This window comes from Escherichia sp. MOD1-EC6819 (genome assembly GCF_002965765.1).
Classification (GTDB): Bacteria; Pseudomonadota; Gammaproteobacteria; order Enterobacterales; family Enterobacteriaceae; genus Escherichia; species Escherichia ruysiae.
On record NZ_PTRG01000002.1, the window covers coordinates 115344 to 173014 of the forward strand.

General features: G+C 51.1%; 51 protein-coding genes, 1 tRNA gene and 3 pseudogenes (2 of these 55 cut by a window edge). 26 read left to right on the forward strand and 29 right to left on the reverse strand.

Going from position 1 to position 57671, the window contains the following annotated elements:
- On the reverse strand, positions 1-50 hold the 5' portion of the coding sequence (gene tesA / locus A7Z06_RS03055) for a multifunctional acyl-CoA thioesterase I/protease I/lysophospholipase L1 (protein ID WP_024165218.1). 574 nt of this gene lie to the left of the window's left edge; only the first 50 of its 624 coding nucleotides appear in the window; the start codon lies at positions 48-50; the stop codon falls past the left edge of the window.
- On the opposite strand from tesA, the gene ybbA reads away from it, so the two are divergent.
- Both ybbA and ybbP read left to right on the forward strand, forming a co-directional pair.
- Positions 21-707, forward strand: a complete 687-nt coding sequence (gene ybbA, locus A7Z06_RS03060) for a putative ABC transporter ATP-binding protein YbbA (protein ID WP_001110581.1) — start codon at positions 21-23, stop codon at positions 705-707. The two genes, tesA and ybbA, sit on opposite strands and share 30 nt — an antisense overlap.
- On the forward strand, positions 704-3118 hold the full coding sequence (gene ybbP, locus A7Z06_RS03065) for a putative ABC transporter permease subunit YbbP (protein ID WP_000561812.1): 2415 nt from the start codon (positions 704-706) through the stop codon (positions 3116-3118). The genes ybbA and ybbP overlap by 4 nt, the downstream gene beginning before the upstream one ends.
- Positions 3119-3241: 123 nt before the next feature.
- Here the strand turns inward: ybbP and dinQ are convergent, their stop codons facing one another.
- The 3 genes from dinQ to allS form a co-directional block, all read right to left on the reverse strand.
- The gene (dinQ, locus tag A7Z06_RS22360) at positions 3242-3325 is read right to left on the reverse strand and encodes a damage-inducible type I toxin DinQ (protein WP_349808740.1); all 84 of its coding nucleotides are present in this window, start codon (positions 3323-3325) and stop codon (positions 3242-3244) included.
- Between the two features lie 411 nt (positions 3326-3736).
- Positions 3737-4831 (reverse strand): tRNA 2-selenouridine(34) synthase MnmH, encoded by a 1095-nt coding sequence (mnmH, locus tag A7Z06_RS03075; RefSeq protein WP_001157982.1) that lies wholly within the window; start codon positions 4829-4831, stop codon positions 3737-3739.
- A 68-nt stretch (positions 4832-4899) separates the two neighbouring features.
- Positions 4900-5826, reverse strand: a complete 927-nt coding sequence (gene allS / locus A7Z06_RS03080) for an HTH-type transcriptional activator AllS (RefSeq protein WP_000460113.1) — start codon at positions 5824-5826, stop codon at positions 4900-4902.
- 229 nt (positions 5827-6055) lie between these two features.
- Between allS and allA the strand changes: the two genes are divergently transcribed.
- The 9 genes from allA (at position 6056) to glxK (ending at position 16638) form a co-directional block, all read left to right on the forward strand.
- Positions 6056-6538 carry an ureidoglycolate lyase gene (gene allA / locus A7Z06_RS03085; RefSeq protein WP_000776394.1) on the forward strand — a complete coding sequence of 161 codons (483 nt, stop codon included), beginning with the start codon at positions 6056-6058 and terminating at the stop codon, positions 6536-6538.
- A 77-nt stretch (positions 6539-6615) separates the two neighbouring features.
- Complete coding sequence (gene allR / locus A7Z06_RS03090; protein ID WP_000141275.1) at positions 6616-7431, forward strand: HTH-type transcriptional repressor AllR; 816 nt, start codon at positions 6616-6618, stop codon at positions 7429-7431.
- An 89-nt stretch (positions 7432-7520) separates the two neighbouring features.
- Positions 7521-9302: a glyoxylate carboligase gene (gcl, locus tag A7Z06_RS03095; protein ID WP_001096879.1), complete on the forward strand. Its 1782-nt coding sequence runs from the start codon at positions 7521-7523 to the stop codon at positions 9300-9302.
- Positions 9303-9314: 12 nt separating this feature from the next.
- Complete coding sequence (gene hyi / locus A7Z06_RS03100; RefSeq protein ID WP_105279336.1) at positions 9315-10091, forward strand: hydroxypyruvate isomerase; 777 nt, start codon at positions 9315-9317, stop codon at positions 10089-10091.
- A 99-nt stretch (positions 10092-10190) separates the two neighbouring features.
- Positions 10191-11069 carry a 2-hydroxy-3-oxopropionate reductase gene (gene glxR, locus A7Z06_RS03105; RefSeq protein WP_000765851.1) on the forward strand — a complete coding sequence of 293 codons (879 nt, stop codon included), beginning with the start codon at positions 10191-10193 and terminating at the stop codon, positions 11067-11069.
- A 168-nt stretch (positions 11070-11237) separates the two neighbouring features.
- Complete coding sequence (locus A7Z06_RS03110) at positions 11238-12692, forward strand: allantoin transporter (protein ID WP_000401082.1); 1455 nt, start codon at positions 11238-11240, stop codon at positions 12690-12692.
- 59 nt (positions 12693-12751) lie between these two features.
- On the forward strand, positions 12752-14113 hold the full coding sequence (allB, locus tag A7Z06_RS03115) for an allantoinase AllB (RefSeq protein WP_000006875.1): 1362 nt from the start codon (positions 12752-12754) through the stop codon (positions 14111-14113).
- 56 nt (positions 14114-14169) lie between these two features.
- The gene (locus tag A7Z06_RS03120; RefSeq protein WP_010344397.1) at positions 14170-15471 is read left to right on the forward strand and encodes a uracil/xanthine transporter; all 1302 of its coding nucleotides are present in this window, start codon (positions 14170-14172) and stop codon (positions 15469-15471) included.
- A gap of 21 nt (positions 15472-15492) precedes the next feature.
- Complete coding sequence (gene glxK / locus A7Z06_RS03125; protein ID WP_010344398.1) at positions 15493-16638, forward strand: glycerate 3-kinase; 1146 nt, start codon at positions 15493-15495, stop codon at positions 16636-16638.
- Positions 16639-16933: 295 nt separating this feature from the next.
- On the opposite strand, the gene allE is transcribed toward glxK, so the two are convergent.
- The 3 genes from allE to allD are packed head-to-tail and all read right to left on the reverse strand — an operon-like array spanning position 16934 to position 20036.
- Positions 16934-17719 carry a (S)-ureidoglycine aminohydrolase gene (gene allE, locus A7Z06_RS03130; RefSeq protein ID WP_000540971.1) on the reverse strand — a complete coding sequence of 262 codons (786 nt, stop codon included), beginning with the start codon at positions 17717-17719 and terminating at the stop codon, positions 16934-16936.
- A 10-nt stretch (positions 17720-17729) separates the two neighbouring features.
- A complete protein-coding gene (allC, locus tag A7Z06_RS03135; protein WP_010346750.1) occupies positions 17730-18965 on the reverse strand; it encodes an allantoate deiminase in 1236 nt (411 codons plus the stop codon).
- Between the two features lie 21 nt (positions 18966-18986).
- Complete coding sequence (allD, locus tag A7Z06_RS03140; RefSeq protein ID WP_105279337.1) at positions 18987-20036, reverse strand: ureidoglycolate dehydrogenase; 1050 nt, start codon at positions 20034-20036, stop codon at positions 18987-18989.
- Between the two features lie 316 nt (positions 20037-20352).
- Between allD and A7Z06_RS03145 the strand changes: the two genes are divergently transcribed.
- The 4 genes from A7Z06_RS03145 to A7Z06_RS03160 are packed head-to-tail and all read left to right on the forward strand — an operon-like array spanning position 20353 to position 25005.
- Positions 20353-22020, forward strand: coding sequence for an acyl-CoA synthetase FdrA (locus A7Z06_RS03145; RefSeq protein WP_000580804.1), 1668 nt, complete (start codon positions 20353-20355; stop codon positions 22018-22020).
- A gap of 9 nt (positions 22021-22029) precedes the next feature.
- Entirely contained in the window at positions 22030-23289 is a 1260-nt protein-coding gene (locus A7Z06_RS03150; RefSeq protein ID WP_000495346.1) for a DUF1116 domain-containing protein, read from the forward strand.
- Between the two features lie 10 nt (positions 23290-23299).
- Positions 23300-24115, forward strand: coding sequence for a DUF2877 domain-containing protein (locus A7Z06_RS03155; protein WP_105279338.1), 816 nt, complete (start codon positions 23300-23302; stop codon positions 24113-24115).
- A complete protein-coding gene (locus A7Z06_RS03160; RefSeq protein WP_000855370.1) occupies positions 24112-25005 on the forward strand; it encodes a carbamate kinase in 894 nt (297 codons plus the stop codon). Before A7Z06_RS03155 ends, A7Z06_RS03160 begins: the two co-directional genes overlap by 4 nt.
- A gap of 126 nt (positions 25006-25131) precedes the next feature.
- Here A7Z06_RS03160 and purK read toward each other — a convergent pair whose 3' ends face one another.
- The 4 genes from purK to ppiB all read right to left on the reverse strand — a co-directional run bounded on the left by purK (position 25132) and on the right by ppiB (position 28041).
- Positions 25132-26199, reverse strand: coding sequence for a 5-(carboxyamino)imidazole ribonucleotide synthase (purK, locus tag A7Z06_RS03165; protein WP_000815512.1), 1068 nt, complete (start codon positions 26197-26199; stop codon positions 25132-25134).
- Positions 26196-26705 carry a 5-(carboxyamino)imidazole ribonucleotide mutase gene (gene purE, locus A7Z06_RS03170; RefSeq protein ID WP_001295318.1) on the reverse strand — a complete coding sequence of 170 codons (510 nt, stop codon included), beginning with the start codon at positions 26703-26705 and terminating at the stop codon, positions 26196-26198. The genes purK and purE overlap by 4 nt, the downstream gene beginning before the upstream one ends.
- A gap of 116 nt (positions 26706-26821) precedes the next feature.
- Entirely contained in the window at positions 26822-27544 is a 723-nt protein-coding gene (gene lpxH / locus A7Z06_RS03180) for a UDP-2,3-diacylglucosamine diphosphatase (RefSeq protein ID WP_000212268.1), read from the reverse strand.
- A 2-nt stretch (positions 27545-27546) separates the two neighbouring features.
- Entirely contained in the window at positions 27547-28041 is a 495-nt protein-coding gene (gene ppiB / locus A7Z06_RS03185; protein ID WP_000256002.1) for a peptidylprolyl isomerase B, read from the reverse strand.
- Between the two features lie 173 nt (positions 28042-28214).
- Between ppiB and cysS the strand changes: the two genes are divergently transcribed.
- Positions 28215-29600 (forward strand): cysteine--tRNA ligase, encoded by a 1386-nt coding sequence (cysS, locus tag A7Z06_RS03190; protein WP_000912345.1) that lies wholly within the window; start codon positions 28215-28217, stop codon positions 29598-29600.
- A gap of 35 nt (positions 29601-29635) precedes the next feature.
- Here the strand turns inward: cysS and A7Z06_RS03195 are convergent, their stop codons facing one another.
- The 3 genes from A7Z06_RS03195 to folD form a co-directional block, all read right to left on the reverse strand.
- Positions 29636-30157, reverse strand: a complete 522-nt coding sequence (locus tag A7Z06_RS03195) for a metal-dependent hydrolase (protein ID WP_001143528.1) — start codon at positions 30155-30157, stop codon at positions 29636-29638.
- Positions 30158-30265: 108 nt separating this feature from the next.
- Positions 30266-30478 (reverse strand): ribosome-associated protein YbcJ, encoded by a 213-nt coding sequence (ybcJ, locus tag A7Z06_RS03200; protein WP_000190288.1) that lies wholly within the window; start codon positions 30476-30478, stop codon positions 30266-30268.
- A gap of 1 nt (position 30479) precedes the next feature.
- Complete coding sequence (gene folD, locus A7Z06_RS03205) at positions 30480-31346, reverse strand: bifunctional methylenetetrahydrofolate dehydrogenase/methenyltetrahydrofolate cyclohydrolase FolD (protein ID WP_000729172.1); 867 nt, start codon at positions 31344-31346, stop codon at positions 30480-30482.
- 260 nt (positions 31347-31606) lie between these two features.
- Between folD and A7Z06_RS03210 the strand changes: the two genes are divergently transcribed.
- Positions 31607-31683: transfer RNA gene (locus A7Z06_RS03210), tRNA-Arg, on the forward strand.
- Between the two features lie 15 nt (positions 31684-31698).
- Here A7Z06_RS03210 and A7Z06_RS03215 read toward each other — a convergent pair.
- Positions 31699-31869: pseudogene (locus tag A7Z06_RS03215) on the reverse strand (integrase); the annotation flags it as partial.
- A gap of 94 nt (positions 31870-31963) precedes the next feature.
- Here A7Z06_RS03215 and emrE point away from each other — a divergent pair.
- A complete protein-coding gene (gene emrE, locus A7Z06_RS03220) occupies positions 31964-32296 on the forward strand; it encodes a multidrug efflux SMR transporter EmrE (protein WP_001070434.1) in 333 nt (110 codons plus the stop codon).
- A 394-nt stretch (positions 32297-32690) separates the two neighbouring features.
- On the opposite strand, the gene A7Z06_RS21935 is transcribed toward emrE, so the two are convergent.
- From A7Z06_RS21935 to cusR, 7 genes are all read right to left on the reverse strand, one after another.
- Complete coding sequence (locus tag A7Z06_RS21935) at positions 32691-32981, reverse strand: hypothetical protein (protein WP_241957194.1); 291 nt, start codon at positions 32979-32981, stop codon at positions 32691-32693.
- Entirely contained in the window at positions 32978-33364 is a 387-nt protein-coding gene (locus tag A7Z06_RS21940; RefSeq protein WP_241957195.1) for a hypothetical protein, read from the reverse strand. The genes A7Z06_RS21935 and A7Z06_RS21940 overlap by 4 nt, the downstream gene beginning before the upstream one ends.
- Before the next feature lie 324 nt (positions 33365-33688).
- Positions 33689-34579 carry a DUF4434 family protein gene (locus tag A7Z06_RS03230; RefSeq protein ID WP_001228559.1) on the reverse strand — a complete coding sequence of 297 codons (891 nt, stop codon included), beginning with the start codon at positions 34577-34579 and terminating at the stop codon, positions 33689-33691.
- A complete protein-coding gene (nfrA, locus tag A7Z06_RS03235; RefSeq protein WP_105279339.1) occupies positions 34580-37552 on the reverse strand; it encodes a bacteriophage adsorption protein NfrA in 2973 nt (990 codons plus the stop codon).
- On the reverse strand, positions 37539-39776 hold the full coding sequence (gene nfrB, locus A7Z06_RS03240; RefSeq protein ID WP_105279340.1) for a cyclic di-3',5'-guanylate-activated glycosyltransferase NfrB: 2238 nt from the start codon (positions 39774-39776) through the stop codon (positions 37539-37541). Before nfrB ends, nfrA begins: the two co-directional genes overlap by 14 nt.
- 149 nt (positions 39777-39925) lie before the next feature.
- Entirely contained in the window at positions 39926-41368 is a 1443-nt protein-coding gene (gene cusS / locus A7Z06_RS03245; protein ID WP_000157200.1) for a Cu(+)/Ag(+) sensor histidine kinase CusS, read from the reverse strand.
- On the reverse strand, positions 41358-42041 hold the full coding sequence (gene cusR / locus A7Z06_RS03250; RefSeq protein WP_000770960.1) for a copper response regulator transcription factor CusR: 684 nt from the start codon (positions 42039-42041) through the stop codon (positions 41358-41360). Before cusR ends, cusS begins: the two co-directional genes overlap by 11 nt.
- A gap of 156 nt (positions 42042-42197) precedes the next feature.
- On the opposite strand from cusR, the gene cusC reads away from it, so the two are divergent.
- The 5 genes from cusC (at position 42198) to pheP (ending at position 49944) form a co-directional block, all read left to right on the forward strand.
- A complete protein-coding gene (gene cusC, locus A7Z06_RS03255; RefSeq protein WP_000074272.1) occupies positions 42198-43574 on the forward strand; it encodes a Cu(+)/Ag(+) efflux RND transporter outer membrane channel CusC in 1377 nt (458 codons plus the stop codon).
- 29 nt (positions 43575-43603) lie between these two features.
- Positions 43604-43936, forward strand: a complete 333-nt coding sequence (gene cusF / locus A7Z06_RS03260) for a Cu(+)/Ag(+) efflux RND transporter periplasmic metallochaperone CusF (RefSeq protein ID WP_000709870.1) — start codon at positions 43604-43606, stop codon at positions 43934-43936.
- Positions 43937-43951: 15 nt separating this feature from the next.
- Positions 43952-45175, forward strand: coding sequence for a Cu(+)/Ag(+) efflux RND transporter periplasmic adaptor subunit CusB (gene cusB, locus A7Z06_RS03265; protein ID WP_000717130.1), 1224 nt, complete (start codon positions 43952-43954; stop codon positions 45173-45175).
- Positions 45176-45186: 11 nt separating this feature from the next.
- Positions 45187-48324 carry a Cu(+)/Ag(+) efflux RND transporter permease subunit CusA gene (gene cusA / locus A7Z06_RS03270; protein ID WP_105279341.1) on the forward strand — a complete coding sequence of 1046 codons (3138 nt, stop codon included), beginning with the start codon at positions 45187-45189 and terminating at the stop codon, positions 48322-48324.
- Between the two features lie 243 nt (positions 48325-48567).
- A complete protein-coding gene (pheP, locus tag A7Z06_RS03275; protein WP_105279342.1) occupies positions 48568-49944 on the forward strand; it encodes a phenylalanine transporter in 1377 nt (458 codons plus the stop codon).
- Between the two features lie 67 nt (positions 49945-50011).
- On the opposite strand, the gene ybdG is transcribed toward pheP, so the two are convergent.
- The 7 genes and pseudogenes from ybdG to A7Z06_RS21945 all read right to left on the reverse strand — a co-directional run.
- On the reverse strand, positions 50012-51259 hold the full coding sequence (gene ybdG / locus A7Z06_RS03280) for a mechanosensitive ion channel YbdG (RefSeq protein WP_001153137.1): 1248 nt from the start codon (positions 51257-51259) through the stop codon (positions 50012-50014).
- Positions 51260-51370: 111 nt separating this feature from the next.
- Positions 51371-52024 (reverse strand): oxygen-insensitive NAD(P)H nitroreductase, encoded by a 654-nt coding sequence (gene nfsB / locus A7Z06_RS03285; RefSeq protein WP_000351445.1) that lies wholly within the window; start codon positions 52022-52024, stop codon positions 51371-51373.
- A gap of 92 nt (positions 52025-52116) precedes the next feature.
- Positions 52117-52485, reverse strand: a complete 369-nt coding sequence (locus A7Z06_RS03290; protein ID WP_000360945.1) for an MmcQ/YjbR family DNA-binding protein — start codon at positions 52483-52485, stop codon at positions 52117-52119.
- 64 nt (positions 52486-52549) lie between these two features.
- Positions 52550-52798, reverse strand: coding sequence for a DUF1158 domain-containing protein (locus A7Z06_RS03295; RefSeq protein ID WP_000682507.1), 249 nt, complete (start codon positions 52796-52798; stop codon positions 52550-52552).
- Between the two features lie 65 nt (positions 52799-52863).
- Positions 52864-53982, reverse strand: coding sequence for a YbdK family carboxylate-amine ligase (locus A7Z06_RS03300; RefSeq protein ID WP_001130673.1), 1119 nt, complete (start codon positions 53980-53982; stop codon positions 52864-52866).
- A gap of 208 nt (positions 53983-54190) precedes the next feature.
- A pseudogene (locus tag A7Z06_RS22310) lies at positions 54191-54466 on the reverse strand (hypothetical protein).
- A 34-nt stretch (positions 54467-54500) separates the two neighbouring features.
- A pseudogene (locus A7Z06_RS21945) lies at positions 54501-54955 on the reverse strand (IS4 family transposase); the annotation flags it as partial.
- A 550-nt stretch (positions 54956-55505) separates the two neighbouring features.
- Here A7Z06_RS21945 and A7Z06_RS03315 point away from each other — a divergent pair.
- The 3 genes from A7Z06_RS03315 to A7Z06_RS03325 all read left to right on the forward strand — a co-directional run.
- Positions 55506-55868, forward strand: a complete 363-nt coding sequence (locus A7Z06_RS03315; protein ID WP_001561605.1) for a hypothetical protein — start codon at positions 55506-55508, stop codon at positions 55866-55868.
- Between the two features lie 81 nt (positions 55869-55949).
- Positions 55950-57077: an FtsX-like permease family protein gene (locus tag A7Z06_RS03320; RefSeq protein WP_000634716.1), complete on the forward strand. Its 1128-nt coding sequence runs from the start codon at positions 55950-55952 to the stop codon at positions 57075-57077.
- Between the two features lie 77 nt (positions 57078-57154).
- Positions 57155-57671: the start of a TolC family protein gene (locus A7Z06_RS03325; protein WP_105279343.1), read on the forward strand. The gene runs 617 nt beyond the window's last position; 517 of the gene's 1134 nt are visible here — the first part of the coding sequence; its start codon is at positions 57155-57157; the stop codon falls past the right edge of the window.

A 57671-nucleotide genomic window follows, 5' to 3' on the forward strand; every position in this document is an offset into this window, starting at 1 on the left:
ACCAGGAACAGGAAGGGCAAATGCCAGCGGAAAACATTGTTGAAGTTCATCATCTTAAGAAGTCCGTCGGTCAGGGGGAGCATGAACTCTCCATCCTCACCGGAGTTGAGCTGGTTGTCAAACGTGGCGAAACCATCGCACTGGTGGGCGAGTCGGGATCGGGTAAATCAACCTTACTGGCGATCCTCGCCGGGCTGGATGACGGCAGCAGTGGCGAAGTGAGTCTGGTGGGACAACCGCTACATAATATGGACGAAGAAGCGCGGGCAAAGTTGCGCGCGAAGCACGTAGGCTTTGTTTTTCAATCATTTATGTTAATTCCTACCCTTAACGCGCTGGAAAACGTCGAGCTTCCGGCGCTGCTGCGCGGTGAGAGTAGCGTGGAAAGTCGTAACGGAGCGAAAGCGTTGCTCGAACAGTTAGGGTTGGGTAAACGTCTTGATCATCTTCCGGCACAGCTTTCCGGCGGCGAACAGCAACGTGTGGCGCTTGCGAGAGCCTTTAACGGTCGGCCTGATGTGCTGTTTGCCGACGAACCCACCGGCAACCTTGACCGCCAGACGGGCGATAAAATTGCCGACCTGCTGTTTTCCCTCAACCGTGAACATGGCACCACGTTGATTATGGTGACTCACGACCTGCAACTGGCGGCGCGCTGCGACCGCTGCTTACGGCTGGTTAACGGGCAGTTGCAGGAGGAAGCATGATTGCACGTTGGTTCTGGCGCGAATGGCGCTCGCCGTCGCTATTAATTGTCTGGCTGGCGCTAAGCCTGGCGGTGGCCTGCGTGCTGGCGCTGGGCAATATCAGCGATCGCATGGAGAAGGGCTTAAGCCAGCAAAGCCGGGAGTTTATGGCGGGCGATCGGGCGTTGCGCAGTTCGCGCGAAGTGCCGCAAGCGTGGCTGGAGGAAGCGCAAAAGCGCGGCCTGAAAGTCGGCAAGCAGCTGACTTTCGCCACTATGACCTTTGCGGGCGACACTCCGCAGCTGGCGAACGTCAAAGCGGTGGATGATATCTACCCGATGTATGGCGATCTGCAAACTAATCCCCCAGACCTGAAACCGCAGGCGGGCAGCGTATTACTGGCCCCACGCCTGATGGCGCTCCTTAACCTGAAAACGGGCGACACCATCGACGTGGGCGATGCCACACTGCGGATTGCCGGAGAAGTAATTCAGGAACCTGATTCCGGTTTTAACCCCTTCCAGATGGCTCCGCGTCTGATGATGAACCTGGCGGATGTCGATAAAACCGGAGCCGTGCAGCCGGGGAGTCGCGTCACCTGGCGCTATAAATTCGGCGGCAACGAGAACCAGCTCGACGGCTATGAGAAATGGCTGTTACCGCAGCTTAAACCCGAACAACGTTGGTACGGGCTGGAGCAGGACGAAGGCGCGCTGGGGCGCTCGATGGAACGCTCGCAGCAGTTCCTGCTGCTTTCGGCGCTTCTGACCTTGCTGCTGGCAGTGGCAGCGGTGGCGGTGGCGATGAATCATTACTGTCGCAGTCGCTACGATCTGGTGGCGATCCTCAAAACGCTGGGGGCAGGGCGAGCGCAACTGCGTAAGCTAATCGTCGGTCAGTGGTTGATGGTGCTGACGCTTTCAGCCGTTACCGGTGGGGCGATAGGTCTGTTGTTCGAAAACGTGTTGATGGTGCTGCTCAAGCCCGTTCTGCCTGCTGCACTACCGCCAGCCAGCCTCTGGCCGTGGCTGTGGGCGCTCGGCACCATGACGGTCATCTCGCTGCTGGTGGGGCTACGACCGTACCGCTTGTTGCTGGCAACGCAGCCTTTACGCGTATTACGTAATGATGTGGTAGCGAACGTCTGGCCGCTGAAGTTTTATCTGCCGATTGTCAGTGTGGTGGTTGTGCTGCTGCTCGCCGGATTAATGGGTGGCAGTATGCTGCTCTGGGCGGTGCTGGCGGGCGCGGTAGTGCTGGCTTTGCTGTGCGGTGTGCTGGGCTGGATGTTGCTTAATGTACTTCGCCGCCTGACGCTGAAATCGCTACCTTTGCGTCTGGCGGTCAGCCGCCTGTTACGTCAGCCGTGGTCAACGTTAAGCCAGCTTTCGGCATTTTCGCTCTCCTTTATGCTGCTGGCACTGCTGCTGGTGTTGCGTGGCGATCTGCTCGACCGCTGGCAGCAGCAGCTACCGCCAGAAAGCCCGAACTACTTTTTAATCAACATCGCCACAGAACAGGTTACGCCGCTAAAAGCGTTCCTCGCGGAACATCAGATAGTCCCGGAATCGTTTTATCCGGTAGTGCGGGCGCGGCTGACGGCGATTAACGGCAAGCCGACAGAAGGCAATGAAGATGAGGCGCTCAACCGCGAACTCAACCTCACCTGGCAAAATACGCGGCCCGATCATAACCCGATTGTCGCCGGTAACTGGCCGCCAAAAGCTGATGAAGTGTCGATGGAAGAGGGGCTGGCGAAACGCTTAAACGTTACCCTTGGCGATACCGTCACCTTTATGGGCGATACCCAGGAGTTCCGCGCTAAAGTGAGTAGCCTGCGCAAAGTGGACTGGGAAAGTCTGCGGCCTAATTTCTATTTTATTTTCCCGGAAGGGGCGCTGGACGGGCAGCCGCAAAGCTGGCTCACCAGTTTCCGCTGGGAGAACGGCAACGGCATGTTGACGCAACTTAACCGCCAGTTCCCGACCATTAGCCTGTTAGATATTGGTGCGATTTTAAAACAGGTCGGTCAGGTGCTGGAGCAGGTAAGTCGGGCGCTGGAAGTGATGGTGGTGCTGGTCACCGCCTGCGGTATGTTGCTGTTGCTGGCACAGGTGCAGGTGGGAATGCGTCAGCGCCATCAGGAGCTGGTGGTGTGGCGCACACTCGGTGCGGGCAAAAAACTGCTGCGCACGACATTGTGGTGTGAGTTCGCCATGCTCGGGTTTGTTTCTGGCCTGGTGGCCGCCATCGGTGCGGAAACGGCGCTGGCGGTACTGCAATCAAAAGTGTTTGATTTCCCGTGGGAGCCAGACTGGCGATTGTGGATTGTGCTGCCGTGCAGCGGTGCGCTGCTGCTGTCGCTTTTCGGCGGCTGGCTGGGCGCGCGACTGGTTAAGGGGAAGGCGCTGTTCAGGCAGTTTGCGGGGTGATGACAGGCGTAGCGCATCCGGCATGAATAGTGCGCCCTTTGGCAACAATCTGAAACCGACTGTCATGCCGGTTTGTTAAAGGCCGAAGGTGGTAAACCTTCGGCCTTAGCTACGTTTCCTCAGTTATTCAATAAACTGGCGGATCAGTTCCAGCAGCGCGATCAGCGCCTTAAGAACGATGAGAACTTTATCGAGAAAAGTTTTCATCCGTTGCTCCCTTAAGGGAGAAAGACAATCACAGCTTACCCTTACGTTGCCTGTAACTATGATTTTCCTTCATGTGCTAGATGAGGACTGCCTCTCTCCAAATCAGAGCACCAGAATCAGCACCACCTGTATCCTGACCAGGACTTAAAAGTACTTTTCCGCACTGCGGTAATCCCTTGAGGCAGTATCATTACTAGCGTCGGGATTGTATCGCCGGCATAGCTGTTTGAATATGTTGGTATCCTGACTTATAATTCACTTGCTAGATGAGGACTGTTTCATCTCTGCCCAGAACCACCAACTCTCGGGCGGAAAAATAAAAAAACCGACTGTCATGTCGGTTTTTTTATATCTGTATTCTGTTGCAATCATTCTGTTCTCACGACAATCGCCGTTTCAGAATACCGCTCATTACCGCGCCTTAACCCACGCCATCACTTCCGCCCACTCACCGCGAAAGACAACTTTTTCCGCTTTCTTCTCAAGCTGATAGCGGTACATCGGGTCGTAATACTCTTCAAGCAACGGCACAAGCCAGGCCATATGACCATCGGTGCTGCCGGTTGCGAGTTGCGTTGTCAGCGCCGCATCCAGCCGGGCAGCCAGTTCATTATATCGTTGTAGCCCCAGCCGACGCTTAATCGCCGAAAGACCGTGATGCAGATATTCGCAATACGCTTGCCAGCCCTGTTCGTCGCCATATGCATGGGTAAAATCATGATGCATACGCAAGAAATATTCTTCGTTCAGGCGTTCAAGCCGGATCTCAAACGGGTCTTCTACCACGGCAATCGCCGCCTGGGTCATTCGCTCGCGCAGACATTCCGGCAGATGGTTTGAACCAATCATCCGGCTTTCATCTTCCAGCACCCACAGGCGCAGATCCTGACGGGCGTCAGTTTTTAGCATCTCGGCAGCCAGCAGGTTTTCAAAACTCGCCTGGCTAAGTTGCGGCTGTAACGTGCGACCAAAAGCAGAACCGCGATGGCGCGCCAGCCCTTCCAGATCGACACCGTTCGGCTGTTGCTGCACTAACAGCGTTTTACCACTGCCGGTACAACCGCCAATCAGCACTATCGGTTTTTGTGACAGTTCAATGGTCGCCTGAATCGCGGTCTGGCGCAGTGCCTTATAACCGCCTTCCACCAGCGGATAATCAATCCCCGCTTCATGCAGCCAACGTTGCACAATATGTGAACGTTGACCGCCACGGGCGCAGCAGAGAATACCTTGCGGATTTTGCAGGCACGCTGCCCGCCAGGCGTCCATGCGCTGCTGACGAATTTCACCCGCCACCAGTTTATGCCCCAGCGCCAGCGCCGCGTCTGACCCTTGCTGTTTGTAGCAGGTGCCAACGGCGGCGCGTTCATCGTTATTCATTAACGGCAGGTTGATAGCGGCGGGCATTGCGCCTTGCTCAAACTCAATGGGGGCGCGAACATCAATAATGGGCGTATCAGCAATCAGCAGGGCACGATAGTCCTGTTCCGTGTGTCTCTCTTGCATAGTTAAAAGTGAACCTCAAATCAGCTTGCGCGCTATTTTACGCGCCAACGCGCAAGGAAACTTGATTTTTAACTGTGTGAGTTGCCGAAAATTTCTAAAAATCCGCTGATTTCCGGCCTGCGCTGGGTGAACAAGGTCACAATATCTTCTACCGCTTTGCCGCTGCCAAATTTGCGCCATGCCAGACTCAATGGCGAAGGAGGGCGCATCGTTGGGATGACCCGGCTGACCAGTTGTTGATTATCGATCATTGACTGGCAAAGTGATTTTGGCAAAAAACCAATGCCAACGCCCGCCAGATGGGCGGCGATTTTCGTCTCCATGTCCGGAACGAGAATCTCTTTTTGCCCCGGCAATCGCCAGGCCACGCGTTTGGTTAATGTGCGGGCGCTGTCTTCAATATTGACCGCCGGAAAGCGCCGTAACTGCGCTTCTGTGAGCGGCTCTTCAACGTTCGCCAGCGGATGATCCACCGCCATGACAAAGCGCCATTGCACCGATCCTAAGGGATCAAGACTAAAGGTATTTGCCAGCGCCTCGGTTCCTGTGACGCCGATAGCCAGTGAAAAACCTTCGTACAATAGAGAATCCCAGACGCCCATATAGATTTGCCGGGAGATGTGAAACTGGGTAAAGGGGTAACGTTCATTCAGCCACGCCAGCAATTGGGCGACGGCCTGGGGGGTGTAGAGCAGGTTGTTGATGACAATATTCACCTGGCGTTCTACGCCATCATTCACCTGTTGCAGCTCTCTGGGCATACTTTCCAGCCAGCTCAGCCAGTCTCTGGCCTGACAAAGCAGATGCTCGCCTGCCGCTGTCAATGTCACGCTGCGAGTGGTGCGGAAAAACAACGCCACCCCGGTATTCTCTTCCAGAAGTTTAATGCGATAACTGATGGTCGCCGTGGTTTTGCATAATCGTTCTGCCGCTTTTGAAAAACTTCCTGTTTCAGCAACCGCAATGAAAGTACGCAAGGTTTCTGGATCGAACATCTTCGGGTATCCCCTTTTTAAATCAGCGAGTTGCGTGATTTTCTGTCCTTTGATTTACCTGTATTTTTACATGATAACCCTGCGTGATTTGTGGGCTAAATCTAGTTTTGGAAAAATATTCCAACTTTTGTGTTGATGTTGTTCTCTTAAGGTTTTAGATTGCCTGTTATTGAAACCAAGCTGACCGGTCGGCGCTGGTTGAACGGAATTATGTTACAAGGACAACAAGATGAAACTTCAGGTATTACCGTTAAGTCAGGAAGCCTTCAGTGCTTATGGCGACGTAATCGAAACGCAGCAACGGGATTTTTTTCATATTAACAATGGCCTGGTGGAGCGTTATCACGATTTGGCGCTGGTTGAGATTCTTGAGCAAGACCGTACTCTGATTAGCATTAACCGCGCGCAACCGGCCAGGCTGCCGCTGACCATTCACGAACTCGAACGTCATCCGCTGGGCACTCAGGCGTTTATCCCGATGAAAGGGGAAGTGTTTGTGGTGGTCGTGGCGTTAGGTGACGACAAACCAGACCTGACAACGCTGCGGGCGTTTATCACCAACGGTGAGCAGGGGGTGAATTACCATCGTAATGTCTGGCATCACCCGCTTTTCGCCTGGCAGCGAGTCACCGATTTTCTGACCATCGATCGCGGCGGCAGTGACAACTGTGATGTCGAAAGTATTCCTGAGCAGGAGCTCTGTTTTGCGTGACGCCTACAACCGACTTGCATAAGATAAACGAATTGTTCATTGTTTATGCTCACTTGTAGGTCGGAGTTAACGTAGGTATGACGGAAGTTAGACGGCGCGGCAGGCCAGGACAGGCGGAGCCTGTGGCACAGAAGGGCGCACAGGCATTAGAGCGGGGAATTGCGATTCTGCAATATCTGGAAAAAAGTGGGGGAAGTTCGTCAGTTAGCGATATTTCTCTCAATCTGGATTTGCCGCTCTCCACGACCTTTCGCCTGCTGAAGGTTTTACAGGCAGCGGATTTTGTCTATCAGGACAGTCAGTTAGGCTGGTGGCATATAGGATTAGGTGTCTTTAACGTCGGTGCGGCGTACATCCATAACCGCGATGTCCTCTCCGTCGCCGGGCCGTTTATGCGCCGCCTGATGTTGCTTTCCGGCGAGACGGTCAATGTCGCGATTCGTAACGGCAATGAAGCGGTATTAATTGGTCAGTTAGAGTGTAAATCGATGGTCAGGATGTGCGCGCCGTTGGGCAGTCGTCTGCCGCTGCATGCTTCCGGTGCGGGCAAGGCGCTGCTTTATCCGCTGGCGGAAGAGGAGCTGATGAGCATCATCCTGCAAACCGGTTTGCAGCAGTTTACGCCAACGACGCTTGTGGATATGCCCACCTTGCTGAAGGATCTGGAACAAGCGCGTGAACTGGGCTATACCGTAGATAAAGAAGAGCATGTTGTTGGCCTGAATTGCATAGCTTCAGCAATTTACGATGATGTGGGTAGTGTTGTTGCCGCTATCTCCATCTCCGGGCCTTCATCAAGACTGACAGAAGATCGCTTTGTCAGTCAGGGTGAGCTGGTCAGAGACACCGCCCGCGATATCAGCACGGCGTTGGGACTGAAAGCACATCCATAGTGTCTGTCGCATCCCGCTCTGCAGAGCGGGTTTTTTTGACAAAATTTGAAAGTTGGAAAATTTTTCCAATTAATTGAGGTAGGAAGAAAATGGCAAAAATGAGAGCCGTTGACGCGGCAATGTATGTGCTGGAGAAAGAAGGTATCACCACCGCCTTTGGCGTTCCGGGAGCAGCAATCAATCCTTTCTATTCAGCGATGCGTAAGCACGGCGGTATTCGTCACATTCTGGCGCGTCACGTGGAAGGTGCGTCGCACATGGCGGAAGGCTACACCCGCGCAACGGCAGGGAATATCGGCGTATGTCTGGGAACATCGGGACCAGCAGGCACTGACATGATCACCGCGCTCTATTCCGCTTCTGCTGATTCCATTCCTATTTTGTGCATTACCGGCCAGGCTCCGCGTGCCCGTCTGCATAAAGAAGATTTCCAGGCCGTTGATATTGAAGCTATCGCCAAGCCGGTCAGTAAAATGGCGGTTACAGTACGTGAAGCGGCGCTGGTGCCTCGTGTGCTGCAACAGGCATTTCACCTGATGCGTTCTGGTCGTCCGGGGCCGGTACTGGTGGATTTACCGTTCGACGTTCAGGTAGCGGAAATCGAGTTTGATCCTGATATGTACGAACCGCTGCCGGTCTACAAACCTGCTGCCAGCCGTATGCAGATCGAAAAAGCCGTAGAAATGTTAATCCAGGCTGAGCGTCCAGTGATCGTTGCCGGGGGCGGGGTTATCAATGCTGACGCAGCCGCGCTGTTACAACAGTTTGCTGAACTGACCAGCGTTCCGGTGATCCCAACGCTGATGGGCTGGGGCTGTATCCCGGACGATCATGAACTGATGGCCGGGATGGTGGGTCTGCAAACTGCGCATCGTTACGGTAACGCAACATTGCTGGCGTCCGACATGGTGTTTGGTATCGGTAACCGTTTTGCCAACCGTCATACCGGTTCGGTAGAGAAATACACCGAAGGGCGCAAAATCGTCCATATCGATATTGAGCCGACGCAAATTGGCCGCGTACTGTGCCCGGATCTGGGTATTGTCTCCGACGCCAAAGCGGCACTGACGCTGCTGGTTGAAGTGGCGCAGGAGATGCAAAAAGCCGGTCGTCTGCCGTGTCGTAAAGAGTGGGTCGCCGACTGCCAGCAGCGCAAACGCACTTTGCTGCGTAAAACTCACTTCGACAACGTGCCGGTGAAACCGCAGCGCGTGTATGAAGAGATGAACAAAGCCTTTGGTCGCGATGTTTGCTATGTCACCACCATCGGCCTGTCACAAATTGCTGCGGCGCAAATGCTGCACGTCTTTAAAGACCGCCACTGGATCAACTGTGGGCAGGCAGGCCCGCTGGGCTGGACCATTCCGGCGGCGCTGGGCGTGTGTGCCGCTGATCCAGAGCGCAATGTGGTGGCGATTTCCGGTGACTTCGACTTCCAGTTCCTGATTGAAGAATTAGCCGTTGGCGCACAGTTCAATATTCCGTACATCCATGTGCTGGTTAATAACGCCTATCTCGGCCTGATTCGTCAGTCGCAGCGTGCATTTGATATGGATTACTGCGTACAGCTTGCGTTTGAAAATATTAACTCCAGTGATGTGAACGGTTATGGCGTTGACCACGTGAAAGTGGCAGAAGGTTTAGGTTGTAAAGCGATTCGCGTTTTCAAACCGGAAGATATTGCACCGGCCTTTGAACAAGCGAAAGTCTTAATGAATCAGTACCGTGTCCCGGTGGTGGTGGAAATTATGCTGGAGCGAGTAACCAATATTTCGATGGGTAGCGAACTGGATAACGTCATGGAATTTGAAGATATCGCCGATAACGCAGCGGACGCGCCGACTGAAACCTGCTTCATGCACTATGAATAAGGGAGATAAATAATGTTACGTTTCTCTGCTAATTTATCGATGTTATTTGGCGAATATGATTTTCTCGCCCGTTTTGAGAAAGCCGCGCAGTGTGGTTTTCGCGGCGTTGAATTTATGTTCCCTTATGACTACGACATTGAAGAATTAAAACAGGTGCTGGCGAGTAATAAACTCGAGCATACGCTGCATAATTTACCTGCGGGTGACTGGGCGGCGGGCGAGCGGGGTATTGCCTGTATTCCTGGCCGTGAAGAAGAGTTTCGTGATGGCGTAGCAGCGGCGATTCGTTATGCCCGTGCGCTGGGTAATAAAAAAATCAACTGTCTGGTCGGTAAAACTCCGGCGGGTTTCAGCAGTGAACAGATTCACGCAACGCTTGTGGAAAACCTGCGTTATGCCGCGAATATGTTGATGAAAGAAGATATTTTATTACTGATTGAACCTATCAACCATTTCGATATCCCTGGTTTCCATCTCACCGGAACTCAGCAGGCGCTGAAACTGATTGATGATGTAGGCTGCTGCAATTTGAAAATTCAGTATGACATTTATCATATGCAGCGGATGGAAGGTGAATTAACCAACACCATGACCCAATGGGCCGATAAAATTGGTCACCTGCAAATCGCCGATAATCCACATCGTGGCGAACCGGGAACCGGAGAAATTAATTACGATTATCTCTTTAAGGTAATTGAACATTCTGACTACAACGGTTGGGTTGGCTGTGAATATAAACCCAGAACCACCACGGAAGCCGGTTTAGGCTGGATGAAACCGTACCGTTAAAACGTAACGCTGTTCAGACAATGCTTTTTTAGGCCGCTACGTCGGCAGGGGATCGTGTTGTCTGAATTCAGGAAAAGCGACATTTAAAAGAGGCTAAATATGAAACTGGGATTTATTGGCTTAGGCATTATGGGTACTCCGATGGCCATTAATCTGGCGCGCGCCGGTCATCAACTGCATGTCACAACTATTGGTTCGGTTGCTGATGAATTACTGTCACTCGGTGCCGTCAGTGTTGAAACTGCGCGCCAGGTAACAGAAGCGTCAGACATCATTTTTATTATGGTGCCGGATACGCCACAGGTTGAAGAAGTTCTGTTTGGTGAAAATGGTTGTACCAAAGCCTCGCTGAAGGGCAAAACCATTGTTGATATGAGCTCCATTTCCCCGATTGAAACTAAACGTTTCGCTCGTCAGGTGAATGAACTGGGTGGCGATTATCTCGATGCGCCAGTCTCCGGCGGTGAAATCGGCGCGCGTGAAGGGACGTTGTCGATTATGGTTGGCGGTGACGAAGCGGTATTTGAACGTGTTAAACCGCTGTTTGAATTGCTCGGTAAAAATATCACCCTCGTGGGCGGTAACGGCGACGGTCAAACCTGCAAAGTGGCAAATCAGATTATCGTGGCGCTCAATATTGAAGCGGTTTCTGAAGCATTGTTGTTTGCTTCAAAAGCCGGTGCGGACCCGGTACGTGTGCGCCAGGCGCTGATGGGCGGCTTTGCTTCCTCACGTATTCTGGAAGTTCACGGTGAGCGCATGATTAAACGCACCTTTAATCCAGGTTTCAAAATTGCGCTGCACCAGAAAGATCTCAACCTGGCACTGCAAAGTGCGAAAGCACTGGCGCTGAACCTGCCAAACACTGCGACCTGCCAGGAGTTATTTAATACCTGTGCGGCAAACGGTGGCAGCCAGTTGGATCACTCTGCGTTAGTGCAGGCGCTGGAATTAATGGCTAACCATAAACTGGCCTGATACCCGCAATAAAAATGGCCGATATCAGAAAATGAATCGGCCAGCAATATTAAAAAAGAAAGCAGCCAAAGATGTTGCTTCAGTATTAAAAATAATATTTTTATTTTATTTGTTCCTCATAGCTAGATTAAAACAGCGTTATTCGATACGTGAAATTAAGAGGGATTTATGGAACATCAGAGAAAACTATTCCAGCAACGCGGCTATAGCGAAGATCTACTGCCGAAAACGCAAAGTAAGCGGACCTGGAAAACATTTAACTATTTTACCTTATGGATGGGTTCGGTTCATAACGTTCCCAATTATGTGATGGTTGGCGGCTTTTTTATTCTCGGCTTGTCTACCTTTAGTATTATGCTGGCAATTATCCTCAGTGCCTTTTTCATTGCCGCGGTAATGGTATTAAACGGTGCTGCGGGCAGTAAATACGGCGTACCGTTTGCCATGATCCTGCGTGCTTCTTACGGCGTACGTGGCGCACTGTTTCCCGGACTGTTAAGAGGCGGGATTGCCGCCATCATGTGGTTTGGTTTGCAGTGTTATGCCGGATCGCTGGCCTGCTTGATCCTGATTGGCAAAATCTGGCCGGGATTTTTAACTCTCGGCGGTGATTTTACCCTGTTAGGGCTTTCTCTACCGGGCTTAATCACTTTCTTACTCTTCTGGCTGGTTAACGTTGGTATTGGTTTTGGCGGTGGCAAAGTTTTAAATAAATTCACCGCTATTCTTAACCCGTGCATCTATATCGTCTTCGGCGGTATGGCAATTTGGGCGATTTCGCTGGTAGGGATTGCTCCAATCTTTGACTACATTCCGAGCGGTATTCAGAAGGCAGAAAATAGTGGCTTCCTGTTCCTGGTGGTGATCAACGCGGTGGTTGCGGTCTGGGCGGCACCGGCGGTGAGCGCATCAGACTTTACGCAAAACGCTCACTCTTTCCGTGAGCAGGCGCTGGGGCAAACGCTCGGTTTGGTTGTGGCCTATATTCTGTTTGCGGTCGCCGGGGTATGTATTATTGCCGGAGCCAGTATTCATTACGGCGCTGACACCTGGAACGTGCTGGATATTGTTCAGCGTTGGGACAGCCTGTTTGCCTCGTTCTTTGCGGTACTGGTTATTCTGATGACGACCATTTCCACGAACGCCACCGGTAATATTATTCCGGCTGGTTATCAGATTGCCGCTATTGCACCGACGAAACTGACCTATAAAAACGGCGTACTGATTGCCAGTATTATCAGCCTGCTGATCTGCCCGTGGAAATTAATGGAAAACCAGGACAGTATTTATTTGTTCCTCGATATTATCGGTGGGATGCTGGGGCCGGTAATTGGTGTGATGATGGCGCATTATTTCGTAGTAATGCGCGGACAAATTAATCTTGATGAACTGTACACCGCACCAGGCGATTTTAAATATTACGATAACGGTTTTAACCTCACTGCATTCTCAGTCACTCTGGTGGCGGTTATTTTATCTCTCGGCGGTAAATTTATTCCGGTCATGGAACCGTTATCGCGTGTTTCATGGTTTGTCGGCGTCATCGTCGCCTTTGCGGCCTACGCTTTATTAAAGAAACGCACAGCAGTAGAAAAAACAGGAGAGCAAAAAGTCACAGGTTAATTAATCCCGATATTGAACATTGAGTTAAAAAACAATCTGTATTTTACAAGGAGTTTGTTATGTCTTTTGATTTAATTATTAAAAACGGCACCGTCATTTTAGAAAACGAAGCTCGCGTTGTAGATATCGCCGTTAAAGGCGGAAAAATTGCCGCTATCGGTCAGGATCTGGGCGATGCAAAAGAAGTTATGGATGCGTCTGGTCTGGTCGTTTCTCCGGGCATGGTCGATGCGCACAGCCATATTTCTGAACCGGGTCGTAGCCACTGGGAAGGTTATGAAACCGGCACTCGCGCAGCGGCAAAAGGCGGTATCACCACCATGATCGAAATGCCGCTCAACCAGTTGCCAGCAACCGTTGATCGCGCATCGATTGAACTGAAGTTCGACGCCGCTAAAGGTAAGTTGACTGTCGATGCGGCACAACTGGGTGGCCTGGTCTCTTATAACATCGACCGTCTGCACGAACTGGATGAAGTGGGCGTTGTCGGCTTCAAATGCTTCGTTGCGACCTGTGGCGATCGTGGTATCGACAACGACTTCCGTGACGTAAACGACTGGCAGTTCTTCAAAGGCGCGCAGAAGCTGGGCGAAATGGGGCAGCCGGTGCTGGTGCACTGCGAAAATGCCCTGATCTGTGATGAACTGGGCGAAGAAGCGAAGCGTGAAGGTCGCGTAACCGCACATGACTATGTGGCTTCTCGTCCGGTATTTACCGAAGTGGAAGCGATTCGCCGCGTACTGTACCTGGCGAAAGTTGCCGGTTGCCGTCTGCACGTTTGCCACATCAGCAGCCCGGAAGGTGTTGAGGAAGTGACTCGTGCGCGTCAGGAAGGTCAGGATGTTACCTGTGAATCCTGCCCGCATTACTTTGTGCTGGATACCGATCAGTTCGAAGAAATTGGCACCCTGGCGAAGTGTTCACCGCCGATCCGCGATCTGGAAAACCAGAAAGGCATGTGGGAAAAACTGTTTAACGGTGAAATCGACTGCCTGGTTTCCGACCACTCTCCATGCCCGCCGGAAATGAAAGCCGGTAACATCATGAAAGCATGGGGCGGTATCGCCGGTCTGCAAAGCTGCATGGACGTGATGTTCGATGAAGCAGTACAGAAACGCGGTATGTCTCTGGCCATGTTCGGCAAATTAATGGCGACTAATGCAGCAGATATCTTCGGTCTGCAGCAAAAAGGTCGTATCGCCCCAGGAAAAGATGCCGACTTTGTCTTCATTCAGCCGAATAGCAGCTATGTTCTTACCAATGACGATCTGGAATATCGCCACAAAGTCAGCCCGTATGTTGGCCGTACCATTGGCGCGCGTATCACGAAAACCATCTTACGTGGTGATGTGATTTACGACATCGAACAGGGCTTCCCTGTTGCGCCGAAAGGTCAATTTATCCTTAAACATCAGCAGTAATCTGGCCCCTGCAATGCCCGCCTTCGCGGCGGGCATTCTCCGGTTAAGGTGTGTTTATGTTCAATTTTGCAGTGAGCCGCGAAAGCCTGTTATCAGGATTTCAGTGGTTTTTCTTTATTTTTTGCAACACGGTTGTGGTTCCTCCTACGCTGCTTTCGGCTTTTCAGTTGCCGCAAAGTAGTCTGCTTACGCTCACCCAATATGCTTTTCTTGCTACTGCACTGGCCTGCTTCGCTCAGGCGTTCTGCGGTCATCGTCGCGCTATTATGGAAGGGCCAGGCGGCCTGTGGTGGGGAACTATCCTCACTATCACCCTTGGCGAAGCATCGCGCGGAACGCCTGTCAATGATATCGCCACCAGTCTGGCGGTGGGGATTGCGATTTCCGGCGTGCTGACGATATTGATTGGACTTAGTGGATTAGGTCATCGCCTTGCGCGGTTATTTACTCCGACGGTGATGGTGCTGTTTATGCTGATGCTGGGCGCGCAGCTGACCACTATCTTTTTCAAAGGTATGCTCGGGCTGCCGTTTGGCATAGCCGACCCGAATTTTAAAATTCAGTTACCGCCGTTCGCGCTCTCGGTGGCGGTGATGTGCCTGGTTCTGGCGATGATTATCTTCCTGCCGCAACGTTTTGCCCGTTACGGCCTGTTGGTCGGCACGATAACCGGCTGGTTGTTGTGGTACTTTTGCTTTCCTTCTTCGCATTCGCTCTCCGGTGAGTTGCACTGGCAGTGGTTCCCGCTCGGCAGTGGCGGTGCGTTGTCGCCGGGAATTATTCTGACGGCGGTGATTACAGGTCTGGTGAATATCAGTAATACCTACGGTGCGATTCGGGGCACGGATGTTTTTTATCCGCAGCAGGGCGCGGGGAATACGCGTTATCGTCGCAGCTTTGTGGCAACCGGATTTATGACGCTGATAACCGTGCCGCTGGCGGTAATACCATTCTCGCCGTTTGTTTCATCCATTGGTTTATTAACCCAGACTGGCGATTACACGCGGCGTTCGTTTATTTATGGCAGCGTTATTTGCCTGCTGGTGGCACTGGTTCCGGCACTCACGCGACTATTTTGCAGTATCCCTTTACCAGTGAGTAGCGCGGTCATGCTGGTTTCTTATCTGCCTTTACTCTTTTCCGCGCTGGTGTTTAGCCAGCAAATAACGTTTACCGCTCGCAATATTTATCGACTCGCATTGCCGTTATTTGTCGGCATATTTTTAATGGCATTACCGCCTGTGTATCTGCAAGACCTTCCATTAACGCTTCGTCCTCTGCTCAGTAACGGCTTACTGGTCGGAATTTTACTGGCTGTTCTTATGGATAACCTTATTCCGTGGGAACGCATCGAATAATTTGTTGAAAAAGGATTGATAATGAAGATTGTCATTGCGCCAGACTCGTTTAAAGAGAGCTTAAGTGCAGAAAAATGTTGTCAGGCAATTAAAGCCGGGTTTTCGACCCTCTTTCCCGATGCGCACTATATCTGTTTGCCAATAGCAGATGGCGGCGAAGGAACGGTGGATGCGATGGTTGCCGCGACGGGCGGCAACATCGTGACGCTCGAAGTCTGTGGGCCGATGGGCGAAAAAGTGAATGCTTTTTATGGCCTTACCGGCGACGGGAAAACGGCGGTGATTGAGATGGCGGCAGCAAGTGGCCTGATGCTGGTCGTGCCTGAAAAGCGTAATCCGTTGCTGGCGTCAAGTTATGGCACCGGCGAGCTGATTCGTCATGCGCTGGATAACGGCATTCGCCATATTATTCTCGGCATTGGCGGCAGCGCGACGGTAGACGGCGGTATGGGCATGGCGCAGGCGCTCGGTGTGCGTTTCATTGATGCCGACGGTCAGGCGCTGGCGGCAAACGGCGGCAATTTAGCGCGTGTGGCAAGCATTGAGATGGAGGAATGCGATCCGCGTCTGGCGAGCTGTCATATTGAAGTGGCGTGTGATGTTGATAACCCGCTGGTAGGGGCACGCGGCGCGGCGGCGGTGTTTAGCCCGCAAAAAGGGGCAACGCCGGAGATGGTCGAAGAGCTGGAGCAGGGGCTGCAAAATTTCGCCCGTGTTTTGCAGCAGCAAACGGAAATCAATGTCTGCCAGATGGCGGGCGGCGGCGCGGCGGGCGGTATGGGTATTGCGGCGGCGGTATTTCTCAATGCGGATATTAAACCGGGTATTGAGATTGTACTGCGGGCGGTCAACCTGGAGCAGGCGGTGCAGGGAGCGGCGCTGGTGATCACCGGGGAAGGGCGCATCGACTCGCAAACGGCAGGCGGTAAAGCGCCGCTGGGCGTGGCGTCGGTGGCGAAGCAGTTTAATGTACCGGTGATTGGGATTGCTGGCGTATTGGGTGATGGTGTGGAAGTGGTGCACCAGTACGGCATTGACGCGGTGTTCAGCATTTTGCCACGTCTGGCACCTTTAGCTGAAGTGCTCGCCAGTGGTGAAACCAATCTCTTCAACAGCGCGCGAAATATTGCCTGCGCCATTAAAATAGGTCAGGGAATTAAAAACTGACTCTTACCTTTAAAGTGGATGCGGTTCATATCGCATCTGCTTCTGATTGCTACGAACATGGCTTTCCCCCTCTCCCTTTTAGGGAGAGGGTCGGGGTGAGGGTAATTATTGCCTGTTCCCCTCACCCTAACCCTCTCCCCAAAGGGGCGAGGGGATTGTCTGTGCGGTTTTCAGCCTGAAGCGGATGCATTTTATCCCGCATCTGTTTTTTACCTGAATTTACCGCAAAAAAAGCCACGGTATAAACCGTGGCAAAATCCAACATAGCTAAAAATAATCAGGCGAGCGGTATGACTTAAATTTCTACGTCGCGGTTACAATCTTTCGAGTAAATATAGCTGAACGCTTCACCACGCCCTACGCCATAACCGGCCTGTAAAGAATAAGCGCCCATAAAGATGTAATCGCCTTTTTTTACCGGGATCCAGTTATTATCGAGGTTATAAACTCCCTGACCGGAAAGAATATAAGCACCGTGCTCCTGAACGTGGGTTTCGATATAACCGTGGCTGGCACCTGGCGCAAAAGAGAGGATATGCATATTCATATCAAAACCTAACTCTTTGGGCAGAAAATCCAGCAGAATAACATCGTCCATGCCTTCATAATGAATGCGTTCCAGTTCGCTGGCATTGCCAGAAACCAGCCACGGCGCATGACCTTCTACCGGAACATAGCGGCGCTTATACAAGAAGATTTGGCTGTCTTCGGCCTGGGCATTAACAAACGTCATTAAGGAGCCTGGCGGGCAATAAAGATAGCCACCTTCGCTTAAGGCAAATGTTTTTCCTTCGGCTTCGGCAGTGATATTTCCAGAAATGACATACAGGAACGTTTCAATTCCTTCTCCGCCGAATCCCTGCTGATTACCGCCGTTTTGATGCAGCGTCACCAGATAATCGACAAACGTAGCGCCAAGCTTTGGTGTGGACAGGATTGTCGCGTCACAATTTTCAAAGCCAGGAATAATATTTTTTACCAGACCATCCGGGGTTAACAGCGCGAAATTACCGTGTTTAACAATCGCACGGTTAGCCAGTAAATCATCGCGGTAACCGGTGACGTTATTTAAATATCCCATTTATAACTCCTTATTTCTGCCAGGCAAGTTGATAAAGCATGAGTGCCAACGTTTTGACCCCTTCGGCAAGGTCGGTAATATTGGTGCGTTCCGCCGGGTTATGGCTGATCCCGTTAATGCTGGGAATGAAAATCATGCAGGTCGGCACGCGAGGCGCGAAAATTTGCGCGTCGTGCCCGGCACCACTGTGCATCACCCGGTAATTCAGTTTTTCTGTTTCACACAGTTCCGTCAGGGTGGTGACCAGCTCTTCGTTCATCGGCACCGGTTCTTCGTCCATCCATAAATCGATATCAATACCAATGTCCATTTCATCGCAAATCGCCCGCATGTCGTTTTCTAACTGTTGGGTGAAATCGCGCAGCACGGCAGCGTCGGTGTGACGACAATCAATGGTGAACGTGGTTTTACCCGGCACTACGTTAACCGTATTTGGGCGCGGCTCCACTTTGCCAAAGGTCAGCACCAGCGGATCGCCCATCTTTTTCGCTTTGGCTACGGACTGATTGCAAATGCGGCTAAACGCATAAACCGTGTCACGACGATAGCCCATCGGCGTGGTGCCTGCATGGTTTGATTCGCCGTTCAGCGTCACCGTATAGCGACGTTGCCCGACAATTGCATTCACCACGCCAATTGACTGCCCATTACTTTCCAGCACACAGCCCTGTTCGATATGCAGTTCGACAAAGGCTTTAATATCCTGACGCGGAGTTAGTGGGGCGTTCGGCAGAGTGAATCCGCAAGCCTTCATCGCATCGACAAAACTATTTCCTTTGGCATCACAGATATTCCGCACGTCGTCAGGATTCGCCAGCCCAAAGATATTTTTACTGCCCCAGAAGACATACGGGAAGCGGCTGCCTTCTTCTTCCGCCATCGCCACCACTTCGACAGTACGTAGCGGCGCGCCGTATTGTGTTTTCAGCCAGTCAATTGCCAGCCACGCCGCCAGTGCGCCGAATTGCCCGTCGAGGTTACCGCCGTTAACCACGGTATCGATATGCGAACCGCTCAGAACCACTTCCTGTGGATATTCGGTGCCATTCAGGCGACCGTATAAATTTCCCACTTTATCGAAACGTGTTTCCAGCCCGCTTGCTGCCATTCTTTTTTTAAATTGCTGTTGGGTTTCCAGCCATTCCGGCGAATAAAGTAAACGGGTCATACCGCCGGTTGGGTCAGCGCCAAAAGAGGAAAGCCAGGGCAGCGTTTCTTCTATAGCTTGACGAAAATGTGTAATCATAGGAAAGTCCTGTCTCAATAATTATTGCGCAAAGGGATTTTTCGTTTCGTATGACGTCTTATAAAGCGCGTCGGAAATTAAATACTGGTAAATATCATCAACAATTTCGATGCCTTCGACGGCGGCTTTTTGTTGTTTAATATCCTGATCCTGACCGGGATAATAAACCTGGTTAAAACCGGGCGCGGGGGTAATGGCATTTAATTCACGCATGGTCTGGCTAAGATGTTGACGGAATATTTCGCTGGAGGAGAAAAAGTTCGGGTTAATAACTACATGTAATTGCCCCAAATTACGCCCGGCGTGTAAATCGTCATACATCGAACTAACCTGTCGCCCGAACGGTAAGCCGAGTAACACGCCTGAGAGGACGTCAACCATCATCATCAGGCCATACCCTTTCGGCCCAGCGGCGGGGAGCAGAGCATGTACCGCGAACGGATCGGTTGTTGGTGCACCGTTTTTATCGACCGCCCAGGTATCCGGGATAGACATATTACGCGAGCGGGCGTCGAGCACTTTTCCCCATGCCTGTACGGTAGTCGCCATATCAAAGGTAAGGATCTCGTCGCCTTCTCCCGGCGCGGCAAAGGCAAGTGGGTTAGTACCGTAGTAAATTTCCGCGCCGCCAAACGGCACCACCATTGGATCGGACTGGCACATCGAAATGCCAATTAATCCGGCGCGGGCTGCCTGCTGCACAAAATAAGAGATTGCGCCGCTGTGACCCATCCGGCTGATACCGACCACCGCAACGCCATTTTGTTGTGCTGTTTTAATGGCATGTTCCATGCCCATTTTCGCGGCGACCTGCCCGGCGGCATTGTCGGCATGTAAAATTGCCGAACACGGCCCCGTTTCTTCAAGACGGAACTCCGGTTCGCGGTTGGTGCCGCCTTTCGAAATACGTTCTGCGTAGTATTCCACGCGTACCGCGCCATGAGAGTGGATCCCTCTGGCATCGGCATAAACCAATACTTCAGCCACGGTTGCAGCGTGCTCACGTTTTAATCCAGCCTGGCAGAGTTTATTCTCGATTAGCTGGTGGAGTGTTTCCCGACTGATTTTCATCTGTCTTCCTTTTTAACGACGGTGTGAAGCATGACTGCAATTAACATACAGGGAAAATATCTGGATTATGTGATCCAGACAGGCAAAAAAATATAGTTAGAATTTATTTGATAATCCGCGCACTTTTGGTTTGTTTTTTAAAATAACCCTGCTTGTTAAAAATTAGCAGATAATAGTCTGGCGGTTATTTGAATTCTTTTGCTAATAATTCCTGTGTGATATTCATCACCTTATTTTTCATCGGTCATCGATACCGTGATTGACACATTAACACTGCTCGTGCAATTGCCATGGGTGCAATTTTTAAGGAGTTGTTATGATCCACGCCTTTATTAAAAAAGGGTGTTTTCAGGATTCGGTCAGTTTAATGATTATTTCACGAAAACTCAGCGAATCAGAAAATATTGATGATGTTTCCGTAATGATGGGTACGCCCGCCAATAAAGCGTTATTAGATACCACAGGTTTCTGGCATGACGATTTTAATAACGCCACGCCGAACGATATTTGCGTGGCAATTCGTAGCGAAGCGGCGGATGCGGGGATCGCGCAGGCGATTATGCAGCAGCTTGAAGAGGCGCTAAAACAACTGGCGCAAGGTTCAGGCAGCAGCCAGGCGTTGACGCAGGTGCGTCGCTGGGACAGTGCCTGCCAGAAATTACCCGATGCCAATCTGGCGCTGATTTCAGTGGCTGGTGAGTACGCGGCAGAGCTGGCGAATCAGGCGCTGGATCGCAACCTCAACGTGATGATGTTCTCCGATAACGTCACGCTGGAAGATGAAATCCAACTCAAAACCCGCGCGCGGGAAAAAGGCTTGCTGGTGATGGGACCGGACTGCGGTACGTCGATGATTGCCGACACGCCGCTGGCTTTCGCCAATGTGATGCCGGAAGGCAATATTGGTGTCATTGGCGCTTCTGGTACAGGGATTCAGGAACTGTGCTCGCAGATTGCGCTGGCAGGTGAGGGAATTACTCACGCGATTGGTCTTGGCGGGCGCGATCTCAGTCGTGAAGTGGGCGGCATCAGTGCGCTGACGGCGCTGGAAATGTTGAGTGCCGATGCGAAAAGTGAAGTGCTGGCGTTTGTCTCTAAACCACCTGCCGAAGCCGTGTGCCTGCGTATCGTTAACGCGATGAAAGCGACGGGTAAACCGACGGTGGCGCTGTTTTTAGGTTATGCCCCGGCGGTGGCTCGTGAAGAGAATGTCTGGTTTGCCTCCTCGCTGGATGATGCCGCGCGCCTGGCTTGCCTGCTTTCACGCGTTACGGCGCGACGTAACGCAATAGCGCCTGTCAGCAGCGGATTTATTTGCGGCTTGTATACCGGCGGTACGCTGGCCGCCGAAGCGGCGGGATTACTTGCCGGGCATCCTGGCGTGGTAGCCGACGATGCCCATCATCACGGCATGATGCTGGACGCTGATGGTCACCAGATCATTGACCTGGGCGATGATTTCTACACCGTCGGGCGTCCCCATCCGATGATCGACCCGACCTTACGCAACCAGTTAATTGCCGAGCTTGGTGCAAAACCACACGTGCGCGTATTGCTGCTTGATGTGGTGATTGGCTTCGGTGCGACCGCCGATCCTGCGGCCTCGCTGGTAAGCGCCTGGCAGAAAGCCTGTGCCGCGCGTTCAGACAACCAACCGCTGTACGCCATTGCCACGGTGACAGGTACCGAACGTGACCCGCAATGCCGCTCGCAGCAAATCGCCATCCTGGAAGATGCGGGGATCGCGGTAGTGAGTTCGCTGCCGGAAGCCACATTACTGGCGGCGGCACTGATTCGCCCGCTTTCGCCTGCCACACTGCAACACACACCGTCATTACTGGAACACGTCGCGGTGATTAACATCGGATTACGCAGTTTTGCGCTGGAACTACAAGGCGCCAGCAAACCGGTCGTGCATTACCAATGGGCGCCAGTCGCTGGCGGCAATAAAAAACTGGCTCGTTTATTAGAACGTTTGCAATAAGGGGTTCCCATGTTTACATCAGTGGCGCAAGCCAATGCTGCGGTTATCGAACAAATTCGTCGCGCTCGTCCACACTGGCTGGATGTGCAACCGGCGTCTTTACTCATTAGCGAATTGAATCAGGGCAAAACACTGCTTCACGCCGGGCCGCCGATGCGTTGGCAGGAGATGACCGGCCCCATGAGAGGGGCGTGCGTGGGCGCATGTCTGTTCGAAGGCTGGGCGAAAGATGAAGCGCAGGCGCTGGCAATGCTTGAACAAGGGGAAGTGAACTTCATTCCTTGTCACCATGTGAATGCCGTCGGGCCAATGGGCGGCATTACTTCTGCCAGTATGCCGATGCTGGTGGTCGAGAACGTGACCGACGGCAACCGGGCGTACTGCAACCTGAATGAAGGTATCGGTAAAGTGATGCGTTTTGGCGCTTACGGCGAAGATGTTCTGACCCGTCACCGCTGGATGCGCGACGTGTTAATGCCGGTATTAAGCGCCGCGCTGGGGCGCATGGAGCGCGGTATCGATCTCACCGCGATGATGGCGCAGGGCATTACGATGGGCGATGAGTTCCATCAGCGCAATATTGCTTCCTCAGCATTGTTAATGCGTGCGCTGGCCCCACAAATTGCCCGCCTCGATCATGATAAACAGCACATCGCCGAAGTGATGGATTTCCTCAGCGTGACCGATCAGTTCTTCCTCAACCTCGCGATGGCCTATTGCAAGGCGGCGATGGATGCAGGTGCGATGATCCGCGCGGGCAGCATCGTCACGGCAATGACCCGCAACGGCAACATGTTCGGGATTCGGGTAAGCGGGTTGGGCGAACGCTGGTTTACTGCGCCTGTAAACACTCCGCAAGGTCTGTTTTTCACCGGCTTCTCGCAGGAGCAGGCAAACCCGGATATGGGCGATAGCGCGATTACCGAAACCTTTGGTATTGGCGGAGCCGCAATGATCGCAGCACCTGGCGTAACGCGCTTCGTCGGTGCAGGTGGTATGGAAGCTGCCAGAACGGTTTCTGAAGAGATGGCGGAAATCTTCCTTGAACGCAATATGCAGTTGCAGATCCCCGGCTGGGATTTCCAGGGCGCGTGCCTGGGGCTGGATATTCGTCGCGTGGTAGAAACCGGCATTACGCCGCTCATCAATACTGGTATCGCCCATAAAGAGGCGGGTATCGGGCAGATTGGTGCAGGCACTGTGCGGGCGCCGCTGGCGTGCTTTGAACAGGCGCTGGAAGCACTGGCTGAAAGCATGGGGATTGGTTGAGGAACGCGCAATGACGATCATCCATCCTCTGCTTGCCAGCCGTAGCGCACCGAATTATCGCCAGTCCTGGCGGTTAGCGGGAGTGTGGCGACGGGCGATTAACCTGATGACGGAAAGCGGCGAACTGTTAACGCTGCATCGTCAGGGTAGTGGTTTCGGCCCCGGAGGATGGGTGCTTCGCCGCGAGCAATTCGATGCGTTATGCGGTGGATTATGCGGCAATGAACGACCACAGGTTGTGGCTCAAGGGATTCGCCTTGGACGTTTCACGGTTAAACAGCCACAGCGTTATTGTTTGCTGCGTATTACGCCGCCTGCACATCCTCAACCGCTTGCAGCAGCATGGATGCAACGCGCGGAGGAAACCGGGCTTTTCGGGCCACTGGCGTTGGCGGCAAGCGATCCGCTGCCCGCTGAATTACGCCAGTTTCGTCACTGTTTTCAGGCCGCGCTCAATGGCGTTAAGACCGACTGGCGGCACTGGCTGGGTAAAGGCCCCGGATTAACGCCAAGTCATGATGACACGCTGACGGGAATGCTGCTGGCGGCCTGGTATTATGGCGCTTTAGATGCGCGCTCCGGTCGCCCGTTTTTTGCCTGTTCCGACAATCTTCAACTCGTTACCACAGCGGTGAGCGTCAGTTATTTACGTTATGCCGCGCAAGGATATTTCGCCTCGCCACTCCTGCACTTTGTTCATGCTCTGAGTTGCCCGAAACGTACCGCTGTTGCGATTGATTCGCTGCTGGCGCTGGGGCATACGTCAGGGGCAGATACGCTGCTGGGGTTCTGGCTTGGCCAACAATTATTACAAGGAAAACCATGAAAACACTGGTTGTAGCTCTTGGGGGCAATGCCTTGCTTCAGCGCGGTGAGGCGCTGACGGCAGAAAATCAATATCGCAATATCGCCAGTGCTGTACCTGCGCTGGCGCGCCTGGCCCGTTCTTATCGGCTGGCGATTGTTCACGGCAACGGGCCGCAGGTGGGGCTGCTGGCGTTACAGAATCTGGCGTGGAAAGAGGTAGAACCGTATCCGCTGGATGTGCTGGTGGCGGAAAGCCAGGGGATGATTGGCTATATGCTGGCGCAGAGTTTGAGCGCACAGCCGCAGATGCCGCCTGTCACGACGGTGCTGACGCGCATTGAGGTTTCGCCGGATGATCCGGCGTTTTTGCAGCCAGAGAAGTTTATTGGTCCGGTTTATCAGCCAGAAGAACAAGAGGCACTGGAAGCGGCTTACGGCTGGCATATGAAACGTGATGGTAAATATTTGCGCCGGGTGGTGGCGTCTCCGCAACCGCGTAAAATTCTCGACAGCGAAGCCATCGAGTTGTTGCTCAAAGAGGGGCATGTGGTGATTTGCAGTGGCGGCGGTGGTGTGCCTGTGACGGAAGACGGGGCTGGGAGTGAAGCGGTGATTGATAAAGATCTCGCCGCTGCGTTGCTCGCCGAGCAGATTAATGCCGATGGACTGGTGATCCTCACCGATGCTGATGCGGTATATGAAAACTGGGGAACGCCGCAGCAACGTGCCATTCGCCATGCCACACCGGATGAGTTAGCTCCATTTGCCAAAGCCGATGGTTCGATGGGGCCGAAGGTAACGGCGGTGAGTGGCTATGTCAGAAGCGGTGGTAAACCCGCGTGGATTGGGGCGTTATCGCGGATTGAAGAGACGCTGGCGGGCGAGGCGGGGACCTGTATTTCGCTGTAGTTGTAGGCAGTAGACATTTGTGCCTGATGCGACGCTTGACGCGTCTTATCAGGCCTACAATGGGTGCCGGATCGGTAGGCTGGATAAGGCGTTCACGCCGCATCCGGCAAGAAAATGAGTACCTGATTAACTGAATTTATTCTGCGCCCAAATCACGCCGCTGGCATACTCCGGCGGCAGCAGCGGGATTAAGGCTTCCAGCGTCGCGGTCAGACGCGATGTATCGCTGTCGGTCAAATTCAGATGCCCCACTTTACGCCCCGGACGGACTTCTTTGTCGTACCAGTGCAGGTGCACCAGCGGCAGTTTCAGCCAGTCATAATTCACATCGCTACCAATCAGGTTGATCATCACCGACGGACTATTCACTACCGGTTGCGGTAACGGCAGATCGGTAATCGCTCGCAGGTGCAGCTCAAACTGGCTGATGCTGGCGCCGTTTTGCGTCCAGTGACCACTGTTATGCACACGCGGAGCCAGTTCGTTGATCAGCAGACCTTGCGGGGTGACAAAACACTCCATCGCCATCACGCCCACATAGCCCAGCTCCTGCATAATCGCCGACAGCATCTCTTCGGCTTGCGCCTGTTGCTGTGCATTGGCCTGCGGGAAAGCGACGCTGGTGCGCAAAATACCGTCCTGATGCAGGTTATGCGTCAGCGGATAAAACACCGTGCTGCCATCAAAGCCGCGCGCGCCAACCAGCGACACTTCGCCAGAGAAGTTAATGCCCTGCTCGACAATACATTCGCCGTAACACTCTGCCGGTAACTGTTCGGTTTCATCGGCGCGTAAACGCCATTGACCGCGACCGTCATAGCCACCAGTGCGACGCTTAACAATCGCCAGCTCACCTAAACGATCAAACACCGCAGGCCACTCGCTGCGAGCGGCAAGTAACTGCCACGGTGCGGTCGGCAGGTGGAGCTTATCGAAAAGTTGCTTCTGAGTCAGACGGTCGGCAATAATCGGGAACACATCGCGGTTCACAAAGGCCGGATGGCGCGCCAGCTCGCGGGTTAATGCAGTTTCCGGCCAGCGTTCGATCTCAGCGGTAATCACGCTTTGTTGAAAAGGCACCGCCGCAGGTTCAGCGTCCAGCCCGACCGGCCAGACAGCAATGCCTAACGGTTCGCCTGCCTGACGCAGCATTCGGCCTAACTGCCCGTTACCGAGCACGCAAACCTGTTTCATGCCGCACCTCGCGGATCCGGGTTTTCCAGCACTTCGTCGGTCTGAGCTTTGCGCCAGTCATTCAGACGCTGGTGCAGTTCTTTATCATGAGTCGCAAGAATTTGTGCTGCCAGCAACGCCGCGTTTGCCGCGCCCGCTTTACCAATCGCCAGCGTACCCACCGGAATGCCACGCGGCATTTGTACGATGGAGTAGAGGCTATCGACACCGCTCAGTGCGGCGCTCTGTACTGGCACGCCCAGCACTGGCACCAGCGTTTTGGCGGCAATCATGCCTGGCAGGTGCGCCGCGCCGCCCGCGCCCGCAATAATCACCTGATAACCATTCTCTTCGGCGCTTTCGGCAAAGCTGAACAGTTTATCGGGGGTGCGGTGAGCAGAAACCACTTCAACGTGGTGCGGGACATTCAGGATTTCGAAGATTTCGGCGGCGAACTGCATGGTAGCCCAGTCGCTTTTGGACCCCATCACGATGGCGACACGCGCCGGATTATTGCGGGAAGACATGCGTCTTAAAACTCCTGTGGTGCACAACTCTCGGCTTTAGAGGGCACAGAGAATAGCACGGAAAGAGAGCAAGGAAAACGGTTGCGTGGCTGTGGAATCAGCAAACTTGTGCGTTATTAAAACGGGAAATGGATTAGCTCAACGTCATCCGCCGTGACTTTCACCATCGAACCTTCGGTATGCCAGGCACCCAGCACCACGCGGAAAGCAGGTTGCTGATTGGCGATGAATTCATGCACCGCCGGGCGATGCGTATGCCCGTGGATCAGCCATTGCACCTGATGTTTTTCCATCGCACTGACCACTGCGTTTTGGTTTACATCCATAATTGCCAGCGATTTACTGCTGTTGGCTTCTTTACTGTTCGCGCGCATTCGCGCGGCAATGCGTTTGCGCACAAACAACGGCAGGGCGAGGAATAGCGTTTGTAGCCACGGTTTGTGGACTTTGGCGCGAAAAGCCTGATAACCCGCATCATCGGTGCACAGCGTGTCGCCATGCATAATCAGCACCCGACGACCATAAAGTTCGAGCACCTTTTCTTGCGGCAATAACGTCATGCCGCTTTCACGGGCAAAGCGTTTGCCGAGCAGAAAATCACGGTTGCCATGAATGAAATAACAGGGAACGCCGGAATCGGATACCGCTTTGATTGCTGCCGCCATCTGGCGATGGAGTGGGTTGGGATCGTCGTCGCCAATCCATGCTTCAAACAGATCGCCAAGAATATACAGCGCGTCGGCATTGCGGGCTTCCCCCGCTAAAAAACGCAGAAAACCGGCGGTGATCGCCGGTTCTTCCACGCAGAGATGAAGATCTGCAATAAAGAGTGTCGCCACGATTACTCGCTAACGGTCACGCTTTCAATGATAACGTCTTCTTTTGGCACGTCCTGGTGCATACCGCTACGACCGGTTGCAACACCTTTGATTTTGTCTACCACGTCCATGCCTTCAACCACTTCAGCAAACACGCAGTAGCCCCAACCTTGCAGGCTTTCGCCAGAGAAGTTCAGGAAGTCGTTATCAACCACGTTGATGAAGAACTGTGCAGTTGCAGAGTGCGGAGCCTGAGTACGAGCCATTGCCAGCGTACCACGGGTATTTTTCAGACCGTTGTTGGCTTCGTTTTTGATCGGTTCTTTGGTGGCTTTTTGTTTCATGCCCGGTTCAAAACCGCCGCCCTGAATCATAAAACCGTTGATAACACGGTGGAAAATGGTGTTGTTGTAAAAACCTTCGCGGCAGTAGTCCAGGAAGTTTTTAACTGTTTCAGGTGCTTTATCGTCAAAAGTTTTGATGACAATATCGCCGTGATTGGTGTGGAAAGTAACCATTTTTGCATCCTGTTCCGTTTGATTGGTGCTTCAACCCGGTTCGGGTCATATATAGGGTGGTGTTATAGCATAACCGCACGATCGGATCATCTCGCAATGTATGCTGAATCGCGCGGGAAATATGGGTATTATACGCAACTCAATTACCCACACATGTCTAAACGGAATCTTCGATGCTAAAAATCTTCAATACTCTGACACGCCAAAAAGAGGAATTTAAGCCTATTCACGCCGGGGAAGTCGGCATGTACGTGTGTGGAATCACCGTTTACGATCTCTGTCATATCGGTCACGGGCGTACCTTTGTTGCCTTTGACGTGGTTGCGCGCTATCTGCGTTTCCTCGGCTATAAGCTGAAGTATGTGCGCAACATTACCGATATCGACGACAAAATCATCAAACGCGCCAATGAAAATGGTGAAAGCTTTGTGGCGCTGGTGGATCGCATGATCGCCGAAATGCACAAAGATTTTGATGCTTTGAACATTCTGCGCCCGGATATGGAGCCGCGCGCGACGCACCATATCGCAGAAATTATTGAACTCACTGAACAACTGATCGCCAAAGGTCACGCTTATGTAGCGGATAACGGCGACGTGATGTTCGACGTACCGACCGATCCGACTTATGGCGTGCTGTCGCGTCAGGATCTTGACCAGCTGCAGGCAGGCGCGCGCGTTGACGTGGTCGACGACAAACGCAACCCGATGGACTTCGTTCTGTGGAAGATGTCTAAAGAGGGCGAACCAAGCTGGCCGTCTCCGTGGGGCGCGGGTCGTCCAGGCTGGCACATTGAGTGTTCAGCAATGAACTGCAAACAGTTGGGTAACCACTTTGATATCCATGGCGGCGGTTCTGACCTGATGTTCCCGCACCACGAGAACGAAATTGCCCAGTCCACCTGTGCGCATGATGGTCAGTATGTAAACTACTGGATGCACTCCGGCATGGTGATGGTTGACCGCGAGAAGATGTCCAAATCGCTGGGTAACTTCTTTACCGTGCGCGATGTGCTGAAATACTACGACGCTGAAACCGTGCGTTACTTCTTAATGTCCGGTCACTATCGCAGCCAGTTGAACTACAGCGAAGAGAACCTGAAGCAGGCGCGTGCGGCGCTGGAGCGTCTCTATACCGCGCTGCGCGGCACAGACAAAACCGTTGCACCTGCCGGTGGCGAAGCGTTTGAAGCGCGCTTTATTGAGGCGATGGACGACGATTTCAACACCCCGGAAGCCTATTCCGTGCTGTTTGATATGGCGCGTGAAGTGAACCGCCTGAAAGCAGAAGATATGGCAGCGGCGAACGCAATGGCGTCTCACCTGCGTAAACTCTCTGCCGTGCTGGGTCTGCTGGAGCAGGAACCAGAAGCGTTCCTGCAAAGCGGCGCGCAGGCAGACGACAGCGAAGTGGCAGAGATTGAAGCGTTAATTCAACAACGTCTGGATGCCCGTAAAGCGAAAGACTGGGCGGCAGCAGATGCGGCGCGTGACCGTCTTAACGAGATGGGGATCGTGCTGGAAGATGGTCCGCAAGGAACCACCTGGCGTCGTAAGTAATTACTCTATTGCCGGATGCGAGTTCTCGCATCCGGTTATCGCCTGCGCCACCACAGCATTCCCATCAGCACCATTCCCGGCAACCATACCCACATCAGTTCAGAAATAATCACCTGATGCCCGTATGGCGTGGTGTAACGAGACAACGCGAACGGTGCAACTTTAATCACCTGCCAGGGAGCGAAAAAGCGTTCCTCTGACCACGGCCACAGCCAGCCAACGCCTTTACCGCCAGTGGTTACCGAATCCAGCAAGCTGTGCGATAGCAACGAGACGGTTAAAAACAGCCAGCAGCGAATCAGCCCAGCCCTGAACCATCGTCGACCAATAAGTACGCATAGTAACGGGACAACAAACGCAAACACCAGCGAATGGGTAAACCCGCGATGACCAAAGACATTGCCGTAAGCAACGCCAAATTTAAACGACAATACGTCGGCGTCTGGCAGCATCGCCAGGACGATTCCGGCAAATAACAGACGCGGAGGGATGATTTTCGATCCCAGACCTAAACCAATACAAAGGGGAACGGCGGCGTGAGTAATAACGGTTGGCATGATGATCGCTTCGGCAAAATGTCGACGCTATCAGCATGGATGAAAGCGACGAAGAGGGCAAAGGTCTGAAAAGAGAATCGGCCTGCATACCGGCAGGCCGAAGTGGGATCAGGCAACAACCTGTACGCTGTGCCCTGCAAAACTCACTGTCTGACCGGCGACGATTTTGCAACGTTTGCGTGTTTCAACCGCGCCGTCGACTTTCACCTGGCCTTCGGCGATCGCGATTTTCGCCTGCGCGCCGCTTTCGCTCCAGCCTTCCAGTTTCAGCAAGTCGCACAGCTCAACGTGCGGATGTTTACCTAAAGAAAATGTCGCCATGTTACTCACCCTGTGGATCATGATATTCAACGCACGCCTGGAGCGTGTTTTCAATCAGCGTGGCAACCGTCATCGGGCCAACGCCGCCGGGAACGGGCGTAATGTAAGAAGCGCGCTTAGCCGCTTCTTCAAACACTACGTCGCCCACAACTTTGCCATTTTCCAGACGGTTGATGCCGACATCAATCACAATTGCGCCTTCTTTGATCCAGTCACCTGGAATAAAGCCCGGCTTGCCGACGGCAACGATCAACAGATCGGCGTTTTCTACATGATGACGCAGATTTTTGGTGAAGCGGTGAGTCACGGTGGTGGTGCAACCTGCCAGCAGCAGTTCCATGCTCATCGGGCGACCGACGATATTTGATGCGCCAATCACCACAGCATTAAGACCAAAGGTATCAATGTTGTAACGCTCAAGCAGCGTGACGATACCGCGCGGAGTGCAAGGACGCAGACGCGGCGCGCGCTGGCACAGACGACCGACGTTATAAGGATGGAAACCGTCCACGTCTTTGTCCGGGTGAATACGTTCCAGCACTTTGATGTAGTCAATTCCCGCCGGAAGCGGCAACTGCACCAGAATGCCGTCAATGGTGTTGTCGGCGTTCAGCGCATCGATAAGCTCAAGCAGTTCTGCTTCGCTGGTGGTTTCCGGGAGGTCATAGGAGCGGGAGACGAACCCGACTTCTTCACAAGCCTTGCGTTTGCTTGCGACATAAATTTGCGATGCAGGGTTGCTACCCACCAGCACAACGGCCAGTCCTGGCGCCCGCAGTCCGGCCGCAACGCGCGCCTGAACTTTTTGAGCAACTTCAGAGCGCACCTGCTGCGCAATCGTTTTACCGTCAATAATCTTTGCTGCCATCAGAGAGAGGATTCCATCTGTTACGTAGGTCGAAGGGGATGCGTCTATTTTGTCAGAAGCGGGGCGTGCTGTCAGTTTTCGTTTTCTGAAAAGTAAAACCTTCTGTACCTGGCGATAATGATAACCGTCGTTGGTTTGCCGCTGTAGCGAGGTAAATCAGATGCGGTCGTACACTTGTTCAGCAACCGGTTCAAAAGCCATTGACTCAGCAAGGGTTGACCGTATAATTCACGCAATTACACACACATTGTGGTATCAATGCGCCCTTAGCTCAGTTGGATAGAGCAACGACCTTCTAAGTCGTGGGCCGCAGGTTCGAATCCTGCAGGGCGCGCCATTAAAATTCAATCAGTTACGCCTTCTTTATCTCCTCCATAATTCCAGAGTGGGACATATCTGGGACATCATCACCAAAAATGTCGTCTATTTTCCCCGCGTGCTCCGTCAAATGATTAGGTGCAAGGTGAGTATATCTACGCACCATTTCTATGGATTCCCATCCGCCCATTTCCTGAAGCACTGATGAAGAACATCAATGAATGCACCAGAATGAATCCGGTGAGTTAAGTTCAAACTGTAGTACAATTCGCTCCGGTATTAACAGGAAAGAATATGCTATGAACCCTTATATTTATCTTGGTGGCGCAATACTTGCAGAAGTCATTGGTACAACTTTAATGAAGTTTTCAGAGGGTTTTACACGGTTATGGCTCTCTGTTGGTACAATTATTTGTTACTGTGCATCATTCTGGTTATTAGCTCAGACGCTGGCTTATATTCCTACAGGGATTGCTTATGCTATCTGGTCAGGAGTCGGTATCGTCCTGATTAGTTTACTGTCCTGGGGATTTTTCGGCCAACGGTTGGATCTGCCAGCCATTATAGGCATGATGTTGATTTGTGCCGGAGTGTTGGTAATTAACTTATTGTCACGAAGCGCACCACATTAAAAATAATTTCTTTTGAATCGAGTGAAATATGGTAGCCTGTATGTTTATACGGGCTACTTTTTATACTGCGGGTAAATTTTTTTTGGCAAGTGGAGCAGGGGATTACCACATTTGCGTTTTGAACAGTAGCAATAAAGTTTTCGGTGAGAAATGCCGCCAGCATTTTGTGATGAAACGGATATTGGCGGTATAGGTAGGTATTTGATATCGAGAGTTGATAGTTTATAGAAAAATAAAAATGAAATATTAAGTTTGTTTATTTTTAACCTTCGTACACATCGCTGATAAAATGATAACCACCCGCTGAACGGGTGGTTATGCGTAAGTTTAATTTTATAATTTCAGTGAATGTTTACGCTGTAATAATACAAATGATAGTGGACAAAAAGTACAATCAGTTGATAGAGTCACCGTAGGATGCTACTGCCTGAGCGGTGAGTCCCCCGCTCAATACCTGTCTGACTCCATCATTTTTCAGCCAATAATAAATATTATTTTCTTTATTAAAAGCGTAAATTCTACAAATACCGCCAATCTCATTATTTGTATTCCATCCACTATTAGCTACATTGCCCCACTCCTGGTAAAGACCTGCGTTAACTTCTCGCGAGATAATATGACCTGAATTATGATCATTATAATCGTAACTATCGATATCCTGTGCTTCAGGAAATTCTCCGTTCATGCTCTCAACCCATGGTAAAATCTTTTGAATTGAATCATAAGTTTCAATGCTGTATTTAAAAAACGCTTAACAGTAAAAATATAAATACCGGCAGTTTTGTTCGTTGATTTATCAGTGGCGAAAATAGCAAAAATCTTCCCAATACACTTTTCGTCAACGTCAGGAAAAGTTACTGTGCCATCCTGACTGACCGCCAGAACATTATTGTCTGCATCAGTGCTACAGCTCCATTTTACCTTGTCATTATTAACCGGGTCATTATCAATAACCATCTTAAAGGTGGCGCCTGGAAACAAGCAGTTAGGAAAATGGTAACCATTCTTCATATCATTGTTAATATCATAGATATGGTTGTCAACTAAAACGCCTGTAATTTTACTCATCTTTGACTCTCTTTGTTTATTAAATAAAAGGTTTTATTCCTGTGTAAAGGAATATGCTGATGTTATTGCAATCAATGAATGATTGTTCTTATTTACAGGTTATATAGTGGCATGAATATGATTATATAATGCCTCTGAGTAGTGGCTGCACCGGTTATTTGTGTCACGGCTATCTTCTTATTGGCTATGCAGGTCGTAGTGGGGCAAAACCGAGACGCATAAAATGCGTTGAAAAAAGAGAATCTGCTAAACAATTAATACAAACAGGATTCTGATTAGGAAAGTGAAAAGGAAGGGAGCAAGCAAAGTTGCTCCCTTAAACAATTAATATTCGAGGATGCCACGCGCGACGGGCAAATAGCGCAGGGAGAAATAGAGCGCGTCTTTGCCGCAGGCGGAACGTTTTGCTAATAGCGAGGCGATCTCCGCATCCGGTTTTGGTTTAGCTTCAAACGTTTTACCTTTGCCCGCGACAAACAGTTCATAAACAATGCCGCTGGCGGGTGAGGAAGCCTGGCAATCTGCACTGGCTTGCAGATAACGTTCGCGCTGCCCGGCGGTGAGTTTATCCACGCCGCTGCCATCCTGTACCCAGACATTAACGCCGGTTGCTTTAACTTGTTCCAGCAGTTGCCGATAGCCATCGGGCGACATATTTCCGGCGAAGAAACTACTGATATAAACCGGTTTTGCCGAAACATCACTAAGCAGTCGCTGAGCATTGTTTAACCATTTCAGCAATGGCTGACGGGCGGCTTCGCTGCGCCAGTTCAGATCGTCAATTTCCGCACTGATGTACCAGCCATCCGGCGTTACGCCCGGTGCGGCGCTCCATAATCTGGCTTGCTGGAGATCGGCCGCCAGCAGGCGATTAAGATAGCTCTCCAGCGCCGCAGATGACTGCTTCTGATGCATAAAAAATTCCGGATCGGCATTCAGGCCAACAATCAGCTTCAGGCCAGCGTGCTGCGCTGCCGCTGCTCGTCTGAACAATAATGCACGCTGTTCTGGCTGGGTGAACGCATCGCCGTAACGGGTCCATTGCAGAATCAGGGTGTCGAATCCTTGCAAATGCAACTGACTCATCAGTCCCTGCCACTGGGCGTCGGTGACCTGACTGTCACGATTTTGCGGTTGCCAGATGATACCTTTCATCGCAAAGGAAAAAGGGCTGACCAGCAGCAGTGTCAGCATTACGAAAATTAACTTACGCATTTACCAGTGCACTCCAATGGTGAGAAACGCGTTGTTGCGCTCCCCGCTACGTTGATTAATCGCCTTAAAGGTATGCTGATATTCGACGCCGAGACTGACTTTGTGCGGCCAGGCATCATAGTGCGTCTCGCCGGTCCAGATATTCCAGCGCACGCCAACACCGCCAAGCTGCGCGCCCTGAGTGCCTTTATCACGATAGCCGTTGTCCTGAACGTGAGCGTAAGGCTCAATGGTTTGTCCGTTCGCCACCTTCTGATGCCAGCTCACGCGATAATCTGCCGTCCACGCCTGAATATCCTGGCGGACATATTGCGCCGCATCGAGATACAGGTTTTGGGCAAACCAGCCTGAACCGTTCGGGTGCCACTCGTCGCTGTATTTGCCGCCGTTAAAGAACGAGGCACTGGCGCGCAGCATGGTATCGGAGGCGCCATTTTGTCCGTTCAGCGGCAACTGCTGTTCAACGGCGAGGAAAAAGATTTGGTCGCGCAGGGGCTTCCAGCGCAGGCCGGTGCCGGACATCGGATTTTTCACCGGCATTGCTACACCGTTTTCTCCGGTATCGGCAAAGACGCGGCTGTAAACCGAAAGCAGGTCGCCTTCCAGCAGCATATTGCGCCCGATGCGGTACTCGGCTTCCAGTTGCGCGTAGCTACGATAGCTTTTCCCTGGCGCAGCGCCGCCAACATTGTTGTTAGCGGTACTCATCGCCCCGGAACGCAAGCCGATGGAAGAATCGAAACTGAACGTCCAGCGGCGACCGACATCTTCATGCAGACGGCGGAAATTGAAGCGTTGCTGATTTTGCTCTGGCGTAAGTGGGGTTATCAGCGCCTGGTTATCAATATCATCAATCACCAGTCGGGCGTACTGTTGTGTTGCAGGCATATCATCCAGACGCTGGTTCACGTAGGCCAGTTGTCGGATCAGTGCCGGATCGTCCGGCAATCCTTTATGTGCCTGTTCCAGCATTTCCCGCGATTGCGCGATATCACCGCTATCCCACAAGGCGTAACCGAGCGCCGCCTGGGTATTGCTGTTATTGGGTTCCAGTTCCAGAGCGGCGCGCAAATCGCTCACCGCCGCTGAGACATTATGACGTTGGCGATAAATCGTCGCCCGCGCAACGTAAGCGTTAGCAGAAGGTGCAATGTTAATTGAGCGCGTGAGATCGTTCAGTGCGAGTTCCGGCTGACCAGGAATATAACGTTGTGCATGTAGCCACCAGTACAGAGCATTGTTTCCCAGCCCGCGTTGTTCTGCCTGCTGAAGCCAGCGATCGCGAGCCGCGCCATTTCCTGCCGCCTGAGCGGTATTGGCGGCAGCAAGTAGATCTTCATTGCTCATGTCGTGAAGGCTGATTTTCTGCCAGGCCGCCAGTGCGGTGGCGTAGTCCTCAACCTGATACGCCTGATAAGCCACCGCGCGATGTTGCCAGGCGTTCGGTTGCCGTTGTTCGGCCTGAAGCCATGCATACAACGCCACACCGGGTAGCGTGTCCCGATAACACTTCGCCAGACGGTTCCAGGCCGCAGCATCGTAGGAAGGCGACATATCGCCCAGCAGGCGGACTATCGCCGGGCAATTATCTGCAATACCCGGCAACTGACTTTGCCACTGACGTTGCTCCGCCAGCGGCAAGGGTTTCGATAAAATCGCCACTTTCGCCGGAGTTGCCAGGTAAGGATGACTTTCCAGCAGAGACGCCAGTCGCGCCATTAGAGTCTGGCTGACACGCGCATCGCCCTGGAAAGGATAGCGGTGCAGCAATAAATCGGCAGCTTCGCGTGACTGCTCGTTCTGCATCAGTTGCCAGGTCAGTTGATCCAGGCGGGTAAGATTTGCCGGTTCTTGCTGATACAGCAATCGTGCCAGACGCAGAGCTTCAGCCTTGTTACGGGTCGCTACGCTAACGGCATAACGCTCCTCAAGCATTTCATTGGTGGGGAGGGTGGCGAGCAGTTTTTGCGCTGCGTCGTACTGACCTTCTTTTAAAAGCACCGGTAGCGTTGCGCCAACAACATACTGGCGGTTATCGGCAAACTGCACCGTATAATTCGCCAACGCCTGAACGGGGTTGGCGCTGTATTTAGATAACAGATAGAGCCAACTTTTCTCTTGTGCGTCCGTGGTAAACAGCGGCTTATTTTCAATGAGATAATGCTGGAGGCGTGCTTTCTCGCCACGATAAGCCAGCGCGGTCGCGTAAGTAATATATGACTGTGGATCGGTGAAGATCCCCTGTGATTGCAGCGCCAGGATCCGATCGTCCAGCTGCCCGGCAAGAAGCACGTCAAACCACTGACGGCGTTCTGCCGCGTTTAATGTATTTTGTTGCCGTGATTCACTGAATAACGCTTCTGCCAGCGGCCACTGCTTGAGGTAGATTGCGCGGTGCAGCAGATCGGTACGCAACGTTTTTCCTTCCGGCGATGCGGCAAACTTCGCATCGTTCAGTTGCGCTCTGGCGACAGGCAACTGTGCCAGTCGCAGGGCATTCTGCCCGACTTCACTGCGACAACGCAGGGTCGGCTCAGCATCGCACGCTTTTTGCTGAGCCAGCAGTTCTTCAACGGTATTAACGGTTTTGACTTCTACTGGAATAGCCGCAAGATTGCGTTCAAGGCGGGCATCACCAGGATGACGTTTCAGTTGATCTTCAAGCAACAGCCGCGCGCGATCATCATGACCAAAATGGCGATAGGCTTCCGCCAGATATAACGTCAACGGAATATTATCCGGCACCTGCTGATGAATATATTCAAATTCGCGGATGGCGGTTGCTTCGTCGTTATTTTTCTGTGCCTTTAGCGCCTTATCGAGACGGGGATAAATAACAAAATGGCGATAGTCGCTAAGCCCCAGCTCTTCTGCGCTGGTGCCGATAGTGTCTGCGAGTGCGCTGGTACTCAATAAAGACGTCAGCAGTAAACCAGACCATCCGATGACGCGATTAAGGTTATTCTCCTTCATTTTCGGACTCCAGTTGCGCAACCTGTTCTGTGTTTAAACCTGCTTTGAGTAATAGTGATTGCATCGAAACTTGTAATTCGCGTTGAATTGTCAGGACGCGATCCAACGTTTCCTGGCTGATAACGCCTTCGGTGACCAAAAATTTACCGAGCGGCAGTGAGCTGCGTTCATGGCGCAATAACAACACGTTAATTGCAGAACGATTAATATGGCCGAGCGTGGTCAGTATTTCGGCGAACAGGAACTGATGCGGTACATATTGCTGCCAGATGTCGCTGGCCTGCTGTTCAGTGAGCCATTGCTGCTGAACCGCATTGTGCAACATTGCTCGTGGGTCATAACCGCGACGACGCGCATACCAGTGACGTAAACCGGTGACGATTTGCCCGCGCAGAACAATGACGTAACGCACCTTGCGTCCGACCTTACGTGTCAGAGCCGCCAGTGAAACCGGATCGATACCATCTTCGCTGCCGACAATTAACTCATCGTTTTCCAGACGCAGCGGCAGTACCGCATAATGTAGCGCCACGGACGCAGGCATTTCGGCAATCAGCGAGGAAGGGATCTGCCAGGCATCGATCGATTCCCACGCCACGCCGTTTTGCTCCGCCAGTGCCTGCGCCAGTTGCTCGGCGCTAATCAATCCCTGCATCAGCATCGAACCGCCGAGGCGTAGACCTTCAACACGATTACGCAGTGCTGTATCGAGTTGCTCTTCAGTGATGACCTGATTTTCCAGCAGGATTTGACCTAACGGGCGCAACGAACGGGTATCGCCAGTCACGCTGGGGAAATCATGCGTCGTTTTATCCCATGCCACGCGACGCGGGTCGCCGTGCTGAAGAACCTGTTTCAACGTGCGCCAGTTGGCCATAAAGTTAATCAGGTTGCCCCAGAATAGCCGCAGGACGGAGAGTAAACCTTGCGTCAGGCCGTAGTAGCCAGTGACAAAAATCACCCGTTGCACAATGCGGTTGATCATCAAGCCAAAGTTTAGCCACAGCAGGGTCATTAACCATGCGCTGCCGCTGAAAATAGAAAGAAAATGCCAGGCATCGGAGCACAAACTTTCATACGCCATCAACAGCAAAAGCTGGAGCATCACCAGCATCGCGAGGAAGCTGACAAAGTTACTGATTGCCCCTTTGCGGTCGCGCCAGAGAAAGTAGTTCAGCGTCAGGCTGGAGGTCCATTTGTGGGTTTTAAAGCCCTGGAAAACAATGCCGATGATCCAGCGAGATTTTTGTCGAACCGCAGTCGAAAAGGTATCGGGGAAATATTCGCGCACGCAGATCATGTTTGACGTCCGCGCGTGCTGTAAAAATTTACGCTGCTCGCGTTCTTTGGCTTCGTCCACCACCGGAAAACGGACAAAAATTTCCGTCATACCTTTTTCTTTCAGGCGGAAACCAATATCGTAATCTTCGGTAAGACTCTGCACGTCGAAAGCGATACCGTCACCGTCGGCTAACAGCGCGGTCACGGCGCGGCGGCTGAAGCAGGTGCCGACGCCTGCGCTAGGCACCTGTCCGGCGAGAGCTTCACGCACCGGAACATCTTTGCCATGCAGTTCTGAAAATTCATCGATATAGGTCATGCTGGTGAAGTGTGTCCATTCGCGTTCAAACGGATACACCGGGATCTGAATCAGATCTTTACGCTCGACCAGATAGTTGAACAGACGCAATTCCATCGGTGAAATCACATCTTCGGCGTCATGCAGAATAAAACCAGCAAAAGCGAAATTGGCGCTACGTTCAAACTGGGTGATGGCGTCCAGCACGTTGTTCAGACAGTCGGCTTTGCTGGTGGGGCCAGGACGCGCGCAGATTACCTTATGCACATTCGGGAAGCGAGCGCACACTTCGTCAACATCACGCTGAGTATCGGGGTCGTTGGGGTAGGTGCCAACAAAGATATGATAGTTTTCGTAGTCGAGCGTGGTCGCCGCCAGCTCGGCCATATTGCCGATGACGCCCGTTTCATTCCACGCCGGAACCATAATCGCTAACGGTTTTTCATCTGGTTTATACAGTTCGCGGTAACTCATTCGCGGGTAGCGGCGATAAACACTCAACTTGCGTTTAATGCGGCGTACCCAGTAGACGACATCAATAAAAAAATCGTCCAGCCCGCTGATGAACATGATGACCGCTAACGTTATCGCGATTACTTTTAAGCCGTAGAGCCAGGTAGCAAAAACATCAAGAAGCCAGTCCACACAAAAACCTTACATTAACGCTGGTTATGTTTAGGGTGGCGTATATTAAGGTTTTTTATGAATTGTGACAGCTTTTTACCATTAATAGGTATGACTATTGCGGCACGTTATTTTTACACTGGTTATAAAAGTTGCCGTTTGCTGAATAATTAAGCGGGTAATGTGATAATAAACCTTGTCCCCCGCGCATCTGACGTTACTGCAACCGTGCCTTTATGCGCGACAACTATCGATTTCACTATCGCCAGACCAATGCCGCTACCTTCGCCTTTTCGCTGACGGGAGGGGTCAACGCGATAGAAACGGTCAAACAATCGCGGTAAGTGCTCGGGCGCAATGGGCGTACCGGGGTTTTCGACGGTAACTTGCACCTGGTGATCGACCGTCTGGCAGCGCACTACAATTGCCTCTCCGGGTGGCGTATAACGCAGGGCATTAGAAAGCAGGTTGCTTAACGCCCGACGCAGCATCAGCGGATCGCCCGCAACCTGACATTCGTCGCCAACAAACCGCAACTCCACGCCGCGATCTTCCGCTAACGCCTCGAAAAAATCGAACACTTTGCCGACTTCATCTGCCAGGTTGAGCATTTTCTTTTCGGGAATTAACTGGTTGTTATCGGCCTGGGCGAGAAACAGCATATCGCTGACCATTTTCGCCATTCGCGTCAGCTCTTCGAGATTAGAGTAGAGCACATCTTCCAGTTCCTTCTGGCTGCGCGACTGGCTGAGGGCGATTTCCGTTTGCGTAATGAGATTAGTAATCGGCGTGCGAATTTCGTGGGCGATATCCGCTGAGAAATTGGACTGGCGGGTAAAGACATCCTCAATACGCTCGATCATATGGTTGAACGACAGTACCAACTGTTCCAGCTCAATCGGCACGGTCTGCGGGTCAAGGCGAACATCGAGATCTTTTGAAGTAATGTTCTGGATCTGACGACTGACGCTGCGAATTGGCGAATGGCCTTTATGTACCGCCAACAGCACGATAAAGACGATCAGGATGCTGATGATCGATGCGGTCATAATAAGTTTATTCATCAAATCATTTATGTAATGAAGATGAAAATCGATCGATAGCGCGATATAGAGCGTATAAGCAGGTTTGCCGTCCACCAGCGGGCCAACCGGCAAGCTAATCATCCGCCAGTTGCTGTGTTCCATATGCCCATGACCGTGGCCCGGCATCATCATCGTCGGGCCAGAAAGGAGATATACCTCGCCGCCCCGTGCGTCTTTATCGGGTATGGCGTCGCGCGCAAACTCGCGGATATCCGGCGCGTCGGGGGAGTGATACACCGTTTTTCCGTGGCTATCTGCCAGGGAAATCAACACGTTGGAATAACCACTGACAATGTCTTCCAGCGTCATTAAGCGTCGGGCTTGTGTCTCTTCGGGATGATTAAGAACGCGCTTTAGCGTGGTGCTAATCTCTTTTAAATCATTAATATCCTGCTCGGCAAAATGCACCTTTACCGAGTGGATCATGATCCATGCGAAGGCGAAAAATGCCGCGATGGTGGCAAGGCTGATAAAAAAGGTCAGGCGGGTTGCCAGCGAAAACGGGCGCTGAAACGGCTTACTGGCCATCCGGCACCTCGAGCATGTAACCCACGCCGCGCACGGTCTGAATCAGCTTTGGTTCAAAGTCGTTGTCGATTTTGCCGCGCAGCCGCTTCACCGCCACATCAATGGCGTTGGTATCGCTGTCAAAATTCATGTCCCATACCTGCGAGGCGATAAGCGAGCGGGGCAGCACTTCGCCCTGATGGCGGAGGAAAAACTCCAGCAGAGTAAATTCTTTACTGGTCAAAGTGATGCGCGTGCCGCTGCGGGTGACTTTGCGGCTGACGAGATCGACCATCAAATCGGCAACCTGAAACTGACTTTCGATAATCACCGCCGCCCCGCGCCGCAGTAGAGTGCGCACCCGCGCCAGCAGTTCAGCAAAAGCGAACGGCTTCACCAGGTAGTCATCCGCTCCCAGCTCCAGTCCCTTGACGCGATGTTCAATCGTACCCAGCGCGCTGAGCAACAGAATCGGCATCCCTTTATTGGCAGAACGCAACATGCGCACGATATCCCAGCCGTTCACGTCCGGCAGCATAATATCGAGGATTATCAGGTTATAATCACCGGTCATCGCCAGATGGTAGCCATTCAGCCCGTTGTCGGCTAAATCGACCACAAAACCGGCTTCGGTTAACCCTTTGGTTAGGTATTCGCCAGTTTTCTTTTCATCTTCGACAATCAACAGTTTCATATTTCCTCCGCATGTTGCCCGGGCAATTCTAGAGGAGCGGGATCAGATGGCAATCGCTTATTGGCAAAATGACAATTTTGTCATTTTCCTGTCACCGGAAAATCAGAGCCTGGAGGGTAAAGTTGGCGGCATAAAATCACTAAAAATTATGTGCCTATGTCTCCTTGTAAACTTCTGACATTTTGTGTGGGTCTTGTGCTAACCGGTTGTTCGCTGGCACCGGATTATCAGCGTCCGGCAATGCCCGTGCCGCAGCAGTTCTCACTCAGCCAGAACGGGCTGGTTAACGCAGCAGATAACTATCAGAACGCGGGCTGGCGCACCTTTTTTGTTGATAATCAGGTGAAGACGCTGATTAGCGAGGCGCTGGTGAATAACCGGGATTTGCGCATGGCGACGCTGAAAGTGCAGGAAGCGCGTGCGCAATATCGTCTGACCGATGCCGATCGCTACCCACAGCTCAATGGCGAGGGCAGCGGTAGCTGGAGCGGCAATCTTCAGGGCGATTCGGCTACGACGCGGGAGTTCTCGACTGGCCTTAACGCCAGCTTTGACCTCGATTTTTTCGGTCGCTTAAAGAACATGAGCGAAGCCGAGCGACAAAATTATTTAGCCTCTGAGGAAGCTCAGCGCGCGGTGCATATTCTGCTGGTTTCTAATGTCGCGCAAAGCTATTTCAATCAGCAGCTGGCGTATGCGCAATTGCAAATAGCCGAAGAAACGCTGCGTAATTATCAGCAGTCATATGCGTTTGTCGAAAAACAACTGTTAACCGGTAGCAGCAATGTTCTGGCGCTGGAACAGGCTCGCGGGGTGATAGAAAGTACCCGCAGTGACATCGCTAAACGTCAGGGGGAACTGGCGCAGGCGAATAATGCATTGCAACTGTTACTGGGAAGCTACGGCAAGCTGCCGCAAGCGCAGACAGCGGATAGCGACAGCCTGCAAAGTGTTAAATTACCGGCGGACTTGTCGTCACAAATCTTGTTGCAGCGCCCGGATATTATGGAAGCTGAACACGCGTTAATGGCGGCTAATGCCAATATTGGCGCTGCGCGTGCGGCATTTTTCCCGTCTATAAGCCTGACCAGCGGAATATCGACCGCTAGTAGCGAACTGTCGTCATTATTTAACGCCAGCAGCGGGATGTGGAATTTTATTCCCAAAATTGAGATCCCCATTTTTAATGCCGGGCGCAACCAGGCCAATCTGGATATCGCCGAAATTCGCCAGCAGCAGTCGGTAGTGAATTATGAACAGAAAATCCAGAACGCCTTTAAAGAAGTGGCAGATGCGCTGGCATTACGTCAAAGCCTGAATGATCAAATTAGCGCCCAGCAGCGTTATCTGGCGTCGCTACAAATTACCCTGCAACGGGCGCGGGCATTATATCAGCACGGCGCGGTAAGTTATCTGGAAGTGCTGGATGCCGAACGTTCTTTATTTGCAACCCGACAAGCTTTACTCGACCTGAATTATGCCCGTCAGGTTAACGAAATTTCTTTATATACCGCACTTGGTGGCGGTTGGTAGCAGTAATTTTTAACTCCAGGAGAGAATAAATGAAAAAAGCACTGCAAGTCGCAATGTTCAGTCTGTTTACCGTTATTGGCTTTAATGCCCAGGCTAACGAACATCATCATGAAACCATGAGCGAAGCACAACCACAGGTCATTAGTGCCACCGGCGTGGTAAAAGGCATTGATCTGGAAAGCAAAAAAATCACCATCCATCACGATCCGATTGCCGCAGTCAACTGGCCGGAGATGACCATGCGTTTTACCATCACCCCGCAGACGAAAATGAGCGAAATTAAAACCGGCGACAAAGTGGCGTTTAATTTTGTCCAGCAGGGCAATCTCTCTTTATTACAGGATATTAAAGTCAGCCAGTAACCCAGGTTTAATTCAATGAAAAAAATCGCGCTTATTATCGGCAGCATGATCGCGGGCGGCATTATTTCTGCGGCGGGTTTTACCTGGTTTGCAAAGGCGGAACCGCCAGTGGAAAAAACGCCAACCGCAGAACGTAAAATCTTATTCTGGTACGACCCGATGTATCCCAATACGCGGTTCGATAAACCGGGTAAATCGCCGTTTATGGATATGGATCTGGTGCCGAAATATGCCGATGAAGAGAGTTCTACGTCTGGTGTGCGCATTGACCCGACTCAGACGCAGAACCTTGGGGTGAAAACGGCTACCGTCACGCGCGGGTCGCTGACGTTTGCCCAGAGTTTCCCGGCGAATGTCAGTTACAACGAGTATCAGTTTGCCATTGTACAGGCTCGCGCCGCCGGGTTTATCGACAAAGTTTATCCGCTTACCGTGGGCGATAAAGTGCAAAAGGGCGCGCCGCTTCTCGACCTGACCATTCCCGACTGGGTGGAAGCGCAGAGTGAGTATTTACTGCTGCGCGAAACCGGCGGCACGGCCACCCAGACCGAAGGTATTCTTGAACGTCTGCGGCTGGCGGGAATGCCGGAGGCGGATATTCGCCGCCTGATCGCCACGCAAAAAATCCAGACTCGCTTTACGCTCAAAGCGCCCATTGATGGCGTGATCACCGCGTTTGATCTGCGCGCGGGAATGAATATCGCCAAAGATAACGTGGTAGCGAAAATTCAGGGTATGGATCCGGTGTGGGTCACTGCTGCGATCCCGGAGTCCATCGCCTGGCTGGTGAAAGATGCCTCGCAGTTTACGCTCACCGTTCCGGCGCGACCCGATAAAACGCTCACCATCCGCAAATGGACGCTACTACCGGGCGTGGATGCCGCGACCCGCACTTTGCAACTGCGTCTGGAAGTCGATAACGCCGACGAGGCACTAAAACCGGGAATGAACGCCTGGTTGCAACTCAACACCGCCAGCGAACCGATGCTGCTCATTCCGTCACAGGCGCTGATTGATACCGGCAGCGAACAGCGGGTGATTACCGTTGATGCCGACGGACGCTTTGTACCGAAACGCGTTGCCGTTTTCCAGGCCTCGCAAGGCGTCACCGCGTTACGTTCTGGTCTGGCGGAAGGTGAAAAGGTGGTTTCCAGCGGCCTGTTCCTGATTGATTCTGAAGCCAATATTTCCGGCGCACTGGAGCGGATGCGCTCTGAAAGTGCTACCCATGCGCATTGAGGGAATAACTAATGATTGAATGGATTATTCGTCGCTCGGTGGCGAACCGTTTTCTGGTACTGATGGGCGCGTTGTTTCTGAGTATCTGGGGCACCTGGACCATCATTAACACGCCAGTGGATGCGCTGCCGGATCTTTCCGATGTGCAGGTGATTATTAAAACCAGCTATCCCGGTCAGGCACCGCAAATCGTTGAAAATCAGGTGACTTATCCGCTAACCACCACCATGTTGTCGGTGCCTGGCGCGAAGACCGTGCGCGGTTTCTCGCAGTTTGGCGACTCTTATGTGTATGTCATTTTCGAAGATGGCACCGATCCGTACTGGGCGCGCTCGCGGGTGCTGGAGTACCTCAACCAGGTGCAGGGTAAGCTGCCTGCAGGAGTCAGCGCCGAGCTGGGGCCAGACGCCACGGGTGTTGGCTGGATCTATGAATACGCGCTGGTGGATCGCAGCGGTAAGCACGATCTGGCCGATTTACGCTCATTGCAGGACTGGTTTCTCAAATATGAGCTAAAAACCATCCCTGACGTTGCGGAAGTGGCGTCGGTGGGCGGTGTGGTGAAAGAGTATCAGGTGGTTATCGATCCCCAGCGCCTGGCGCAATATGGCATCAGTCTCGCTGAAGTGAAAAGCGCGCTGGATGCCTCAAACCAGGAAGCGGGTGGTTCGTCGATTGAACTGGCGGAAGCGGAATATATGGTGCGCGCCAGCGGCTATCTGCAAACGCTCGACGACTTTAATCACATCGTTTTAAAAGCCAGTGAAAATGGCGTGCCCGTTTATCTGCGTGATGTTGCGAAAGTCCAGGTAGGGCCGGAAATGCGCCGGGGCATTGCGGAACTGAACGGCGAAGGCGAAGTGGCGGGCGGAGTGGTGATCCTGCGCTCCGGCAAAAACGCCCGTGAAGTGATCGCCGCCGTGAAGGACAAGCTGGAAACGCTAAAAAGCAGTATGCCGGAAGGCGTGGAAATAGTTACAACATACGATCGCAGCCAGCTCATTGATCGCGCCATCGACAACCTCAGCGGCAAGTTGCTGGAAGAGTTTATTGTGGTGGCGATAGTCTGCGCGCTGTTTCTCTGGCATGTGCGCTCGGCGCTGGTGGCGATTATTTCGTTGCCGCTGGGGTTGTGTATTGCTTTTATTGTCATGCACTTTCAGGGACTGAACGCCAATATTATGTCGCTGGGCGGCATTGCGATTGCCGTCGGGGCGATGGTCGATGCCGCTATCGTCATGATCGAGAATGCGCATAAACGGCTGGAAGAGTGGCAGCACCAGCATCCTGACGCCACGCTGGATAATAAAACGCGCTGGCAGATTATCACCGATGCATCTGTTGAAGTGGGGCCGGCACTGTTTATCAGTCTGCTGATTATCACGTTGTCGTTTATCCCGATCTTCACCCTGGAAGGGCAGGAAGGGCGTCTGTTTGGCCCACTGGCGTTCACCAAAACCTATGCCATGGCGGGTGCGGCGCTGCTGGCGATCGTGGTGATCCCGATCCTGATGGGCTACTGGATACGTGGCAAAATTCCGCCAGAAAGCAGTAACCCGCTCAACCGTTTTTTGATTCGTATTTACCATCCGCTGTTGCTGAAAGTACTGCACTGGCCGAAAACCACGCTGCTGGTGGCGGCGCTTTCGGTGCTGACGGTTATCTGGCCGCTGAATAAAGTTGGCGGGGAATTTTTACCGCAGATCAATGAAGGCGACTTGTTATATATGCCATCGACGCTGCCGGGGATTTCCGCGTCGGAAGCAGCGAGTATGTTGCAAAAAACCGACAAGCTGATTATGAGCGTACCTGAAGTGGCGCGAGTGTTTGGCAAAACAGGGAAAGCGGAAACTGCCACCGACTCCGCTCCGCTGGAGATGGTAGAAACGACCATTCAGCTTAAGCCGCAGGATCAGTGGCGACCAGGCATGACGATGGACAAAATCATCGAAGAGCTGGATAACACCGTGCGGCTGCCGGGGCTGGCGAATCTGTGGGTGCCGCCAATCCGTAACCGCATCGACATGCTCTCGACCGGCATTAAAAGCCCCATCGGCATTAAAGTTTCCGGCACTGTGCTGGCGGATATCGACGCGATGGCGGAGCAAATTGAAGACGTGGCGCGAACGGTGCCAGGCGTGGTTTCGGCCCTTGCCGAGCGTCTGGAAGGTGGGCGCTATATTAACGTTGAGATTAACCGTGAAAAAGCCGCGCGTTACGGTATGACGGTGGCGGATGTGCAGTTGTTTGTCACCTCTGCGGTGGGCGGGGCGATGGTTGGCGAAACGGTGGAAGGAATTGCCCGTTATCCGATTAATCTGCGTTATCCGCAAAGCTGGCGCGATAGCCCGCAGGCGCTGCGACAGTTACCGATCCTGACGCCGATGAAGCAGCAAATCACCCTGGCGGACGTGGCCGACGTTAACGTCTCCACCGGACCGTCGATGCTGAAAACCGAGAATGCGCGCCCGACGAGCTGGATTTATATCGACGCCCGCGATCGTGACATGGTGTCGGTGGTTCACGATCTGCAAAAAGCGATTGCCGAGAAAGTGCAGTTGAAACCGGGCACCAGCGTGGCGTTTTCCGGTCAGTTCGAGCTACTGGAGCGCGCCAACCATAAGCTGAAACTCATGGTGCCGATGACGCTGATGATCATCTTCGTGCTGTTATATCTGGCGTTCCGTCGCGTGGGGGAAGCGTTACTGATTATCAGCAGCGTACCGTTTGCGCTGGTGGGCGGCATCTGGTTCCTGTGGTGGATGGGCTTTCATCTTTCCGTCGCGACGGGCACCGGTTTTATCGCTCTCGCCGGAGTCGCTGCCGAGTTTGGCGTGGTGATGCTGATGTATTTACGTCACGCCATAGAGGCAGAGCCGTCGCTGGATAACCCGCAGACCTTTAGCGAGCAGAAACTGGATGAGGCGTTGTATCACGGCGCGGTACTGCGCGTGCGCCCGAAAGCGATGACGGTGGCGGTGATTATCGCCGGTCTGCTGCCGATTCTGTGGGGAACGGGGGCGGGCTCAGAGGTGATGAGCCGCATCGCCGCGCCGATGATTGGCGGCATGATTACTGCACCTTTGCTGTCGCTGTTTATTATCCCGGCGGCGTATAAGCTGATGTGGCTGCACCGGCATCGGATTTAGGCAAAATTGCCTGATGCGCTACGCTTATCAGGCCTACAGCGTGAATTATAATTTATTGAATTTGCACATTTCTGTAGGCCAAATAAGGCGTTAACACCCTAATTGGCAATAACAAGGTACTTTTTGTCGGCAATTTGCATAAGAAAGGGATACCCGGTTTAACTGTGTGGATTGTGTCTTGCGACGACCAGCACTAAATGTTAAAAGGAGCCCCTCAATAAAAAAGACACACAGGGGAAAGGCGTGAAAAACGCGTCAACCGTATCGGAAGATACTGCGTCGAATCAAGAACCGACGCTTCATCGGGGATTACATAACCGTCATATTCAGCTAATTGCGCTGGGTGGCGCCATTGGTACAGGTCTGTTTCTTGGCATTGGTCCGGCGATTCAGATGGCGGGGCCGGCTGTATTGCTGGGCTACGGCGTTGCCGGGATCATCGCTTTCCTGATTATGCGCCAGCTTGGCGAAATGGTGGTTGAGGAGCCGGTATCCGGTTCATTTGCCCACTTTGCCTATAAATACTGGGGACCGTTTGCGGGCTTCCTCTCTGGCTGGAACTACTGGGTAATGTTCGTGTTGGTGGGAATGGCAGAGCTGACCGCTGCGGGCATCTATATGCAGTACTGGTTCCCGGATGTTCCAACGTGGATTTGGGCTGCCGCCTTCTTTATTATCATCAACGCCATTAACCTGGTGAACGTGCGCTTGTATGGTGAAACCGAGTTCTGGTTCGCGCTGATTAAAGTGCTGGCAATCATTGGCATGATCGGCTTTGGCCTGTGGTTACTGTTTTCTGGTCACGGCGGCGAGAAAGCCAGTATCGATAACCTCTGGCGCTACGGTGGTTTCTTTGCCACCGGCTGGAATGGGCTGATTTTGTCGCTGGCGGTGATTATGTTCTCCTTCGGCGGTCTGGAGCTGATTGGGATTACTGCCGCTGAAGCGCGCGATCCAGAAAAAAGCATCCCTAAAGCAGTGAATCAGGTCGTGTATCGCATCCTGCTGTTTTATATCGGTTCACTGGTGGTTTTACTGGCGCTCTACCCGTGGGTGGAAGTGAAATCCAACAGTAGCCCGTTTGTGATGATTTTCCATAATCTCGACAGCAACGTGGTAGCTTCTGCGCTGAACTTCGTCATTCTGGTGGCGTCGCTGTCAGTGTATAACAGCGGAGTTTACTCCAACAGCCGGATGCTGTTTGGCCTTTCCGTCCAGGGGAATGCGCCGAAGTTTTTGACTCGCGTAAGCCGTCGCGGTGTTCCGATTAACTCGCTGATGCTTTCCGGAGCGATCACTTCGCTGGTGGTGTTAATCAACTATCTGCTGCCGCAAAAAGCGTTTGGTCTGCTGATGGCGCTGGTGGTAGCAACGCTGCTGTTGAACTGGATTATGATCTGCCTGGCGCACCTGCGTTTTCGTGCGGCGATGCGACGTCAGGGGCGTGAAACCCGCTTCAAAGCTCTGATGTATCCGTTTGGCAACTATCTTTGCATTGCCTTTCTCGGCATGATTTTGCTGCTGATGTGCACAATAGATGATATGCGCTTGTCAGCGATCCTACTGCCGGTGTGGATTGTGTTCCTGTTTGTGGCGTTTAAAACGCTGCGTCGGAAATAAGGCATTCACGCTACATCCGACAAAACGATGTCCGCTCTCATCCATTCGATGAGAGCGGTTTTTTTAATTACTGCTTAAATGCACCCGCCAGAGAGCGAATATCATTGCCGGTTGGCGACTGATGAAGTCGCAGACCAAACTCTTCGACAATGGCAAATATATGGTCGAAAATATCAGCCTGAATGCTTTCATATTCCAGCCACACTACGGTATTGGTAAACGCATATATCTCAAGCGGTAAACCATTATCGCCCGGTGCAAGCTGGCGTACCATTAAGGTCATATCTTTACGAATACGTGGATGGTTACGTAGATATTCGTTCAGATAGGCACGAAATGTTCCAATATTCGTCATTCGGCGCAGGTTTAATACTGACTCCGTAGACCCTTGCTGGCGGTTCCACTCATTAATTTCCTGATGGCGGCTGGTTAAATAAGGCTTTAACAGATGCGCTTTATTCAGCCGCTGCATTTCGGTTTCATCAAGAAAGCGAATGCTGGTGACATCAATACTGATACTGCGTTTAATGCGTCGTCCACCAGAGGCTGACATTCCGCTCCAGTTTTTAAAGGAGTCAGAAACCAGAGACCAGGTGGGAATAGTGGTAATGGTATTGTCCCAGTTACGTACTTTGACGGTGGTTAAACCAATATCGATCACCGCGCCATCCGCGCCGTATTTCGGCATTTCCAGCCAGTCGCCCAGTTTCAGCATATCGTTCGCGGAAAGCTGAATACCTGCCACCAGACCAAGAATCGGATCTTTAAATACCAACATCAGCACGGCAGCCATTGCGCCAAGACCACTGATCAGAATGGTCGGTGACTGACCAATCAGCAGCGAGATCATCAAAATGCCGACCAGAATAGCGCCGATCAGCTTTATCCCCTGAAATATCCCTTTCAGCGGTAACTGTTTTGCTGCCGGGAATTTCTGCGCCAGATTTAAAATAACATCCAGCAACGAGAAGACTGAAAGCAGCGCATACATCATGATCCACAACTGTGCGCAGGTGGTCAGAATATCAGCCGCTTCGGTGCCTTTTTGCAGCCAGAATACCGCCTGAATATTGACGATAATCCCCTGCAGGGTAAAAGCTAAACGGTGAAATAGTTTATTCTGGGTAATGATTTGCAGCCACAGCCGTGAACTGGCAATGGCGCGTTTTTCGAAGGTACGTAATACCACCCAGTGCAAAATAATATGTACTACAACGGCGGTCAGAAAAATAATACCGAAAATCATCACCATTGAGGTGGTGTGATCAATCTCAATACCCGCTAAATCTTCAACCTGGGATATTAAATCCTGCATAACGTCTCCTGTATACAACAGTGGACTATGATGACGGCTGAAACAGGGTTATGCAAATCAGGAAAATCTGATGTGAAATAGCCGGGATCAGTTCCCGGCTATAAAGGAGAATTACACTTCAGTTAAGGTGATACTTTGCGGCAGACGAGATTTTGGCAGGGTAGCGTTAAAATCTTCCACGCTGTGATGGCCTACCGGTACGACCACCAGACTGGTGTAACCTTTCTCTTTCAAACCAAATTCTTCATCGAGGATCGCCGCGTCAAAACCTTCGATTGGCACCGCGTCCAGACCCAGTGCCGCAACGCCCAGCAGGAAGTTACCGACGTTGAGATAAACCTGTTTTGCCATCCACTCTGCATCATCATGCAGATCTTTACGGTGCATATCGGCGAAGAACTTACGGCCTTTATCGTTCGCCGCTTTGGCTTCCGGCGTGGCAAAGCGACCATCGGCATCTTCCTGGTCAACAACCAGCTTCAGCCAGGCATCGTCCATTGCGGTTTTCGCGCAGAACACCACGACGTGCGAGGCATCAAGTATTTTACGTTCGTTGAACACGTAATTGTCGGCGGCGGATTTAGCGACACGCGCTTTACCTTCTTCCGTGCTGGCCACAATAAAATGCCATGGCTGGGAGTTGGTGCTGGATGGGCTGTACTGCAACAGGGTTTTGATCTGCTCGGCTTGTTCCGGGGTAAGTTTTTTGCTGGCATCAAATGCCTTAGTGGAATGACGCTTTAGGGCGACAGAAATGATATCCATAAAGACTCCTTGTGAAAGATGTTTGTGTGCCAGCAGATTACAAGGATCGAAGTAAAATGGTAAGCGAGAAAAATGCGCTATAGATTTCCGCTTTAGTCTGGACGTACTCTTTTTTGATCGCGTTTAGCCAGGCCATCAACCACTAAGTTCCACGAATCGTTAATCAGATCGCTGAGCAACGATTCAGAGATTTCGTCGCCGGGATACACCGAAATCCAGTGCTTTTTATTCATGTGATACCCAGGCTTAATGCTCGGGTATATTTGCTGATTTAACAGGGATTTTTGTGGATCGGACTTCAGATTGATAAAGGGGACGCCGCGCAGTTCTGACGACAGCATAAAAATCTTGCCGCCAATTTTAAAAACATCGAACTCCGGGCCAAAAGGCCAGCAAAGCTCGACAAAGGGTAACTCAAGGGCCAGGCGTTTCGCCGTTTCGTGCAGTGATTGCTTATCCATAAACGTTCCTTTAGGCGAAGGAGAATAAGCAAAGTATGCCGCGAAGTTCGGCGATAATCGACGTTTAATCCGCTAGCGAGAACCAGCGTCGCCAGATAAAGCGCAGAACAAAATACTCAATAGCGCCCAGCACTAAAAACCATAGGCAAAATAACAACGTGTAAAGCTGACTCAGATCCATCAGATGGAACGTGGCCATCAGTTTCTGTGCCAGCGTCAGCCCCAGCGCGGGGGCGGGCAGCAGCAGGCAAGAGAGAAAAGCCATCAGCAAAATGCCTGCTGCTGCGGTCAAGGTTTCTAAGGGGTGTTTCATAACATTGTTAAATGTAAGTTAAAACACCATTGTCGGGGATATTTCTGCGTAACGCAATTCTCCGCTTAGTCTCCAGCCCAAATCTCACAATGCTTTTTCACCAGCCCAATCAGCGAGCCGCCATCGGCGACAAAATCTCGCATCAGCTGCGCTTCATTCAGACCGCTGATAACCTGGCGGTGCAGTGCTTCAATTGCACTGGATGCGCCAATTTTATGTGCAGAAGGAGCTATTTTTTCCAACAATCGCAAGGTGTCTTCTGTCAGTGGACGACGATCGCCGGTGTGCGGATCGGTAACGACGCCTTCCAGACCATAACGGCAGGCCTGGAAACGGTTGAATTTATACAGCAGATAATCTTTCTCCTGATGTTTGAACGGGCGTTCCGTCAGCAACCAGTGGGCGGTGGCCTGAATCAATCCCGCCATATTTACCGCATGGCTAAGGGTTAACGGGGTATCCATCACCCGAACCTCCACCGTGCCAAAATGAGGGCTAGGGCGAATATCCCAGTGCAGATCTTTAATGCTGTCGATCATCGTGGTGTAACTCAGGCAGCGAAACAGGGCTTCAAATTGTTGCCAGTTACTGACCCACGGCATTGGACCATTATCGGGAAAGGCAGAAAAAATATTCGGTCGTGAGGAGGCAAAACGTGTATCCGTTCCCTGCATATACGGCGATGCGGCAGAAAGGGCGATAAAGTGCGGTACAAAGCGTGATAAGCCGTGCAGCAAATAAATAGCGTCATCACCACTGGCGCAGCCAACGTGAACATGCTGACCAAAAACAGTCGCTTGTTGAATGAGATAGCCGAAGTTTTCCAGCGTCCGTTGATAACGTTCGTTATCGCACACCTCCTGACGCTGCCATTTCTGAAACGGGTGCGTACCACCGCCGCAAATTTCCAGATGATGGTCTGCGGCTGCCTGCAATACGACTTTCTGCATCGCTGAAAATTGCCCGGCAGCCTGGTTGATATCACGGCAAACATCCGTCGCCAGTTCCAGCATACTTTCGGTGATATCGTGCTTCACCTCCCCGGTAGTGATCTTGCTTTTTACCGCGTCAATCAGCGTTGAAGAGTCCTGGCTAAGGTCATATCCCGGAGGATTAACCACCTGCATTTCCAGTTCAATACCGAGGGTAAAAGGTTCAGAGACATGAAAATCGGGTAATGGCATAGGTTTCTCTTATGTTGGCGTTTTCATTCCAGTATAGAAGTGTCAGCGGCAGGGCGAGATGCGGAAGTTCTGGAATGTTTCTTTTTTTGGTGATGGTGAACTGATTGCTACTGAAGCAATTTGGCTACTTTTGCAATGTGACAAGTAGCGGCAGAGCTGGCTGGCGGCGAAGAATTTTGACGATTGGGGCGTGCAGAAAAAAACTGGCTCAGCTTCGGTTGATCAAATGAGTAGTGTGAGAAGTCCGGAACAGGATTTACTGTATAAATAAACAGGTATTTTGCTAAGGAAGGGTAAGATAACAGCGGGTGCCTGAAGCTTTCCGGTTTCAGGTTTACTCTGAGGTCTGGAAAGATGAAGCCCCAGGAGATATTTCTATCAACCCTGGGGCTGCCACTCCAAACCCAACAATTTGGATGGTAGTCCCTTCTTCGCATGGAGGCAATATAAACATGCTGACGAAATATGCCCTTGTGGCGGTCATGGTGCTGTGTTTAAAGGTAATTTTTATCCGGTTTATTCGGAGCAATAGTGATTGCAAGCGTATCAAGAAAATTCTTATAGAACTGAGCAATTTGTTGCCAGAATGACGATACAACCTGATCCAGAAGTAATATAGAACGCCCGTCGCAAACTTGGGGAGTATGCAGAACATGGAATGCCTGAGAAGGATAACCACTCCAGTCAACGGCAATGACGCACAACGTAAGGTCTCGGGGCTGAAACCGGGTAATATTATGAAAAATAGCCGGGATATCGCGGTGTAAAGCGTCATTGCCTGGCAGGCGATCGATGAGCTTAATCTTGTTTTAACCTGAGCATTACCTGGCATATACCGTCCAATGCTGGTAAGGATGAGGGATGCGTCCCGACTAAGCGCAGCAGTGGCGTCAAGGATGGCATTCTGGCGGTACTGATGAAATGGAGTCAAATCATCACGGAAAAACTTTTGGCATGATGAGCGAACGGGCATAGAGGTGATCTCCTGAATTGTTAGCACAACCAGTCGACCACAAAACTCTATGCCCGTCTTTTTTACCCGCCTATTACTGAGGATTTCTCCGTACCATTACCGGCATTTGTTATCTTTCATTGCTACATACGTCATCCCCCAACAAAGCAATGCTTTATAATATTATCGTAATGTCTTATTTTTTATTATTGCGATGGCTTTCTGAACATTTTATAGTGTTAGGTGTAAATCATTTATATTGATTCACGATAGGAGGATATGGACACCACACTTATTTTATGTCACTCAAGAAACACTTAAAATTCGTTGCACGTGTTATTATTCTATTAAATAATTGCACATAATAGATTTTTTCTATTATGTAATAAAATAAAACACTATTAGATACTAGATATGCTAATAGTTTTATACTCTAAATAATTCGAGTTACAGGTAGTGTATAAGTGAGTTCCCAAGAGCTTGCATAAGTAAGTGACTGAGGGAGCGTAAGTGCAGTACATGCAACTTGTTGCATGACAAATATATTATCTATTAACAATAAGAGGTTACAATGAAGAAATATATTTTAGTATCTCTGATGGGATTAAGTTTGAACGCATTTGCGGGTGGCAGCGGCTGGAACCCAGACAGGGTAGACCCGAGCCGTTGTGTTATGGCTACGGGGTCAGGTCCTACCTCTGCGGGTTATATGGTATACCGAACGACTGACTCAGTGTGTATGCAGGGTATAAATGAAGGAAAAGTGAAAGGTGTCCATATTTATGATGGGCATCATGAGTTCAATGATGGTACTGTTGACACGTTTAGCGGTAATGTTACCCCAATATCACCTTTGACATTAAAAACTGATGTTCAAAAAGTTAATAAAGTTGGCATCAAACGCTGGTGGTATAAAGCTAGCTGGATTAAATAAAAAACACCTTGCCAAACGTTAATAAATAACTTAAACACATCGAATGCGAATCTTTGCATTCGGTGTATTTTTTTCAAAAAAATGATTGTGTTTTTTTACATTAAAGATGCTTTGCAAAATATTGCTGAAAATAAAAAGCAAATTTTCACATTTGTGATTTTTTTAACACTTAGTTTCATCGGTATAACAATTACTGATTCGTTGATTTTTAGTGTTTCAAAAAAAGCAGAAGAAGAGCTCAAAACTTATGGTGACAATGTTATTTCTATTGACATCTATAATCAAAAAAACATTAATGAGGTAATGCAAGTATTATCTCCTATATATAAATCATTATCATACTCAAAAACTTATATATTCAATGGCGGTCAAACACCTTACGATGACAAACCTTTATCAGTGACAGGTATTGATGCACTAGGTTTATCCATAAATAAAATAACCACCAATAACATGGAATTTAATGGAGATGTTGCTATTGTTAGTGAGGATAGTCCATATTTACACAATGGGATTGTTTTCCTTAATGGGATACCGTTTAAAATTATTGGCGTAATTCCAAAAATGAAAATGGACTTCCTGGACAGTCTTGGGTTATCGAAATATCAGAGCAACAATCAGCTCTTTATCCCCTTAAGTACATTATTCAGATTCAAGCTAAGCAGTAACATTGATAATGTTAAGATAGTGTTAAGTGATAAAGTTAGCGAAAATGATATTAACACAACAAAAAAAACGCTTGGTGAGGAAAAAATACCAGAATACAATATTATAACAGCTCTTGATGTAAGAAGCACCGTCGACAAAGTGTTGAATAGATTCTCCATATTAACAAACACTATATATATAATGTTGACATTGTTTGCTGCGGTTATATGTATTGTGTTGTGTAAACGAACATTTTCTTCCCGAAGCACAGAATTTGCACTAAAAATTATCCACGGTATAAAACAAAACTCGATAATTCTCGTTGTCATCATAGAATCAATGATTACATTAGTAATTTGTTTATTCAACTCATTGGTCGCTTCTTATTTTATTATGTTATGGATGTCCCAAATGCTATCTACAGATATTAAAATAAGAGTTGTAATGATTTCATTATCGTTAAGTGGCGTGCTGTTAATTTTTCTATGTTCGAATATATTTTTTGGAAAATTGTTTTTCAGAATAAACCCTATATATTTAATTAAAGGTCGCCAGCAATGAGATTTTTATCAAAGTCTGTTGTTCTGTTTTTTTGTGTTTATATGGTAACTCCATATGCCAAATCTCAGGAATGCATTATGGATGATTACTTCAAAAAGACTAATATTTTTTCTTCTTATATTCTGGAACAAGAGCATAATAAGATCGAAGAATCTAATAATGTTGCCTCACTTTTACCAAGTATGTCTATTGGTTTGGGGCAGTATATTAATAATAATAAGAGGTTGTCTACTTTCGGGGATAGTGATATATATTTCTCTCTTTCACAGGATATATTTTCTGCATATAAATATAAAAATAATAAAGATAAATTAGCCATCCAAAATAACCTGCAAAATTTAGAGTTGCAGAGAAAAAGATATGAGTATTTGTTGGGTTTTTACTATAGCAGCATTAATTATACATATCAACTTGAACAAATTCAGTTAACTAAAAAACAAATCCAAAAACTAGAGACAGATTACAATATATCTAAAGAATTATTTAAGATGGGTAAAGCACCTTATCTTGACACGGAAATAAAAGGAAATAATCTAGATAAAATGAGAAATACACTTAATGAAGTGGAACTGGAAAGGCAGTATTCTCTAATGA

Bases quoted from the DNA above. Each gene is read 5' to 3' on its own strand.
- cusA (WP_105279341.1), top strand. From the start codon at position 45,187: ATGATTGAATGGATTATTCGTCGCTCGGTGGCGAACCGTTTTCTGGTA.
- nfsB (WP_000351445.1), bottom strand. From the start codon at position 52,024: ATGGATATCATTTCTGTCGCCCTAAAGCGTCATTCCACTAAGGCATTT.
- ybdG (WP_001153137.1), bottom strand. From the start codon at position 51,259: ATGCAGGATTTAATATCCCAGGTTGAAGATTTAGCGGGTATTGAGATT.
- allS (WP_000460113.1), bottom strand. From the start codon at position 5,826: ATGTTCGATCCAGAAACCTTGCGTACTTTCATTGCGGTTGCTGAAACA.
- gcl (WP_001096879.1), top strand. From the start codon at position 7,521: ATGGCAAAAATGAGAGCCGTTGACGCGGCAATGTATGTGCTGGAGAAA.
- purK (WP_000815512.1), bottom strand. From the start codon at position 26,199: ATGAAACAGGTTTGCGTGCTCGGTAACGGGCAGTTAGGCCGAATGCTG.
- glxR (WP_000765851.1), top strand. From the start codon at position 10,191: ATGAAACTGGGATTTATTGGCTTAGGCATTATGGGTACTCCGATGGCC.
- allR (WP_000141275.1), top strand. From the start codon at position 6,616: ATGACGGAAGTTAGACGGCGCGGCAGGCCAGGACAGGCGGAGCCTGTG.
- hyi (WP_105279336.1), top strand. From the start codon at position 9,315: ATGTTACGTTTCTCTGCTAATTTATCGATGTTATTTGGCGAATATGAT.
- dinQ (WP_349808740.1), bottom strand. From the start codon at position 3,325: ATGAAAACTTTTCTCGATAAAGTTCTCATCGTTCTTAAGGCGCTGATC.
- A7Z06_RS03150 (WP_000495346.1), top strand. From the start codon at position 22,030: ATGTTTACATCAGTGGCGCAAGCCAATGCTGCGGTTATCGAACAAATT.
- allA (WP_000776394.1), top strand. From the start codon at position 6,056: ATGAAACTTCAGGTATTACCGTTAAGTCAGGAAGCCTTCAGTGCTTAT.
- mnmH (WP_001157982.1), bottom strand. From the start codon at position 4,831: ATGCAAGAGAGACACACGGAACAGGACTATCGTGCCCTGCTGATTGCT.
- allC (WP_010346750.1), bottom strand. From the start codon at position 18,965: ATGATTACACATTTTCGTCAAGCTATAGAAGAAACGCTGCCCTGGCTT.
- allD (WP_105279337.1), bottom strand. From the start codon at position 20,036: ATGAAAATCAGTCGGGAAACACTCCACCAGCTAATCGAGAATAAACTC.
- A7Z06_RS03290 (WP_000360945.1), bottom strand. From the start codon at position 52,485: ATGGATAAGCAATCACTGCACGAAACGGCGAAACGCCTGGCCCTTGAG.
- A7Z06_RS03120 (WP_010344397.1), top strand. From the start codon at position 14,170: ATGTTCAATTTTGCAGTGAGCCGCGAAAGCCTGTTATCAGGATTTCAG.
- emrE (WP_001070434.1), top strand. From the start codon at position 31,964: ATGAACCCTTATATTTATCTTGGTGGCGCAATACTTGCAGAAGTCATT.
- A7Z06_RS03195 (WP_001143528.1), bottom strand. From the start codon at position 30,157: ATGCCAACCGTTATTACTCACGCCGCCGTTCCCCTTTGTATTGGTTTA.
- cusC (WP_000074272.1), top strand. From the start codon at position 42,198: ATGTCTCCTTGTAAACTTCTGACATTTTGTGTGGGTCTTGTGCTAACC.
- cusS (WP_000157200.1), bottom strand. From the start codon at position 41,368: ATGGCCAGTAAGCCGTTTCAGCGCCCGTTTTCGCTGGCAACCCGCCTG.
- ybbP (WP_000561812.1), top strand. From the start codon at position 704: ATGATTGCACGTTGGTTCTGGCGCGAATGGCGCTCGCCGTCGCTATTA.
- A7Z06_RS03160 (WP_000855370.1), top strand. From the start codon at position 24,112: ATGAAAACACTGGTTGTAGCTCTTGGGGGCAATGCCTTGCTTCAGCGC.
- glxK (WP_010344398.1), top strand. From the start codon at position 15,493: ATGAAGATTGTCATTGCGCCAGACTCGTTTAAAGAGAGCTTAAGTGCA.
- cusR (WP_000770960.1), bottom strand. From the start codon at position 42,041: ATGAAACTGTTGATTGTCGAAGATGAAAAGAAAACTGGCGAATACCTA.
- nfrA (WP_105279339.1), bottom strand. From the start codon at position 37,552: ATGAAGGAGAATAACCTTAATCGCGTCATCGGATGGTCTGGTTTACTG.
- A7Z06_RS03320 (WP_000634716.1), top strand. From the start codon at position 55,950: ATGATTGTGTTTTTTTACATTAAAGATGCTTTGCAAAATATTGCTGAA.
- A7Z06_RS03300 (WP_001130673.1), bottom strand. From the start codon at position 53,982: ATGCCATTACCCGATTTTCATGTCTCTGAACCTTTTACCCTCGGTATT.
- cysS (WP_000912345.1), top strand. From the start codon at position 28,215: ATGCTAAAAATCTTCAATACTCTGACACGCCAAAAAGAGGAATTTAAG.
- ybbA (WP_001110581.1), top strand. From the start codon at position 21: ATGCCAGCGGAAAACATTGTTGAAGTTCATCATCTTAAGAAGTCCGTC.
- A7Z06_RS21940 (WP_241957195.1), bottom strand. From the start codon at position 33,364: ATGAGTAAAATTACAGGCGTTTTAGTTGACAACCATATCTATGATATT.
- A7Z06_RS03230 (WP_001228559.1), bottom strand. From the start codon at position 34,579: ATGCGTAAGTTAATTTTCGTAATGCTGACACTGCTGCTGGTCAGCCCT.
- allB (WP_000006875.1), top strand. From the start codon at position 12,752: ATGTCTTTTGATTTAATTATTAAAAACGGCACCGTCATTTTAGAAAAC.
- ybcJ (WP_000190288.1), bottom strand. From the start codon at position 30,478: ATGGCGACATTTTCTTTAGGTAAACATCCGCACGTTGAGCTGTGCGAC.
- A7Z06_RS03315 (WP_001561605.1), top strand. From the start codon at position 55,506: ATGAAGAAATATATTTTAGTATCTCTGATGGGATTAAGTTTGAACGCA.
- cusF (WP_000709870.1), top strand. From the start codon at position 43,604: ATGAAAAAAGCACTGCAAGTCGCAATGTTCAGTCTGTTTACCGTTATT.
- ppiB (WP_000256002.1), bottom strand. From the start codon at position 28,041: ATGGTTACTTTCCACACCAATCACGGCGATATTGTCATCAAAACTTTT.
- allE (WP_000540971.1), bottom strand. From the start codon at position 17,719: ATGGGATATTTAAATAACGTCACCGGTTACCGCGATGATTTACTGGCT.
- A7Z06_RS21935 (WP_241957194.1), bottom strand. From the start codon at position 32,981: ATGAACGGAGAATTTCCTGAAGCACAGGATATCGATAGTTACGATTAT.
- cusB (WP_000717130.1), top strand. From the start codon at position 43,952: ATGAAAAAAATCGCGCTTATTATCGGCAGCATGATCGCGGGCGGCATT.
- A7Z06_RS03155 (WP_105279338.1), top strand. From the start codon at position 23,300: ATGACGATCATCCATCCTCTGCTTGCCAGCCGTAGCGCACCGAATTAT.
- A7Z06_RS03295 (WP_000682507.1), bottom strand. From the start codon at position 52,798: ATGAAACACCCCTTAGAAACCTTGACCGCAGCAGCAGGCATTTTGCTG.
- A7Z06_RS03110 (WP_000401082.1), top strand. From the start codon at position 11,238: ATGGAACATCAGAGAAAACTATTCCAGCAACGCGGCTATAGCGAAGAT.
- folD (WP_000729172.1), bottom strand. From the start codon at position 31,346: ATGGCAGCAAAGATTATTGACGGTAAAACGATTGCGCAGCAGGTGCGC.
- A7Z06_RS03145 (WP_000580804.1), top strand. From the start codon at position 20,353: ATGATCCACGCCTTTATTAAAAAAGGGTGTTTTCAGGATTCGGTCAGT.
- purE (WP_001295318.1), bottom strand. From the start codon at position 26,705: ATGTCTTCCCGCAATAATCCGGCGCGTGTCGCCATCGTGATGGGGTCC.